The 57671-nt window shown below is 45.1% G+C and carries 56 protein-coding genes, 2 pseudogenes, 3 riboswitches and 1 other annotated feature (2 of these 62 running past the window's edge); of the genes and pseudogenes, 57 read left to right on the plus strand and 1 reads right to left on the minus strand.

Annotation, left to right across the window (positions count from 1 at the left end; all coding sequences use genetic code 11):
• The 50 genes and pseudogenes from ACZ42W_RS05325 to ACZ42W_RS05570 all read left to right on the plus strand — a co-directional run.
• Window positions 1-297, plus strand: partial view of a glycoside hydrolase family 2 protein gene (locus tag ACZ42W_RS05325; protein WP_464168966.1) — the 3' portion only. 1839 nt of this gene lie to the left of the window's left edge; the window shows 297 of its 2136 coding nt (coding positions 1840-2136); its start codon lies off the left edge, out of view; the stop codon is at window positions 295-297.
• Window positions 298-394: 97 nt separating this feature from the next.
• The gene (locus tag ACZ42W_RS05330) at window positions 395-1489 is read left to right on the plus strand and encodes a methionine synthase (protein ID WP_464168967.1); all 1095 of its coding nucleotides are present in this window, start codon (window positions 395-397) and stop codon (window positions 1487-1489) included.
• A gap of 96 nt (window positions 1490-1585) precedes the next feature.
• On the plus strand, window positions 1586-1783 hold the full coding sequence (locus tag ACZ42W_RS05335) for a DUF1858 domain-containing protein (protein ID WP_464168969.1): 198 nt from the start codon (window positions 1586-1588) through the stop codon (window positions 1781-1783).
• A 156-nt stretch (window positions 1784-1939) separates the two neighbouring features.
• Window positions 1940-3325 carry a dihydrolipoyl dehydrogenase gene (gene lpdA / locus ACZ42W_RS05340; protein ID WP_464168971.1) on the plus strand — a complete coding sequence of 462 codons (1386 nt, stop codon included), beginning with the start codon at window positions 1940-1942 and terminating at the stop codon, window positions 3323-3325.
• 221 nt (window positions 3326-3546) lie between these two features.
• Window positions 3547-4920: an NCS2 family permease gene (locus ACZ42W_RS05345; protein WP_464168972.1), complete on the plus strand. Its 1374-nt coding sequence runs from the start codon at window positions 3547-3549 to the stop codon at window positions 4918-4920.
• A gap of 16 nt (window positions 4921-4936) precedes the next feature.
• A riboswitch (purine riboswitch) is annotated at window positions 4937-5038 on the plus strand.
• A gap of 280 nt (window positions 5039-5318) precedes the next feature.
• Entirely contained in the window at window positions 5319-5750 is a 432-nt protein-coding gene (gene mraZ / locus ACZ42W_RS05350; protein WP_464168974.1) for a division/cell wall cluster transcriptional repressor MraZ, read from the plus strand.
• 17 nt (window positions 5751-5767) lie between these two features.
• Window positions 5768-6700 carry a 16S rRNA (cytosine(1402)-N(4))-methyltransferase RsmH gene (gene rsmH, locus ACZ42W_RS05355; protein ID WP_464168976.1) on the plus strand — a complete coding sequence of 311 codons (933 nt, stop codon included), beginning with the start codon at window positions 5768-5770 and terminating at the stop codon, window positions 6698-6700.
• 30 nt (window positions 6701-6730) lie between these two features.
• Window positions 6731-7210, plus strand: a complete 480-nt coding sequence (locus ACZ42W_RS05360) for a septum formation initiator (protein WP_464168978.1) — start codon at window positions 6731-6733, stop codon at window positions 7208-7210.
• A 51-nt stretch (window positions 7211-7261) separates the two neighbouring features.
• A complete protein-coding gene (locus tag ACZ42W_RS05365) occupies window positions 7262-9307 on the plus strand; it encodes a penicillin-binding transpeptidase domain-containing protein (RefSeq protein WP_464168980.1) in 2046 nt (681 codons plus the stop codon).
• 200 nt (window positions 9308-9507) lie between these two features.
• A pseudogene (locus ACZ42W_RS05370) lies at window positions 9508-10994 on the plus strand (UDP-N-acetylmuramoyl-L-alanyl-D-glutamate--2,6-diaminopimelate ligase).
• Entirely contained in the window at window positions 10984-12414 is a 1431-nt protein-coding gene (locus tag ACZ42W_RS05375) for a UDP-N-acetylmuramoyl-tripeptide--D-alanyl-D-alanine ligase (protein ID WP_464168982.1), read from the plus strand. The pseudogene ACZ42W_RS05370 and the gene ACZ42W_RS05375 overlap by 11 nt, the downstream one beginning before the upstream one ends.
• 22 nt (window positions 12415-12436) lie before the next feature.
• A complete protein-coding gene (mraY, locus tag ACZ42W_RS05380) occupies window positions 12437-13444 on the plus strand; it encodes a phospho-N-acetylmuramoyl-pentapeptide-transferase (protein WP_464168984.1) in 1008 nt (335 codons plus the stop codon).
• A 160-nt stretch (window positions 13445-13604) separates the two neighbouring features.
• Window positions 13605-14975, plus strand: coding sequence for a UDP-N-acetylmuramoyl-L-alanine--D-glutamate ligase (gene murD, locus ACZ42W_RS05385; protein ID WP_464168986.1), 1371 nt, complete (start codon window positions 13605-13607; stop codon window positions 14973-14975).
• Window positions 14976-14990: 15 nt separating this feature from the next.
• Window positions 14991-16085 carry a stage V sporulation protein E gene (gene spoVE, locus ACZ42W_RS05390; RefSeq protein WP_464168988.1) on the plus strand — a complete coding sequence of 365 codons (1095 nt, stop codon included), beginning with the start codon at window positions 14991-14993 and terminating at the stop codon, window positions 16083-16085.
• 612 nt (window positions 16086-16697) lie between these two features.
• A complete protein-coding gene (gene murG / locus ACZ42W_RS05395) occupies window positions 16698-17807 on the plus strand; it encodes an undecaprenyldiphospho-muramoylpentapeptide beta-N-acetylglucosaminyltransferase (RefSeq protein ID WP_464170869.1) in 1110 nt (369 codons plus the stop codon).
• A 76-nt stretch (window positions 17808-17883) separates the two neighbouring features.
• Window positions 17884-18750, plus strand: coding sequence for a hypothetical protein (locus tag ACZ42W_RS05400; protein ID WP_464168990.1), 867 nt, complete (start codon window positions 17884-17886; stop codon window positions 18748-18750).
• Window positions 18665-19546: a UDP-N-acetylmuramate dehydrogenase gene (gene murB / locus ACZ42W_RS05405; protein WP_464168991.1), complete on the plus strand. Its 882-nt coding sequence runs from the start codon at window positions 18665-18667 to the stop codon at window positions 19544-19546. The genes ACZ42W_RS05400 and murB overlap by 86 nt, the downstream gene beginning before the upstream one ends.
• Before the next feature lie 17 nt (window positions 19547-19563).
• Window positions 19564-20823 (plus strand): UDP-N-acetylglucosamine 1-carboxyvinyltransferase, encoded by a 1260-nt coding sequence (gene murA, locus ACZ42W_RS05410; RefSeq protein WP_464168993.1) that lies wholly within the window; start codon window positions 19564-19566, stop codon window positions 20821-20823.
• A gap of 100 nt (window positions 20824-20923) precedes the next feature.
• Complete coding sequence (locus tag ACZ42W_RS05415; protein WP_464168995.1) at window positions 20924-21649, plus strand: cell division protein FtsQ/DivIB; 726 nt, start codon at window positions 20924-20926, stop codon at window positions 21647-21649.
• A gap of 19 nt (window positions 21650-21668) precedes the next feature.
• Window positions 21669-21998 carry a small basic family protein gene (locus ACZ42W_RS05420; RefSeq protein ID WP_464168997.1) on the plus strand — a complete coding sequence of 110 codons (330 nt, stop codon included), beginning with the start codon at window positions 21669-21671 and terminating at the stop codon, window positions 21996-21998.
• A gap of 237 nt (window positions 21999-22235) precedes the next feature.
• Window positions 22236-23297: a cell division protein FtsZ gene (ftsZ, locus tag ACZ42W_RS05425; protein ID WP_464168999.1), complete on the plus strand. Its 1062-nt coding sequence runs from the start codon at window positions 22236-22238 to the stop codon at window positions 23295-23297.
• 213 nt (window positions 23298-23510) lie between these two features.
• On the plus strand, window positions 23511-24419 hold the full coding sequence (locus ACZ42W_RS05430; RefSeq protein WP_464169001.1) for a sigma-E processing peptidase SpoIIGA: 909 nt from the start codon (window positions 23511-23513) through the stop codon (window positions 24417-24419).
• Window positions 24416-25144, plus strand: coding sequence for an RNA polymerase sporulation sigma factor SigE (sigE, locus tag ACZ42W_RS05435; protein ID WP_464169003.1), 729 nt, complete (start codon window positions 24416-24418; stop codon window positions 25142-25144). Before ACZ42W_RS05430 ends, sigE begins: the two co-directional genes overlap by 4 nt.
• A gap of 58 nt (window positions 25145-25202) precedes the next feature.
• On the plus strand, window positions 25203-25976 hold the full coding sequence (gene sigG, locus ACZ42W_RS05440; protein WP_464169005.1) for an RNA polymerase sporulation sigma factor SigG: 774 nt from the start codon (window positions 25203-25205) through the stop codon (window positions 25974-25976).
• Between the two features lie 166 nt (window positions 25977-26142).
• Entirely contained in the window at window positions 26143-26415 is a 273-nt protein-coding gene (locus ACZ42W_RS05445; protein WP_464169007.1) for a YlmC/YmxH family sporulation protein, read from the plus strand.
• A gap of 224 nt (window positions 26416-26639) precedes the next feature.
• Window positions 26640-27458 (plus strand): peptidoglycan editing factor PgeF, encoded by an 819-nt coding sequence (gene pgeF, locus ACZ42W_RS05450; RefSeq protein ID WP_464169009.1) that lies wholly within the window; start codon window positions 26640-26642, stop codon window positions 27456-27458.
• A gap of 2 nt (window positions 27459-27460) precedes the next feature.
• Window positions 27461-28144, plus strand: coding sequence for a response regulator (locus ACZ42W_RS05455; protein ID WP_464169010.1), 684 nt, complete (start codon window positions 27461-27463; stop codon window positions 28142-28144).
• Between the two features lie 4 nt (window positions 28145-28148).
• Window positions 28149-29540, plus strand: coding sequence for a two-component system histidine kinase PnpS (gene pnpS, locus ACZ42W_RS05460; RefSeq protein WP_464169012.1), 1392 nt, complete (start codon window positions 28149-28151; stop codon window positions 29538-29540).
• Window positions 29521-30459: a biotin/lipoyl attachment domain-containing protein gene (locus tag ACZ42W_RS05465; RefSeq protein WP_464169014.1), complete on the plus strand. Its 939-nt coding sequence runs from the start codon at window positions 29521-29523 to the stop codon at window positions 30457-30459. Before pnpS ends, ACZ42W_RS05465 begins: the two co-directional genes overlap by 20 nt.
• An 87-nt stretch (window positions 30460-30546) precedes the next feature.
• The gene (locus tag ACZ42W_RS05470; RefSeq protein WP_464169016.1) at window positions 30547-31230 is read left to right on the plus strand and encodes a YggS family pyridoxal phosphate-dependent enzyme; all 684 of its coding nucleotides are present in this window, start codon (window positions 30547-30549) and stop codon (window positions 31228-31230) included.
• Window positions 31231-31268: 38 nt separating this feature from the next.
• Window positions 31269-31718 carry a cell division protein SepF gene (locus ACZ42W_RS05475; protein WP_464169017.1) on the plus strand — a complete coding sequence of 150 codons (450 nt, stop codon included), beginning with the start codon at window positions 31269-31271 and terminating at the stop codon, window positions 31716-31718.
• Between the two features lie 51 nt (window positions 31719-31769).
• On the plus strand, window positions 31770-32006 hold the full coding sequence (locus ACZ42W_RS05480; protein WP_464170870.1) for a YggT family protein: 237 nt from the start codon (window positions 31770-31772) through the stop codon (window positions 32004-32006).
• Between the two features lie 21 nt (window positions 32007-32027).
• Window positions 32028-32825 (plus strand): YlmH family RNA-binding protein, encoded by a 798-nt coding sequence (locus ACZ42W_RS05485; protein WP_464169019.1) that lies wholly within the window; start codon window positions 32028-32030, stop codon window positions 32823-32825.
• 14 nt (window positions 32826-32839) lie between these two features.
• Complete coding sequence (locus ACZ42W_RS05490; protein ID WP_464169021.1) at window positions 32840-33298, plus strand: DivIVA domain-containing protein; 459 nt, start codon at window positions 32840-32842, stop codon at window positions 33296-33298.
• 71 nt (window positions 33299-33369) lie between these two features.
• A complete protein-coding gene (locus ACZ42W_RS05495; RefSeq protein WP_464169022.1) occupies window positions 33370-33837 on the plus strand; it encodes a hypothetical protein in 468 nt (155 codons plus the stop codon).
• Window positions 33838-33929: 92 nt separating this feature from the next.
• Window positions 33930-34140 (plus strand) — a binding site (T-box leader).
• A gap of 76 nt (window positions 34141-34216) precedes the next feature.
• On the plus strand, window positions 34217-36991 hold the full coding sequence (ileS, locus tag ACZ42W_RS05500; RefSeq protein WP_464169024.1) for an isoleucine--tRNA ligase: 2775 nt from the start codon (window positions 34217-34219) through the stop codon (window positions 36989-36991).
• A 162-nt stretch (window positions 36992-37153) separates the two neighbouring features.
• Window positions 37154-37495: pseudogene (locus tag ACZ42W_RS05505) on the plus strand (sugar diacid recognition domain-containing protein); the annotation flags it as partial.
• A gap of 87 nt (window positions 37496-37582) precedes the next feature.
• Window positions 37583-38008: a methyl-accepting chemotaxis protein gene (locus ACZ42W_RS05510; RefSeq protein ID WP_464170871.1), complete on the plus strand. Its 426-nt coding sequence runs from the start codon at window positions 37583-37585 to the stop codon at window positions 38006-38008.
• Window positions 38009-38139: 131 nt separating this feature from the next.
• A riboswitch (glycine riboswitch) is annotated at window positions 38140-38248 on the plus strand.
• A gap of 2 nt (window positions 38249-38250) precedes the next feature.
• Window positions 38251-38325: riboswitch (glycine riboswitch) on the plus strand.
• A 97-nt stretch (window positions 38326-38422) separates the two neighbouring features.
• On the plus strand, window positions 38423-39523 hold the full coding sequence (gene gcvT / locus ACZ42W_RS05515; RefSeq protein ID WP_464169026.1) for a glycine cleavage system aminomethyltransferase GcvT: 1101 nt from the start codon (window positions 38423-38425) through the stop codon (window positions 39521-39523).
• 324 nt (window positions 39524-39847) lie between these two features.
• Entirely contained in the window at window positions 39848-40234 is a 387-nt protein-coding gene (gene gcvH / locus ACZ42W_RS05520) for a glycine cleavage system protein GcvH (RefSeq protein WP_464169027.1), read from the plus strand.
• Window position 40235: 1 nt separating this feature from the next.
• Entirely contained in the window at window positions 40236-41576 is a 1341-nt protein-coding gene (gcvPA, locus tag ACZ42W_RS05525) for an aminomethyl-transferring glycine dehydrogenase subunit GcvPA (RefSeq protein ID WP_464169029.1), read from the plus strand.
• Entirely contained in the window at window positions 41573-43036 is a 1464-nt protein-coding gene (gene gcvPB, locus ACZ42W_RS05530) for an aminomethyl-transferring glycine dehydrogenase subunit GcvPB (RefSeq protein ID WP_464169031.1), read from the plus strand. The genes gcvPA and gcvPB overlap by 4 nt, the downstream gene beginning before the upstream one ends.
• Before the next feature lie 268 nt (window positions 43037-43304).
• Complete coding sequence (gene pduL, locus ACZ42W_RS05535; protein WP_464169032.1) at window positions 43305-43883, plus strand: phosphate propanoyltransferase; 579 nt, start codon at window positions 43305-43307, stop codon at window positions 43881-43883.
• A 205-nt stretch (window positions 43884-44088) separates the two neighbouring features.
• Window positions 44089-45057: a DMT family transporter gene (locus ACZ42W_RS05540; RefSeq protein ID WP_464169033.1), complete on the plus strand. Its 969-nt coding sequence runs from the start codon at window positions 44089-44091 to the stop codon at window positions 45055-45057.
• Between the two features lie 241 nt (window positions 45058-45298).
• Entirely contained in the window at window positions 45299-46543 is a 1245-nt protein-coding gene (locus ACZ42W_RS05545) for a BaiN/RdsA family NAD(P)/FAD-dependent oxidoreductase (RefSeq protein ID WP_464169034.1), read from the plus strand.
• A 29-nt stretch (window positions 46544-46572) separates the two neighbouring features.
• Window positions 46573-47223, plus strand: coding sequence for a hypothetical protein (locus tag ACZ42W_RS05550; RefSeq protein ID WP_464169035.1), 651 nt, complete (start codon window positions 46573-46575; stop codon window positions 47221-47223).
• A 15-nt stretch (window positions 47224-47238) separates the two neighbouring features.
• Complete coding sequence (locus ACZ42W_RS05555) at window positions 47239-48555, plus strand: DUF2157 domain-containing protein (RefSeq protein ID WP_464169036.1); 1317 nt, start codon at window positions 47239-47241, stop codon at window positions 48553-48555.
• Window positions 48552-49118 carry a GDYXXLXY domain-containing protein gene (locus ACZ42W_RS05560; protein WP_464169037.1) on the plus strand — a complete coding sequence of 189 codons (567 nt, stop codon included), beginning with the start codon at window positions 48552-48554 and terminating at the stop codon, window positions 49116-49118. The genes ACZ42W_RS05555 and ACZ42W_RS05560 overlap by 4 nt, the downstream gene beginning before the upstream one ends.
• Before the next feature lie 217 nt (window positions 49119-49335).
• Complete coding sequence (locus ACZ42W_RS05565) at window positions 49336-50262, plus strand: 1,4-dihydroxy-2-naphthoate polyprenyltransferase (RefSeq protein WP_464169038.1); 927 nt, start codon at window positions 49336-49338, stop codon at window positions 50260-50262.
• A 90-nt stretch (window positions 50263-50352) separates the two neighbouring features.
• Complete coding sequence (locus ACZ42W_RS05570) at window positions 50353-51258, plus strand: ketopantoate reductase family protein (RefSeq protein ID WP_464169039.1); 906 nt, start codon at window positions 50353-50355, stop codon at window positions 51256-51258.
• Between the two features lie 144 nt (window positions 51259-51402).
• Here ACZ42W_RS05570 and ACZ42W_RS05575 read toward each other — a convergent pair whose 3' ends face one another.
• A complete protein-coding gene (locus ACZ42W_RS05575; protein WP_464169041.1) occupies window positions 51403-51687 on the minus strand; it encodes a CGCGG family putative rSAM-modified RiPP protein in 285 nt (94 codons plus the stop codon).
• Between the two features lie 284 nt (window positions 51688-51971).
• On the opposite strand from ACZ42W_RS05575, the gene ACZ42W_RS05580 reads away from it, so the two are divergent.
• From ACZ42W_RS05580 to ACZ42W_RS05610, 7 genes are all read left to right on the plus strand, one after another.
• Window positions 51972-52916, plus strand: coding sequence for a pentapeptide repeat-containing protein (locus ACZ42W_RS05580; RefSeq protein ID WP_464169043.1), 945 nt, complete (start codon window positions 51972-51974; stop codon window positions 52914-52916).
• Window positions 52916-53416, plus strand: coding sequence for an N-acetyltransferase family protein (locus ACZ42W_RS05585; RefSeq protein WP_464170872.1), 501 nt, complete (start codon window positions 52916-52918; stop codon window positions 53414-53416). The genes ACZ42W_RS05580 and ACZ42W_RS05585 overlap by 1 nt, the downstream gene beginning before the upstream one ends.
• A 115-nt stretch (window positions 53417-53531) precedes the next feature.
• Complete coding sequence (locus ACZ42W_RS05590) at window positions 53532-53750, plus strand: hypothetical protein (RefSeq protein ID WP_464169045.1); 219 nt, start codon at window positions 53532-53534, stop codon at window positions 53748-53750.
• Window positions 53751-54148: 398 nt separating this feature from the next.
• Complete coding sequence (locus ACZ42W_RS05595) at window positions 54149-55306, plus strand: aldo/keto reductase (RefSeq protein ID WP_464169047.1); 1158 nt, start codon at window positions 54149-54151, stop codon at window positions 55304-55306.
• Between the two features lie 304 nt (window positions 55307-55610).
• On the plus strand, window positions 55611-56777 hold the full coding sequence (locus ACZ42W_RS05600) for an iron-containing alcohol dehydrogenase (protein ID WP_464169048.1): 1167 nt from the start codon (window positions 55611-55613) through the stop codon (window positions 56775-56777).
• A gap of 228 nt (window positions 56778-57005) precedes the next feature.
• Window positions 57006-57392, plus strand: coding sequence for a MerR family transcriptional regulator (locus tag ACZ42W_RS05605; protein ID WP_464169049.1), 387 nt, complete (start codon window positions 57006-57008; stop codon window positions 57390-57392).
• A gap of 28 nt (window positions 57393-57420) precedes the next feature.
• Window positions 57421-57671, plus strand: partial view of an aldo/keto reductase gene (locus ACZ42W_RS05610; protein ID WP_464170873.1) — the 5' end (the start) only. The gene runs 856 nt beyond the window's last position; the window shows 251 of its 1107 coding nt (coding positions 1-251); it begins with the start codon at window positions 57421-57423; its stop codon lies off the right edge, out of view.

The following is a 57671-nucleotide window of genomic DNA, read 5'->3' on the forward strand; positions in this document are numbered from 1 at the left end:
ACGATGGGACTTGCTCTTTGGCTCGAGCGAAGATACCTATGGAACTGGATTGTTGCCCTTTTATGGGCACTTCTGCCCTGGGGAATCCCGCACTATATTCCAATCTTGGTCTATATTGGCCTGAGTCTTCTTTTTCTTCCCCTTAAAATCAGAGACGTACGTCGTGTTGGAGGACGGTATTCCAGCTTCTTTCTTGTTCCAGGATTTGTCCTCGCCACGGTTTGTATGATGAGTTTATTTCGGTGGGAGGATGGCCTCTATCTTTGGCGATTGATTCAAGCCTTCTATGCGGGATAACGGAGGAGAGTGCACAATCATACAGTTGCAGGGGTGTAAAAGGTGTTCATGTGGAATCCATAAGGATTCATAAGAATCCATTCAAAGGAGTAACAGAATGTTAAATAGTCATAGAATGGATGCCCATCCAGAGTCCTGGAAACCCAATTTTCTCGCGACGGGTGTAGGCAGCCTCCCTTATCAAGATGTCGAGACAGCCTTAAGGAAAGTATGGACTGCTTTGCCTCAGGCACCTCATTGGCCACAACTTCCTCAACTCGGATCGGAGAGCTCCTTTGTCGGGCAATATTTACGGGGGCTTGTCGAGACGGGTGTGCTTGAGGGATTTGAAAAACCTCGCTTCCAAGTGGAAGCTTTAGATTGGGTTGAGCGGATGACACGTTTTTATGAAGTTTATCTTCAGGCAGAAGCAGGTGATGAAGCTGCCCTAGAGCGATTTGGCTTTACACAAGCCGGGGGTACAGGTTTTGATGGATTCTGTGAGGATCTTCGTCAGAAGGGGACACGTGAGGCCCTTTTGCTTAAAGGACAATTGAGTGGCCCGCTGACTCTGGGTATGCAAATAACGGATAGTCATCGTCGCGCCTGTTATTATGATGAACTTCAAAGGGAAATGCTGGTCAAAACGTTAGGAATGCATGCTCGCTGGCAGACTAGGCGTCTGACCCAGTTTGGTCTCCCCGTCTTAATGTCCATTGATGACCCGGGACTCTATGGTTATGGAACATCGACTCATCTTACCTTGGATCGGAAGACCTTAATCTCTGACATGAATGAAATAGCAGAGGGTATCCTCGAAGAAGGTGGGATTCCAGGGGTACATGTCTGTGCGGGGACGGATTGGACTCTTATCTTCGATTCCAAGGTACAGATTGTAAACTTTGATGCTTATGAGTATATGACGAGTATGACTGTACTAGCTGAGCCACTTCAAGAGTTTTTACAAAGGGGCGGAATCCTCTCTTGGGGAATTGTACCGACTTCGCCGAAAGCTTGGGGTGAATCGGTTAAAAGTTTAAGAAATCGTTTAGAGGTGAACCTTAGCGAGCTTGTCAAGCGAGGGGTCGACGAAAATAGATTGCGCTCGCAGAGTCTTTTGACTCCAAGCTGCGGAACAGGAACCCTAGAAATTCCCCTTTCGGAAAGAATTTATGAGCTCCTACAGGAACTTGCCTATCAAATGGCACATTAGAAAATGAGGTTGCTGTTTGTCCTAAATTGGTATATAATAAATCCGAGTAATTTACTGAGGATTATAAAGCTGAGGAATTTTAAGGGGGTAATTCATATGATTACAAAAGAAATGACAGTGGGCCAAGTTTTGCGTTCCTATCCACAAACGGTTCAAACTTTTCTTGAGTTGGGAATGCACTGTTTAGGTTGCCCATCTTCCACGATGGAGAGTATTGAAGGGGCAGCTCTTACTCATGGGAAAAAACCTGATGAGCTTGTAGAGCAACTTAATAAAGTGCTCCAAGAAGCTTAATTCTTCGCTTTTGCATACTTAAAACGTTTGAGAGCCTACTCTGCACGAAAGTTCAGGGTAGGCTCTCAAATTAATCCCTACTGAAGGGAATTAATAAGGACATGTGGAAATAATAAGTCAAGAACGAGAAGCTCATAAGCACTGGAGGAATTTGAAGTGGAGCGTTTTAAAGTCGGAATTCTAGGTGGAGGACCAGGAGGATATGTGTGTGCCTTGCGCGCAGCACAACTTGGTTTATCTGTTGTTTTGGTTGAAGGGGAGCGTCTCGGTGGAACGTGTTTAAACCGAGGATGTATCCCTACGAAGGCCTTGGTTAAAAGTGCAGAAGTGTGGCGGGAATTAAAACATACGGAGGAATTTGGCATAAGTCTCGGTGATAAGAGTTTTGACTTTGAAAAAATTATGAGCCGCAAGGATCGGGTGGTCAATACTTTGGTCGGCGGGATCGAACAGCTTGTGAAAGCGGGCAAGATTCAAGTGATCAAGGGCTGGGGTGAAGTTAAAGAACCCGGTAAGATTGAGGTAGAGACAGAGTCAGGAAGAGTGAGTGTCGAGGTAGATGAGCTTGTTCTCGCTACAGGTTCAGTTCCTGCCCGACTACCCATCCCAGGTAGCGATTTCCCTGGAGTCGTGACAAGTGATGAAATACTGGAGATGAAGACGCTCCCTGAACGTTTAGTCATTATCGGGGGTGGTGTCATTGGTTTAGAATTTGCATCGATCTATCAAGAGTTTGGGGTCAAGGTCACGGTGGTAGAGATGCTACCCGCACTTCTGGCAAATATCGATGAAGAAATTCCGAAACGGTTAACTCCTCTCCTCAAAAGATCGGGGATGGAAATCATGACGAAGACCATGGTCAAGGAAATCAAGCAAGTGGAGGGTGGACTTCTCGTCGTGGTTGAAGATATGAAGGGGATAAAAGAAATTCCAGCGGATCTGGTTCTCCTTTCTACGGGTCGGAAACCTTATCTACGGGGAGTAGATGTAGAAGCCATGGACCTTAAGACAGAGCGAGGTGCTGTCCTCGTGAATCCTCAGATGCAAACCTCTGCACCCAATGTCTATGCGATTGGAGATGTCACGGGTGGAATGATGCTTGCCCATGTTGCGTCCATGCAAGGAATGGTCGCAGCAGAACATATCGCAGGACACCCAGTAGAGATGCGCTATCGTGCGATTCCAAGCGCCATTTTCACCTATCCAGAAATTGCGACCGTAGGGGAGACGGAACAAGCCATAAAAAACTCCGGAAGGAGTTATAAAGTCAGTAAATTCCCCTTCAGTGCCAATGGCAAAGCGTTAGCCCTTGGGGAAACCATTGGCCTGGTGAAAATTTTAGCTGATGAACAGGGGACTGTGTTGGGTGCCAGTATTATGGGGCCTCAAGCCAGTAGTCTGATCCAAGAATTAGTTCTTGCTGTTGAGAAAGGGTTGAAGGGAGATGAGCTCGCTAGAACGATTCATGCTCATCCGACCCTGCCGGAAGCAGTGATGGAAGCTGCACATGGAATCCTTGAAAAACCTTTACATCTAGCATAGTTGAGCATGTTTTAGCCCTTCCTGGTTACACTAGGAAGGGCTATTATTATTTCGACTAAGAGCGCTAGGGGGTTCTGTATATAAAGATAAATTCGAGAAAATAGAACGCGAACATTCGAAAAAAATACTAGTCAAATATTCGGACTTAGTGTACAATATCAACATGAATCCGAGAATATAAACAAAAGTTGGGTTCGAAAAAACACAAGGGGGAAAACAAGGTGTTAGAAAGGTTGTTTCATCTTTCTGAACGTCGCACGAATGTCCGTACGGAAATTATGGCAGGACTCACGACGTTCATGACCATGGCCTATATTCTGGCTGTGAATCCAAGTATTTTATCACAAACGGGGATGGATCCTAACGCTGTATTTTTCGCAACAGCGGTTTCCGCAGGACTTGTAACGATTGCAATGGGGTTGTTCGTAAACTTTCCTATCGCACTTGCACCAGGTATGGGACTCAACGCTTATTTCGCTGTAGTGGCTTCTGCTAATGGTGGTCAATTCTCCTGGCAAGTCGCTTTAGCCGCAGTATTCTTCTCTGGTATTATTTTTGTTATTTTAACCGTTACCAAAGTTCGTCAAATGCTTGTTGAAGCTGTACCCCAGGGGATTAAATCAGGTATTACCGTGGGTATCGGCTTATTTATTACGATTATTGGTTTAAAACTCTCGCATATTCTCGTAGCTGAAGTACACACAAGTCCCGATGTTGTCAAAACCTTAGGCGCTCAGGGTGGATTTATTTCTCACCTTAACTTCTGGGATTGGGATCTGAAATTTGGTGTTATTACGGCTCCAGATACTTTAACAGCGATAATTGGTTTAGCATTAATCGGTTTTCTTATGGCAAAACGTGTCAAGGGAGCACTGCTGTGGGGAATCATTATTACAACTCTCATTGGGATCCCACTGGGAGCGACAAATCTAGCAAACTTCCATTGGGCGCTTCCGAATTTTAGCAACTTAGCTGTCGGGGCGTTAGATATTAAAGGGGCTCTCGCCTCTGGAATTGGTACACTTGTTTTAACCTTTACCTTTGTCGAATTGTTTGATACTTTTGGAACCTTAGTGGGTACCGGTCAAAAAGCAGGACTTATCGATAAAAGTGGAAAATCTCCTGCGATTGGTAAAGCGATGTTGGTCGATGCCTTCGGAGTTAGTTTTGGTGCTTTAATGGGAACCTCGACCATGACTGCCTTCGTTGAAAGTGCAGCAGGAGTTGGAGAAGGCGGACGGACGGGTTTGACCTCCGTTACCACAGGGGGACTCTTCTTACTTGCATTAGTACTCGCACCCATCTTTATCATCATTCCAGATGCTGCAACTGCTCCAGCATTGATTATTGTTGGCCTCCTGATGATGAGTGGAATTAAGGATGTCGACTTTGATGACTTCACAGAAGCACTTCCTGCCTTCTTAACGATTATCATGATGCCGTTCACTTATAGTATTGCAAACGGCGTTTCCGCAGGTATTGTGTTCTATACCTTCTTAAAATTAGCTACAGGTAAATTCAAGGAAGTTCACTGGATGATGTGGGTCCTTACTGCACTGGTCATTTATCGTTATATAGCTCTGGCTGGAGCATAAGTTACTCAAGCTTTGAGCTACTAATGAATATTTCACTCATATATATCTGAAAGCAGGTTCAGATGTCTCTACCAGGCCACCAAGTCTTGGCTTGACTATGGGTGTGAAGAGGATTCAATGTCCCTCTTCCCCCTGGGCCATTGGTCCATTCTTATACATTTTAGTATCAATGCCGTTTCCGAGTTTTCTCGGGAGCGGTTTTTTTTGCTGCGCGAAAAGCTACTGACCACAGCATCGCGACATCCATCCGAGGCAAAAGAATAGGACCTTCTTCCTATTCTTTTAACTTTTATTGAAAAAAGTTACTTGACAAGCAGGAAATGACTTGTAAATGGAGAATAAGTGGGATAAAGTGGGGTAAAGTGGGGCAAAGGGAAGCCACTGTGGGGTGAAAGCTAATGTTCATGGGGGAATACCTCCATACGATCGATGGTAAAGGTCGGCTGATTGTGCCGGCAAAATTCCGAGAGGCCTTAGGGGAGACATTTATCGCCACTAAAGGCTTAGATCACTGTTTGTTCGTTTACCCTACAGACGAGTGGAAAATCCTTGAGGAAAAATTGCGTGCCTTACCTTTCACCCAACCAGATGCCCGAGCTTTCGTCCGTTTCTTTTTTTCCGGGGCAACGGAGTGTGAACTGGATAAGCAGGGGAGAATTCTCTTGCCAGCTAACTTGCGGGAATATGCACAGCTTGATAAAGATGTCGTTTTGGTCGGGGTCTCGTCGAGAGTCGAGATTTGGAGTCAAACACTTTGGACAGACTATTCTCGTCAGGCTGAAGATGCATATGCCAGTGCGGCAGAGTCTTTGGTGAACCTGGGAATTTAAAGAAGGGGTCGAAGGCCTTGGAATTTCATCATGTTACCGTTTTGTTAAATGAGACAGTAGATGGGGTATTTACTGACCCATCTGGGACTTATGTTGATTGCACTTTAGGGGGAGCAGGTCATAGTGGTTTGCTTCTGTCTAAGCTGACATCTGCAGGAAGACTCGTTGGTTTTGATCAAGACCCCAAAGCGATAGAAAATGCACGACAGAAATTTGGAGGGGATTCTCGAGTCTTGCTGGTCAACAAAAATTTTGAGCATTTAGAAGCAGCTTTGGAATCACTTAATCTACTTCCCGTTCAAGGAATCCTTTTTGACCTTGGGGTATCTTCACCTCAATTAGATGAAGCAGAACGCGGGTTTAGCTATATGCAGGATGCAGAACTCGATATGCGTATGAATCCGCAGAATCCACAAACAGCTAAAACCCTTGTCAATGAGTGGAGTGCTGAACAGCTCGCCGAAGTTATCTGGAAATATGGGGAAGAGAAGTGGTCCAAGAGAATTGCAGAATTTATCGTCAAAGCACGTGAGGAACGTCCACTTGAAACTACGGGTGATCTCGTAGATGTCATCAAGCGAGCCATTCCGGCGGCAGCCCGCAGGGAAGGGCCTCATCCCGCTAAACGGACATTTCAGGCTTTGAGAATTGCAGTAAATGATGAACTTGGAGTTTTAGAACGAGGATTGGACCAAGTGATTCGCTGCCTAGCTCCAGGTGGACGAGTGGCCGTAATCACATTTCATTCGCTAGAAGATAGAATCATCAAGGAGAAGATGCAGTCCTGGCTCGGGCGTTGTACCTGCCCTCCGGTGTTTCCGATCTGTCGATGTGGGGCAAAGCCCCAAGCTAAATTGATTGTGCGTAAACCAATTTTACCTAGTGAGAAGGAAATCGAGGAAAACCCTCGTTCACGAAGTGCGAAGCTTAGGGTAGCAGAAAAACTTTAACGGTCTAAAGAGGAAGGAGGAGGAATACCTTTGGTAGTAGCGCAGGAGAAAGTTGAATGGCAACAGCCCTTAGAAAGATCACCCCGGAAAAATAGGAAACCTGTCCAACGCAAAAAGCTACGTTCTCACTGGAAAAGTGTTCTGATTTTAGGATTAACGGTTACGATTGCCGCGGCTATGGCTACGGAAACCATTAATTTAACCGTTGTCAAAGGAGCACAGGTTCGGGCGATGCAGAAGGATATCACAGCACTAAAAGCGAATAATAATCTGCTTCAGGTGCAAGTGGATAAATTGCGTTCCGTGAGTCGAATTGAGAATGCGGCGATTGCTATGGGAATGGAAAAACCTGCGGGGACAGTATATGTGGCTGGAACGTTACCTGTCGCCAAGAACCAAATGGGTGCCGAGCCGACTCAAGCCGCATCGCAGCAAGTAGCGGAAGAGCCTTCTGCTTTAGAGCAAATCTCGCAAATGTTTACAAGCTTTTTTGCATCCACACAACGATAAAGAAAAGGCGGTTGAGTTACGGTGACGCCCTGTTAGAAGGGGTGGGGACAAGTGAGTCCTTATGTGGTCATGCGTAAACGAATCGCCTTTCTTTTTTTATGTGTAAGTGCCTTTTTAGTCGTATTGGTAGTCCGCTTGGGATTTGTACAACTCGCTCAAGGAGCTATTCTCAGTGATAAAGCGGATGAAAGTCATTTTCGGGGTGTACCAGTGGCTCCGAAACGGGGAAATATCGAAGATCGGAATGGTGAAGTCCTCGCTATGAGTGTGAGTACGGAAACGGTTTATGCGATTCCTGCTCAAGTTCGGGCCTCCGGGAGGACTCCAGAAATTACTCAGACACTATCCGGACTTCTGGGAATGACCCCCAGCGAAGTGGATGGTAAAATTACCAAGCGATCTGCGCTGGAGTATGTGAAGAAGCGGGTAACGCCAGAGGTCGCAGCGCAGATACGGGCCTTAGAGCTTCCGGGGATTGGAATAACGGAGGATAGTGTGCGTTATTACCCGAATGGCATACTAGCTTCGCATATTATTGGTTTTGCAGGGATTGACAACCAAGGTCTTGAAGGAATAGAGTTGACAAGGGATTCTCAGATGAAGGGTGTATCTGGAGCGGTTCTAACCGAATTCGCGGCAAATGGAATTCCACTTCCGTTTGCTGATCAGATGTATGTTTCCCCGAAAAATGGGAATACCGTGCGTTTGACCATTGATAAGAATATCCAGGCCTTTGCCGAACGTGAACTCCAGAAATTAATGTCCGGACAGGGCACGAATATGAACGGTCAAGCCCCTAAAAGTGCCTCTATTTTGGTGATGGATCCTAATACGGGGGAAATGTTAGCGTTAGCTACTGCTCCGACCTTTGATCCGAATCAATATCAGAACTTTGACCAGAGCGCACGACGAAATATTGCCATCCAAAACGGCTATGAGCCAGGGTCGACTTTTAAAATCATTACCCTTGCAGCTGCCCTCGAAGAGAAAAAAATTAGTCCAACCGGGGGTTTCTTTGATCCAGGCTTTGCTACGGTGTTAGGGAAGAATGTCCGCTGTTGGAAGGCGGGGGGGCATGGGAGTCAGACATTTATTCAAGTTGCAGAAAATTCCTGTAATCCGGGATTTATTGAGATGGGTCAACGTCTAGGAATGGATAAATTCTATAAGTATCTTCATGACTTCGGATTTGGTCAGAAAACGGGGATAGAAATGTCTGGGGAAGCTGTAGGAATCTTAGCCAACAAAAAAAGAGCCACAGCCTTAGACCTTGCGACGATGTCCATTGGGCAGACGAATAATGTCACGGCCATTCAACTCATAACTGCAGTTTCTGCTGTGGCTAATGGCGGAACGTTGATGAAACCACAACTCGTTAGGGAAATCGTCGGACCAACGGGGAAAGTCGTAGACCCCTTCGAGAAAGAGGAAGTTCGGCGCGTCATCAGTGAGAGCACCTCAAAACTTGAACGGGAAATTTTAGAAGCTGTCGTCACGAATGGTACCGGCCGCAGGGCCTTCTTACCTGGCTACCGAGTAGCCGGAAAAACGGGAACGGCACAAAAGGTAGCAAATGGGGCCTACATTCAAGGTGAATACATTGCATCTTTTGCAGCGTTTGCCCCTGCTGACAACCCTAAATTAGCGATTCTTTCCGTAATTGATGGTGTACCGTTCTATGGGGGTGCTGTTGCAGCTCCACCTGTACAGGCGGTAATGCTAGATTCTCTAAAGTACTTAGGAGTTAAACAGGATCTCAATGCTCCTCTTACCCCGAGTAAACCCATGCCAGGTTTGGAATTCGCACCCGTGAAAAAAGCGGCGACAGTTCCGTCGGTACTAGGACTTCCTTTAGCAGAAGCAGAGAAGGTTCTCAAACAAGCAGGCTTTAACGTTCTCACGGAAGGAAGCGGAGGAAGTATCCTCGATCAGATTCCCCATGCCGATGTTCAGGTGGAAGCGGGTTCTGGTGTCCTTCTCTATTTGGGAGCAGAGGCCGGAGCGCCGACTATGGGGCAATGGTGGGAGGACGTAGATGAAGATGTAGAGGCCTTTGAGCAGATGCCCTGGAGACAACCGCTAACTCAGTCAGAATAAGATACGATTGATTTAGAGAGCTTCATACTTGCTCAAGTGCACACTTCGAGGTAAAATGCTGTGGGTATATTGATGCTCGCCTGAAAGTAGTAGGGTTCAGCACGCTTTGCAAGGAATCACGTGCGAGAGCTGAGAAATTGTCGTTACCCCTAGGTCTGCATGGATTTCGAACTGTCTATACTAGTAGTTGAAAGGTAGTGATGAGGGTGAAACCAATCCAGAAAAAACTATCGGAAATTTTAGAAGGAATAGAACTTATGTCCTCATCAGGAGATAAAGAAACCATAATCCAAGGAATCACAATGGATTCTCGCCAGGTTCAACCGGGGGATCTCTATGCGTGTGTTCCCGGATTAAATGTTGATGGGCATGATTTTGCAGCACAAGCGATGGAAAAAGGGGCCACTGCAATTCTAGTCGAGAGGATCCTACCTCTAGAGGTTCCGCAGCTCCAGGTGAAGAATGTGCGTGAAATCTTAGGTGAGATTGCGGCCAATATCTATGACCACCCCGCTAACCATTTGGAAGTGATTGGGGTGACAGGGACCAATGGGAAGACGACAATTACCCATTTGATCGAGCGCATCGCGATGGAAAATGGAAAAAAGGTGGGCCTGATTGGTACACTAGGCGCGCGAATTGCTGGGCGTGAGATTCCTGGAAGTCGCACCACTCCTGAGTCAATTGATCTTCAGAAACTCCTCGCAGAGATGGAGGCTGAAGGTGTAGAGTTGGCTGTGATGGAAGTATCTTCCCATGCGTTGGTTTTGGGACGGGTTACAGGATGCGAGTTTGATGCAGGAATTTTTACGAATTTGACACAAGATCATCTCGATTATCATAAGACAATGGAGGAGTATCTCCAGGCCAAGGCACGGCTTTTTAGTGGGTTAACTGGCTCGAAACAGCCGAAGATTGGGGTGGTGAACGGGGATGACCCTGCTTCAGTGACGTTAAGTCAGCTCTCCGCCGCACCGGTTGTGACTTATGGGGTGAAGGCGGAGAAGCTGGATTACCGAGCAGCAGAAATTGAGCTGAAAGCGGAGGGGATCCGGTTTATAGTGCATTTCAAAGGAAAAGCTCAGGAAGTTAAGTATTCTACCCCAGGTATGTTTAGCGTCTATAATGCCCTGGCAGCCTTCGCTTGGGGAGTTGAAAGCGGACGAGATCCCGAACAAGTCGCAAGAGCTCTTGCTGAGGTTGAAGGGGTTTCTGGTCGCTTTGAAAGTGTTCGGATGGGGCAACCGTTTCCAGTGATTGTGGATTATGCTCATACACCGGATGGCCTAGAAAATGTCCTCCGTACTGCTCGCGAATTCACGCGGGGACGTCTGATTACAGTCTTTGGCTGTGGGGGAGATCGGGATAAAGGAAAACGTCCGAAGATGGGAGCGATATCGGCCGATTTAAGCGATTTTGTGATTGTAACCTCGGATAATCCTCGAACGGAAGAGCCTCATCAGATTATTAAGGATGTTCTAGCAGGAGTAGTGGGTGTAGAACACACAACGATTGAGAACGTCGAGAGGCAATCGAAAGCGCCTGCCGTATGGCAAAGCAAGGAGATACAATTCTTATCGCAGGAAAAGGACATGAAGATTATCAGATTATCGGAAAAGAAGTCTTTCCCTTTGATGATCGGGAAGTTGCTCGAGATGCCTTAAGGGGGCTAGGCTATGTGGAATAGCAGGCAGGTCGCCAATTTTATTAATGGAGAATTGATAGGAAATTCCGAAGTTCAGACCTTCGGTTGTATCATTGATAGTCGGCAAGCGCAAGGAGGGGAAATCTTCTTTGCCCTTTCAGGTGAGAATGTCGATGGTCATAACTTTATCGAGGCCGCTTGGGACAAGGGTGCGGCCGTGGTTATCGCAGAACAAGAAAGTCTCAGAAGACGCAAGGCGGTTCAAGTTCCAGAAGGGAAAGCCCTTATTCAAGTTGAATCTGGGCTTATGGCTATGCGGCTACTCGCCAAAGCATGGCGTTGTGAGCTGGGGGCCAAGGTTATTGGAATCACGGGTAGTAACGGAAAAACCACGACTAAGGATATGATCGCTGCAGTCCTCGCCCAAAAGCATCAGGTGCATAAAAATAAGGAAAACCATAACAATGAACTGGGACTACCGATGACAATTCTCAATGCTCCTTTAGGTACGGAAATCCTCATTTTAGAGATGGGTATGCGAGGATTAGGACAAATCACGGCCCTTTGTGAGATCGCGAAGCCTGATGTCGGTGTGATTACGAATATAGGCACAACCCACATGGAACTTCTGGGTTCCGAGGAGAATATCGCACGGGCAAAATGGGAATTGATTGAGGCCCTACCTGTAGAGGGGATTGCGGTCATCAATGCGGAGGACCATTGGAGTGTTAAACAGGCCGCAAAGGATGCTCATTCCCAACGTTTTTATGGATTGCAAGGCACCTACCATGAGCCGGATCTGCGTGGAGTGAAGCTAACACCTGTAGGCACATTAGGAACGCAATTTGACGTTGACGCGCTAGATATAAAATCGGAAGTTAACGAAAAAACACACGCCACTATAGACTTACCACTTCCAGGCGAGCATAATGTTCTCGATGCCTTAGCAGCGCTTAGCGTAGGACTTCTCTTTGGAGTTTCTCTAAGCGAGGGCTGTAAGGGCTTAGCCGAAATGGAATTATCCCGAATGCGACTCGAACTTCACCCAGGAATTTATGGCAGCACCTTAATCAGTGATGTTTATAACGCAAATCCTACATCCATGAAAGCTTCACTGAAAGTCTTGCGTGAACGGAGTGGAGTCTCCACGCTGGCGATTCTTGGTGAGATGTATGAATTGGGCGAAGCCAGTGAAAGTGGTCATTATGAGGTGGGGCAAACTGTGTCAGAACTCGGGATAACTGAGCTAATAGCTGTAGGGGAACTCGCTGAGGAAATCGCTCGGGGGGCGAGGGAAAAGGGAATGCCGACTTCGGTTATTTATTCCTGTAAAAATCGCGAGGAGGCCATTGGGAAGGCTCGAGAGGTGCTCTCGCACTTGGACTGGGGTACCTGGGTACTCATTAAGGCATCACGCGGAATGAGAATGGAAGAAGTGACGAAGGCACTTCGCGAAGGATAGGAGAAAAGGAAGGAATCAATCCATGTCAGAACGTTTACTAATGGCCGGGGGCTTAGCACTCCTAATAACGTTAATTCTAGGGCCGTTTATGATCCCTATTTTACGAGTGTTAAAATTTGGACAAAATATCCGTGAGGATGGACCCCAACGCCACCTAGCTAAAGCAGGTACCCCGACCATGGGTGGAATTATCTTTTTGGTGGGGATTGTGGCGAGCTCACTCCTCACAGCAGAACAACCGACGTCTTTGGAGATGGTTATGCTTGTCGGGACGATGCTAGGCTATGGACTTATTGGTTTTATTGACGACTTTATCAAGGTTGTTATGCATCGCTCGCTGGGCCTGAGAGCGTATCAGAAGCTCATTGGGCAATTTGCCTTGGCTTTTCTTCTAACTTGGGCAGCCGTGCGTTTCTTAGGACGAGGTACTGATCTCGTTATACCCTTTACTGCTTATCATTTGGATTTAGGACTATTCTATTACCCCTTTGTTGCTTTTATCATTGTGGGAATTGCAAATGCAGTGAACCTAACGGATGGCTTAGATGGACTAGCAGCGGGAACGACATGTTTTAGTGCACTGAGTTATATGTTGATTGCCTTGCTAGGTGCAGCCCAAGGTGGTGGTGTCGCGATTCTAGCATATGAATCCGATCTTGCAGTCTTTGCAGCCGCACTAGCGGGTGGATGCCTTGGATTTTTACGATTCAATAAATATCCCGCCCGGGTCTTCATGGGAGACACCGGGTCTTTGGCGTTGGGTGGTGCGTTAGTTGGACTAGCGGTGCTTACCAAGACAGAGCTAATTCTTATTTTGTTGGGTGGAGTGTATGTTGTTGAGGCCTTATCCGTTATTATTCAAGTCATCTCCTTCCAGACGACCGGGAAACGAGTCTTTCTGATGAGTCCTGTGCACCATCATTTTGAACTATTGGGTTGGAAAGAATGGAAAGTTGTCATCACCTTCTGGAGTGCGGCCATTTTATGCGGTATTTTAGGAATTCTGGCGTATGTAGCAGGGCTAAGCTAATAAATTGCTGGGGAACTGAAACAGGGGGGCAGCTTCGTTGTTTCGGGTTTAATCATAAGATATTCTTGGTGCTAGCGAAGATCAAGCAGGGGCGCTAGGGACTGTGAAAGTCTAGAAGTAGAATTTATTCGGGTTTTAATCTATCAAGAAGGTGAAGACGATGGAATTGAAAGATAAAAAAGTATTAGTCGTTGGCGCAGGACGAAGTGGATTAGCTGCGGTTAAAAAGTTAAAGAATCTTGGAGCTCAGGTGCTCCTTACAGATCGGCAGGATCCCGAAAAACTAAGTGAAATTACAGAATTAGGCTTAAGTGAAGGACAACTTATCTTAGGGAGAGTCCCTGAGTGGAATGAAGTGGAAGCGGACCTTATCGTTCTTTCTCCAGGGGTTCCTCCTCAGCTTCCATTTATCCAAGATGGCCTTTTTAAAGGAGCTCGAATCTGGAGTGAAGTGGAGCTTGCTTTACGGGATAATTCGGCGAAAAAGGTTGGGGTTACCGGAACGAATGGAAAGACGACGACGACCACGCTCATCGGAGAATTAGCGAAGCGTACGGGACGCACAACCCTGGTCGCTGGGAATATTGGGGTGGCTTTAAGTAGTCAGGTCGATGAGCTGGGTCAAGATGGAATTGTGGTAGCCGAGCTATCAAGCTTCCAACTGGAATGGATTGATAGCTTAAGAATGGATATCGGGATTCTTCTGAACGTGACTCCAGATCATCTGGATCGACATGGAACCGTTGAAAATTATCTGGCAGCGAAGGCGCGAATTTTTGAAAATCAAACAGCTAAAGATCTTGCTATCTTAAACTGGGATGATCAGGCGGTACGTGCCCTAGGCCCGAGCCTTAAAGCTCGAGTAATCTATATTAGCCCTACTACGTTTTTAAACGATGGGTTCTGTATGCAAGGTGACGAAATCGTTTTCGCCGAGAAAGGATCGATAACCCCGATTCTAGATCGCAAGGAGCTTAAGCTTCGTGGCAATCATAACCTGGAGAATGTCATGGCTTCTATCGCAGCAGCTAAGGAGCTCGGACTATCGTGGGAGGAAATTGCAGAAGGGCTTCGTCAGTTTAACGGGGTCGAACATCGCCAAGAAATTGTGGGAACTTTTGACGGGATTCTCTTTATTAATGACTCTAAGGGTACAAACCCAGATGCAGCGGAGAAGGCTTTATATGCCTTTCAGGAACCGATTGTTCTGATTGCTGGCGGTAAAAATAAAGGACTGGATTTTCATGAGTTCATGAAAATTGTTAAAGAGCAGGTAAAAAGCCTTGTTCTTGTTGGAATGGCGGCCGATGAAATGGAGCAAGCGGCCCGCGATGTAGGAGTAGAACGATTTGTCCGTGCCAAGACTTTCGAAGAGGCGGTTGAGCTTTCAATCGCAGAAGCGGTCGCTGGAGATGTTGTCCTCCTATCACCTGCTTGTACAAGTTGGGATATGTTTAAGAGTTATGAAGAAAGAGGGGAATTCTTTAAGGAGTTAGTGCGTAGGCATTATAGGGAACCCATTTCTAAATAAAGGGGGAACTTAACAATGCCGAGACGCCGCCGTCCTGATTTGGTCTTACTGGGAGTAATCCTCGCGCTCCTCGCAATAGGAATGGTAATGGTGTATAGTTCCAGTGCGGTAAAAGGATATGTACAGTATGACGATCCCTATCACTTCTTAAAGATGGAGGTGATATGGGTTACATTGGGCTTAGCGGCGATGATACTAGCCATGCGTTTGGATCTCGGCTTTTTACGCCAATGGGCAAAACCAGCTCTTATCATGGCCATTGTCTTGCTCATTATGGTTAAGATTCCCGGAATCGGCCGAAGGGTCAATGGGGCAGACCGCTGGATTGGATTAGGTCCCTTGTCGATTCAACCCTCGGAAGTGATCAAACTTACCATGGTTTTAGTTATGGCACATACTTTATCGATTGATCCTCACAAAATAAAATATTTCCGTAAAGGCTTATTACCCGTTCTTGGACTATTAGGGTTAATCGCTGGACTCATCATGCTTCAACCCGATTTGGGAACAACTCTGGTGGTGGCCGGAACGACCTTTTTTATGCTCATAGCCGCAGGTGCAAGAGTCAGTCACATTATGGCCTTAGGAAGTGCAGGAATAGTCTTAGTCGTCGCAGCAATTGCCGCTGCACCCTACCGAATGAATCGTATTCTCGCGTTTCTCGATCCCTGGGCTGATCCCTCGGGTAAGGGATACCAAACGATTCAGGCCCTTTTAGCCTTAGGACCAGGCGGGTTATTCGGCTTAGGGCTCGGGCAGAGTAAACAAAAATTTCTCTATCTCCCTGAGAATCATACCGATTTTATCTTCGCCATGATTGGGGAGGAGCTCGGTTTTGTCGGTGCGACTCTCGTGATTATGCTCTTCTTCCTCTTCGCTTGGAGGGGATTTAGGGTCGCAATGGGTGCGCCAGACGCCTTCACAGGCTTTCTAGCCGTGGGCCTCACTGCGATGGTGTCGATCCAAGCAATGATCAACATGGGGGTCGTAAGCGGTGTCTTACCGGTCACAGGGATCACCCTTCCCTTCCTGAGTTATGGGGGGACGTCGCTCGTGTTTACCTTGATAGGGGTCGGGGTGCTCTTGAATATTTCGAGGGAATCGCGATGAGAGCTTGCAAGAGGTTATTACTCAGTAATGCTTGGTGGGTTTGTGCAAGTCGAGTTACGTTACAGACACTCGGAAAATACGCTCGCAAAGCAAACTAAGGGCTAAACTGCTTCTTGCATGCTGCGGGGTACCCGCCTAAATCGCTCCTGCTCAATAGGCGGCGAGCCACATCCTTGTGGTCGCCCCGCTATATGGGGAGCAGTTTAGCCCAAGTTTGCTTGTTGCTCGCGAAGAAACCTCGCGCTCTGTAATCGTAACTCACTTTGCAGAATAGCTTCAGCAATCCTTTACAGAATGACCTGAACAATAATCCTAAGAAATTACCCAAGGATTTTGCTTTGCATAAGGGAACGCCTTCTAAGCGAGCGGCTAACCAATCTTCGCGAAAAGGTCGCAGCGGAGACGGGTTGGAAACACGACGTTTCCAACCGGCCACGAGGCATGGACGCCGATTTGGCCGGGAACCCGACGGAGCGGAGAACTTGAGCGATTAGATTGGTCCGCGCAGCTTACGGAGTGACCGTTGCAAAGCAAAATCCTGGAGATAATACTTCAGAGAAGAGCCTCAAAACGACTGCTAAAAATCTCAACCATCGAAAGGAGCAGAATTCCATGCGAGTGATTGTAACAGGTGGCGGAACGGGCGGCCACATCTATCCTGCCTTAGCGATCGCCAAGGGGATTCTCGCCCGTGAACCCGAGAGTCAAATCCTCTATGTCGGAACCCAGGAAGGAATGGAAGCCCGACTCGTTCCAGAAGCTGGAATCGACTTTCAAGGAGTATCTGGACAAGGACTCCCTCGAAAGCTTAGCGTAGATACAGTGAAAGTCGGAGCCAAAAGCTTTAAAGCACTCTGGGAAACCAAACAAATCCTCAAAGAGTTCAAACCCGATCTCGTCGTCGGGACCGGGGGATATGTCTCTGGGCCGGTTGTTTTGACAGCGGCCTTATTTGGAATTCCCACCTTACTTCATGAGCAAAACGCCCTTCCGGGGATTACGAATAAAATTCTAGCCCGATTTGTTCGAAAGGTCATGGTAACGTTTCCAGAGAGTATTGCGCACTTCGGAGTACGCAAGAAATTGGTCTTAACGGGTTTGCCTGTGCGTCCAGAGATTGGAGAAGTTTCTCGTACCGAGGGCGCCTTGCGTTTGGGACTGCATCCTGAACGACTGACCTTGCTTATCACAGGAGGAAGTCGTGGGGCTCGCAGCATCAACCAGGCCATGCCGACTGTACTTAAAAGTTTACTCGCTCGACCAGACATCCAGGTCATATGGGCCACTGGAAAAGCGACGTATAAAGAGACACAGAAAGCCTTAAAGGACGCTGGGATTGATGGGGTACAAGAAAACTGGAAGGTGCTTGAGTACCTCAAAGATATGCCAGAGGCGCTCGCGTGTACCGATTTATTCATAGGACGGGCTGGGGCTACGACGTTAGCAGAACTGATGGTCGCTGGAAAACCTGGGATTCTTATCCCTTATCCTTTTGCAGCAGAGAATCACCAAGAGTATAATGCTCGAGCCCTAGAAAAGGATGGGGCTGCACGGGTTATTCTTGATTTGGTGCTAACCGGTGAGAAGCTTTCGGAGATTATCCAAGAACTTCTCGCAAAACCCCAGGACTTAAGGAGCATGGCCGATGCAGCTAAGGGATTGGGGCAGCCGAAGGCTCTTCAAAAAATTGTCGATGTCTGTATGGAGACCGCCTGGAAATAATTCTACTTCCTTTTTCACACCTTCTGACACGATTGCATAACATATGACAGTCAGAAGGAAGGGAGTGGATTTGTCAATGTGGCCGAAGCGGAAGATTTTATTCGTCATTCCGCGCGGGATTGAAGGATGGCAAGGGATTCTTTCCTTGTTGGAAGCCCTACATAGAGATGTTATAGTAAGGGAAACATCTGAAGAGATTCCGGCGGACTTAACTGGGCTGACATGTCCTGGATGGGATGAGGAATTAGTGGACTTATCGGATGTTGGGCCGACAGATATTCTCTATTGGCCTGGAATTCCTATGGAAGATGCCTATCGGAAGTGGGGATTATCCCGGGGGCTTTCGCAAACCGAACTCCCTGAATTTCTACATAAATATTGGGAAGAGGAGATTATTCTTCCTGTAACTCAATCTGCCACAGCCGATGAAGAGCCTCTGCTGTGGAGACTGTTAGACGCTGCAGAATTTGAGCCTTCCTTGCTTTGGAAGAAACCAGAGGGTCAATGGGAAGTCCGAATCGGGCAAGGGCTCCACTGGGTTATCCCTGAGGCATGGTATAACGAATGTTGTGGGTTAGAGACTTTCGGACGTCAACCCAAACGGATTCTGTCCGAGAGCTATTGGCTCCTCCAAGAGAATCGGGTAGAGTTTTATTCGGATCGTGAAAGCTTCGCTTTTCTGGGCTTCTTAGAACCGTTTGGAAATAAAGAGCAGGAGCAGGGGATCTATACAACCGTTCTGCAGGCGCTTCAACTCGGCGTACCCTGGAGAAATATTAAAAGCTTTTATAATACAGCTCTCAACACTTCTAAAGATGACTTTGTAAAAAGGGAAAACAGTTTAAGGTGGTATGCGGATGATTTTGCACGGAGTACGTGGCCGAGTGGAACAGAATTACCCACTGAAGGCGCTGAACACTTGGAAAGTCGGGGGATCAGCTGAAACCGTTTTTTGGCCTGAAAGTGAAGACGAATTGCGTAGGATAGGGCTTCAAGCTCAAAAAGAAAGGATCCCCCTCCGTTTATTTGGGCGGGGATCAAATATTCTTTTCCCGGATGAAGGTCTATCTGGAATCACGCTGATTAGTACCTCCTTAGATAAAGTGGCTTGGGATGAAGAACGCGTTAGTGTCGGGGCAGGATACTCTTTGGCACGCCTTGCCCAGGAAGCAGGAAATAGGGGATTAACAGGGTTAGAATTCGCCCGGGGGATACCCGGAACGGTCGGTGGAGCGATCGTCATGAATGCGGGGGCTCACGGAGGAGAGATTCAAGCTATCCTCGAGCAGGCTAAGATCTTAACAACCGATGGAGAGCTTCAGAGCTTAGGCAGAGATGAAATTCAATTCGGATATAGAGAATGCTCCCTTCGGGGAAAGGCTTGGGTTTTGGAAGGTACGTTCCGCTTGAAGCATGGAGATCCAGAAAGTATTCAAGGCGCCATGCGTGAGAATCTGGCAAAGAGAAAAATGGCCCAGCCTTTAGAGTTTCCAAACGCAGGGAGTGTCTTTCGGAATCCTCCTGGGGATTCTGCAGGAAGGCTTATCGAGCAAGCGGGATGGAAGGGTAAAGCGATTGGTGGGGCTCAAGTGTCACCAAAGCATGCCAATTTTATCGTTAATACCGGTAACGCGACTGCTCACGATGTCTTATCCCTAATTCAAGAGATTCAGAAGGATGTTCATCAAAAGTTCGGGGTGGAATTGAAGACAGAGGTTCAATATATAGCACCGAACTAAGAGGGGAGGAATGTTTCATGGCGATGGATCGCTATGTAATCACCGGAAAACAGAGGCTGGAAGGCAGAGTGCGCACCAGTGGTGCAAAGAACTCCTCGTTACCCTTATTAGCCGCGTCCTTGCTCGCTTCAGGAAAGTCTACCTTGATTGATATCCCCCAGCTAGCGGATATTGATAATATGATTGAGGTGCTCGAGTACCTCGGTGCGGGTGTGAAACGGCAAAATGAAGCCTTAATTGTGGATGCTTCTGATCTCTGTCGGTGGGAAGTGGAAGAAGGCTTGATGCGCCAGATGAGAGCCTCTAATCTGATCTTAGGACCAGTACTCGCGCGTAATGGTCGAGTGTGTATATCGAGACCGGGTGGCTGTGCGATTGGATCCCGCCCCATGGATCAACATATCAAAGGACTCCAGGAACTCGGAGTCAAAGTGAAAGAGAAACATGGGTATATTGAAGCGTGGGCGGATCATCTTGTCGGTGCAAATGTTTATCTGGATGTTCCGAGTGTTGGAGCTACAGAAAATATTATGATGGCTGCGGTTTTAGCAAAGGGGACGACAACCCTTCATAATGCAGCTCGGGAACCGGAAATTGTCGATCTCCAGAATTTCTTAAACAAGATGGGGGCCAAAATACGCGGTGCGGGAATGGATGTTCTTCGAATCGAAGGAGTCTCTCAGCTTTATCCTGTGGAACATACTGTTATTCCTGACCGAATAGAAGCAGGAACTCATATGGTTGCCGCGGTGATGACTCAGGGGGACATCGAGATTGATAATGTAATTCCAGAACACTTAGAGCCCGTTATAGCAAAGCTTACCCAAGCCGGGGCTGAAATCTCTATCGGGGATGATTCTGTTCGGGTAAGGGGAAAAGGGAAAATCAAGGGTGTTGACTGTAAGACAATGCCCTATCCGGGTTTCCCTACTGATATGCAACCGCAGTTTATGGCGCTCTTAGCTATGGGAGAGGGAACAAGTATTATCACAGAAACCATTTTCGAAAACCGTTTCCAACATGTCGATGAACTTCGGCGGATGGGAGCTCAGATTACCATTGAAGGCCGTACAGCAATTATTCGCGGAGTTAAAAGCCTGGAAGGTGCCTTTGTCGAGGCGACAGATCTGCGTGCAGGAGCAGCCCTCTTCTTAGCGGCCCTTTCTGCAGAGGAAGCTACTGTTCTCGAGAAGGTAGGGCATATCGATCGTGGCTACGAAAACCTTGGGGAGAAATATCGTTCCTTGGGTGCAAAGCTCAGCCGTGTAAAATCTTAATTCAGATGGAGTATTATTCTAGGCGGACGATGTGGTGTCGAAAAGAAAGACATGACAGAGAGGGTTGTATTCGTTATACTTGGGACGAGGGGGAACGTGCATGAAGCCCAAGAAAACGACTACATCCTTTCTCTATATTTCTATTTTGATGATTATACTCGCTGTGGGTATTGCTTCATTTCTTCGATCAAGTTATTTTTCAGTTGAAAAGATTATCATCGAAGGGTTGCAGCAGATTCCAGAGAATGAGATTGAACGCTTAACAACGGAGGCTGTCGGGCAAAATCTGTTCTTACTAGAACAAGATCGACTGAAGCAGAACGTTTTACTTCACCCTTTAGTGGAGAGTATAGAGATAAAGAGAAAATTACCGAAGACTTTGGTTCTTCACATCAAGGAACGGACCCCGATTGCCCTCGTTGTGGTTTCACGGGGTGTCGTCGAAGTTGATGGAAAAGGAATGTTCTTGCGTCGCAGGGAGGGATGGCCTGATAAAAGCTATCCCATGATTAACGGGATAAGTATCCCGGATACAGCTGGGCCAGGACAGGAGCTAAAGCTCCCAGGGCTTCAGGCAGCGCTACTTTTGTTGGGACAAGCTCCCCCAGAGCTTACACCTTTGATTGGGGAAATTTTTGTGAATCCCATCCAGCAGATGACCTTGTTTTTGAACAATGGAGTGGAAGTACGCTTAGGGAAAACCAATGACTGGACAGTCAAACTTAAGGCTTTATATGATTTACTGAATGATTCAGGGTATAAGTCTTTTCAAAATGGGGTAAGGTATATTGATTTCACAGCGGCTAAGCCTGTAATTGGCCGTTGATGAGGGGGAGCAACAAACAATGTGGTTACCGATTCTTGGGTTGATTCTTGGGTTAGCGATCGGCTGGTTTAGTCCGTTTTCTGTACCCGTTGAATATGCAAAGTATTTATCCATAGGAATCCTTGCTGCCTTGGACTCAGTGCTCGGGGGAATCCGAGCTGCTCAAGAGGAGCATTTTGATTCCACGGTATTTTTAACGGGATTCTTTACAAATATCTTACTTGCTGGATTATTAGCGTATGTGGGAGATCGGATCGGGGTCGATCTCTATCTTGCAGCGGTGGTAGCCTTCGGGGTGCGCTTATTTAACAACTTGGCGATTATTCGTAGACATCTTTTGAAAAAATAATTTCGAGGACTAACCTCCTTCTTTCGCTTTTGCTTGAGGAGATTTGAGCTTTAATAGCAGGAAACTTAAATATTGGATAGTATTTCCAATAAAAAAGTTTTAAGTGAAAAGAAGGATAATATGCTTGTCCATAGAATTTATTGGACAAGTGTGTAAATCTGAGTTTTAACCCTTTTGGAAGAAGTTTTCTGAGGGGATGAAAAGGTGTAAATACTTGCGAGGGGGTCATAAGCAAAAATGCTTGAATTTGATATGGACTTTAATCAGTTTGCCCAGATTAAGGTAATTGGAGTCGGTGGTGGCGGAAATAATGCCGTAAACCGTATGATTACAGCGGGTTTAAAAGGTGTAGACTTTATTGCGATTAATACAGATGCCCAGGCTATTAACCTCTCGCGTGCTGGACAGAAGGTTCAGATCGGTCTTAAATTGACTAAGGGGCTTGGTGCTGGTGCTAACCCTGAGGTTGGATCGAAGGCTGCTGAAGAAAGCCGTGAAGAGTTAATTAATGCCCTTAAGGGTGCCGATATGGTCTTTGTTACTGCAGGAATGGGTGGTGGTACGGGAACGGGTGCTGCTCCTATCGTGGCAGAGATTGCCAAAGAGTTAGGCGCCTTGACTGTAGGGGTTGTTACCCGGCCCTTTTCTTTTGAGGGTAGGAAACGGGCGATGCAGGCAGAAAAGGGAATTGCAGAGCTTAAAAGTAAAGTTGATACCTTGATTACAATTCCTAATGATCGCTTGCTTCAAGTCGTGGACAAGCATACAACGATTCACGAAGCGTTTAGGATTGCGGATGATGTTCTACGTCAAGGGGTTCAAGGCATTTCAGACCTTATCGCTGTTCCGGGACTTATCAACCTTGACTTTGCAGATGTCAAGACGATTATGCGTAATACTGGTTCTGCTTTAATGGGAATTGGCCAAGCGACAGGGGAGAATCGGGCGGCTGATGCGGCTCGGAAAGCGATTTCTAGTCCTCTTCTCGAGACCTCGATCGAAGGGGCTCAGGGCGTACTTTTGAATATTACGGGTGGACAAAACTTAACCTTGTTCGAAGTGAATGAAGCCTCTGAGATTATCGCCGAAGCGGCAGATCCGGAAGCAAATATCATCTTTGGAGCAGTGATTGATGAAAGCATGAAGGAAGAAGTACGGGTTACTGTCATTGCGACAGGATTTGACCAGCAAAAGGCTTCTTTTGGCAAGGCCGGAGCTTCAAACGAACAGATTATACGCCCGGTGGCAGCAGCTGCTGAGGACTTAGATATTCCTGAGTTCCTACGTCGCCGTCGCTAAGTAAAGCTCTAAGTAAATACAGATCTTTCAATTGACAAGCTAGTGCACTATGCCTAGCTTGTTTTTATTTTTTCCTCTTTCCTTTCTCTTGACGCGATAATACGTCACGAGTCGCAATAGTTTTCCTAAATATTCCCTCGTATTGCGACAGGTTTTATCCTCGCGTTTCGGTATAATTTGGTAGAGAAGTGTTGAAAGGGCAGTAGTGAAGTCATGGAGAGGTATTTGGATCTCGACCTTTTAGTGAATGGAAGTATGGATGCCTTGTTGTTGATCCTTACGGCCCGACTGTTAAACGTTCCTCTCCGTTCAAAGCGTATTCTGGGAGGAGTTTTGGCGGGAGAAATTTCTGTAATTCTTTCTGCCTTTTACCCCGTTTCCTTGCTCTTTGAGTTAAGTAAGTTCTTCATTCCGTGGATTATGGTCTGGCTTGCTTACCCTATTCGGGGGATTAGACCCTATCTGAAAGCCTTGCTGCTTTTCTGGATTCTTTCCGCAGGCTTAGGGGGACTCGTCTACGCCTTATGGGGTTGGGTAAGCTTTGATGGCTTAGTCGGAAACTCCTTACGTATAGGATTAAGAAATCTTTGGATTTTACCGTTAGTTGCTGCCCTGTGGTGGTTAGGTCAGAAGGCTTGGCATCGAGTTCTTGCTTCAGCCGCCCAGTTGAAGCCCTCTCTTTACGATCTCAGGATCGACTTTGGAGCAGCAACAGGACCCATTCCAATTAAGGCCTTGTTGGACACAGGGAATCAGCTGAGAGATCCCTTGACGGGTACTCCAGTCATTTTAGTCGAAGAAGAAGTTGCAGCAGCTGGGATTCCAGCGGAGCTACTCCCGGCCTTGAAGGCTCCTTGGCGAGAACTTGAGGATCCGTGGCCCTGGCTTTGGCAGGCTGACCCAGCTTGGATAAGATATTTTGTCTTTATCCCTTATCAAGGAGTTGGTCACAAGAGCTGGCTTCTTGGAATTCGCCCGCAACAGGTTATTTGTACTTCTTCGCCGGAACCGAGAGAGATTAAGGCGACTTTAGCCTTAGTGCAGCAAGTTTTAAGCACGGATGGGGCGTATCAGGCCTTGTTACATCCGGAACACGTTCGAGGAGCGGAGGATGGTTTATGAGACGGATAATTGTGTATTTTAAACTGCTAAGGCTAAAAATAAAGCTGTATATCCAGCAAAAACTGAATGGGTGGCGCGAAATCTACTACGTGGGTAGCAGTGAGGCTTTGCCCCCTCCATTGAGCTCAGACGAAGAAGGACTTCTCTTGGAGCGTTTGGAAATGGGGGATCCCACAGTCCGAGATATCCTGATTGAGAGGAATTTGCGGCTAGTCGTCTATATTGCCCGAAAATTTGAGAACACGGGAGTCGGAATTGAAGATCTGGTTTCGATTGGTACGATTGGTTTGATCAAAGCGGTGAACACCTTTGATCCCCAGAAGAAGATCAAATTAGCCACCTATGCATCTCGTTGCATAGAAAATGAAATACTTATGTATTTGCGTAGAAATAATAAGACACGAACTGAGGTATCCTTTGATGAACCGCTAAATATTGATTGGGATGGAAATGAACTGTTACTCTCAGACGTGTTAGGAACAGAAAATGATATTATTTCTCGCCCACTTGAAGAACAAGTTGATCGTCAACTTTTGCATCTTGCCATGGGGCGTCTTTCTGATCGAGAAAAACTTATCATGGAACTACGCTTTGGTCTTGACAATGGTGAGGAGAAGACTCAAAAAGAAGTAGCAGATCGTTTGGGAATTTCCCAATCCTATATTTCACGGCTGGAAAAGAGAATTATTAGGAGATTGAAGAAAGAATTCATCCGTTTGGAATAACTTTCAAAATGTTCGGGCATACTCTTCCAAGAGAAAATTGGCTTGGAGGGTGCTCAGAATGGCTTTAAACAAAGTAGAAATCTGTGGAGTGAACACCTCAAAATTGCCTGTTCTTAGTAGCGCAAAGATGAAGGAGTTATTTGTAGCTTACCAAAGTGGAGAAAAAGAAGCACGGGAGAAACTCATCTATGGCAACTTAAGGCTCGTCCTGAGTGTCATACAGCGGTTTACAAATCGTGGAGAATATGTGGATGATCTCTTCCAGGTCGGGTGCATCGGGTTAATGAAGGCAATCGATAATTTTGACCTCGGGCAAAACGTTAAATTCTCGACATACGCTGTGCCGATGATCATCGGGGAAATCCGACGATACTTAAGAGATAACAACCCCATTCGAGTCAGTCGATCTCTTCGTGATATAGCGTATAAAGCTTTACAAGTTCGAGATCAACTCGTCAGTGAATGTGCTCGTGAACCAACCGTATCCGAGATAGCTGCTAAGCTGACCCTACCTAGGGAAGAAGTTATCTTCGCATTGGATGCAATTCAAGAGCCGATTTCCCTCTTCGAACCCATCTATCATGATGGTGGAGATCCTATATTCGTCATGGATCAGATCGGAGATGATAAGCACTCCGATAACAGCTGGCTCGAAGGAATCGCCGTGCGTGAGGCCCTACGCCGCCTTAGCGAGCGAGAAAAACTTATCCTCAACCTCAGATTCTTCCATGGAAAAACTCAGATGGAAGTTGCCGACGAAATCGGAATCTCACAGGCTCAAGTATCTCGCCTGGAGAAGGCGGCACTAGGTCATATGAAAAAGTACGTCTAAATTTAGGCTGGGCATTTTGCCCAGCCTTTTCGTCGGGAGCACGGGGCTCGTCACTGTCCCTGTTCCTGCCTCCATCCCTAAGTTTCACTTTCCTTTGTATTACGTCGTAGTCGGGAATGAATAGCTTTCCCCTTGCATATAAATGTCGAGAGGGGAGGTATGGCGGATGCGGATCTCTGAGTTACGATTGTTAGATATCGTGAATATCAAAGATGGCCGGAGGTTAGGGCCGATTAAGGACTTGGATCTTGATCTCGAACGGGGAGTGGTGAAAGGGATCGTTGTACCTGGTGCCTCCCGAAGCTGGGGATTTTTTGGTGGGGGTCGGACCGAAGACATCATGGTGCCATGGGATCGAGTAAAGAAAATCGGAGTGGATGTAATCCTAGTGGATGCTCAAGATATACCTGAGTTTAATAACAATCCGGACGACCGGTAAACAAAGTAAGCCTCCTGGAGTGCGTAAGCTACAGGAGGCTTTCATATATATCTTTCACAGCAGAGGATTGAAAGAGATGGGGGCGTGGTGCTTTTTCCGGTATCTTTAACATTTCTTTCGATTTTCAGGGATAATTCCACGAAAGATAGGACTTTTGGGGAGTTTGTCCACTGGAAAATTTATGGTATAGTTAGAACTAAGGATTTAAGGGGGAGGGAGTTCGTATGTCTTGGGTTTGGCGACAAGGAAAACAGTTGACCTATCTTACAATTCCCGAGTGGGAAGCAGAAGGGATCCAGTTAGGATTTTCTACGCGCTGGGGTGGAGTCAGTAAACCGCCTTATTCCTCCTTGAATCTGGGGCTTCATGTTGGAGACACCCCGGAGGCTGTCCGGGTTAATCGAGAGATTTGGTTCAAAGAATGGGATGCAAGTGGGTCTGAGGTGGCGATTGGGGAGCAAGTGCATGGGACTCAAATCTATAGGGTGAACGAGTGTGATGCAGGAAGAGGGAGTCAAAGCCTTGACTCTGTAATCCCAGGTGTAGATGCACTTGTCACCAAGAATGCGCTAGGTTTGATGGCATTTTTCGCTGATTGCGTTCCCGTATTTTTTTATCATCCTAGAATACGAACCATAGGAATAGCCCATGCCGGATGGAAGGGAACTGCTGGAAGAATTGTTTTCAAAACTCTAGAGCAATTTCGTAAGATGGGTGGAGAACCGGAAGACTGTTGGGTGGCGTTAGGACCGAGCATAGGCCCCTGCTGTTATGAGGTGGATGATCGAGTTATCAAGGGCTTTGAGGAGGGATATTCCAATACTTCGTTTCTTAAGCCGGGAAAGCCTGGACATGCTATGCTGGATTTGTGGGAAGCGAATCAGGTTGTCCTTCGTGAAGCAGGAGTTCCTCAAGAAAAGATTTGGGTTGCGGGAGTCTGCACCGCATGCCATACCGATTCCTTTTTTTCACACCGTATAGAGGGTCCAAAGACAGGGCGCATGGCTGGCTGGATTCGCCGGACCCCAAAGAGGGAGGTTTAACCATGGCGGTCATTCTCGTAGTTGATGATGAAGAACCGATTCAGGAACTGCTAAAGTTTAATCTAGAAAAAGAGGGCTATGAGGTTATCACGGCAGATGATGGTCCTGAGGCCTTGAAAACAATAGAGGAAAAGCATCCCGATCTTGTCGTATTAGATATCATGCTTCCCGGAATGAACGGGTTAGAAGTATGCACCCAGCTTCGCATGAATCCGAGGTTCAGTGACTTGCCAGTGATAATGCTTACAGCAAAAGGGGAAGAAATCGATAAAGTTCTAGGTCTTGAAATTGGAGCAGATGACTATATCACGAAGCCCTTTAGTCCACGCGAACTCCTAGCCCGAATTCGTGCCAGACTCAGGCGGCTGAAGCCTGCTGAAGGGGGAAATGAGCTCCTCCGTGGGGATTTGCGTATTGATCTTGAACGGTTTAGTGTTTCTATTCGGGGAGAGTATGTTGAGCTCACTCCAAAGGAATTTGAACTTTTGCGTGTCCTAGCGGCTCACCCAGGCAAGGTATACTCCCGCGATGAACTTCTCGAACGCGTATGGGGCTATGAGTATGCAGGAGATACTCGGACTGTAGATGTTCATGTTCGACATCTTAGACAAAAAGTTGAGAAGGATCCCTCGAATCCTGAGTATATCGAAACACTCCGTGGTATCGGGTATCGCTTGAAAGGATAGGGATATGAACATTAAGTGGCGAATTACGGGAATTTATCTTTTGGTCAATTCACTTTCCCTTCTGCTCTTCTGGCTAGGTACTCAGGCCCTTACAGGTTTATCCTTACACGTGGATTTAGGAACTGTTATCTTGGCGATTGTTTTACCCGGAGGAATTACCTACTATTTTGCTTCACGCTTCGGGGAAAGAATAAACAAGCTGTATGCTACGGCGAGAGGAATCTCTCAAGGACAGTTTCAGACCCCCTTTATTCCAGAGTCTTCCGATGAACTAGGGAAACTTTCAAGTGAGATGATCAACCTTGCTCAACATGTCAAAGGGAGCATCTTGAGGAATCAACAAGAAGCACAAAAAATTCAAGCGATCCTTACAGGAATGCAGGAGGGTGTCATTTCACTGGATCAAGTAGGGCGGATTGTCCTCATTAATCGTGCCGCTGAAAAGATATTCGGCAGGACCCAAGATGAAGTCGAAAACCAATATCTCAATGTGCTATGTGAGTATGAGGAACTTCAGCAGCTCGTTGCAAAGGCGCTGGAGGAAGGTCAACATGGGAGTTCCGAAATTGTTGTCAATCAGAAAATGATTGTCAGAGCTCAAGTAAGTCCGATACTCGGGGAGAAGAGTCGATCGCGTGGGGCAGTCATTGTCTGTTATGACACTACAGAGCTTCGTCGCTTAGAACAAATAAGGACAGAATTTGTGGGAAATGTATCCCATGAACTCCGAACCCCGCTAACTTCCATCAAAGGGTTTGTTGAAACTTTGTTGGATGGAGCAGCAGAAGAGCCAACTCTAAGAGAAAGATTTCTAAAGATTATCCAAACGGAAACCTTGCGTTTACAACGTCTCGTGGATGAACTATTGACCCTTTCTCGTATTGAAAACCCTCGGATAGACAAGGCTGGGGCTCATAGTAAAGTTCAGGAGGCCTATGAGAAAATAAGACCTGTGATTGAACCTTATGCTGAAGCAAAGGAAATCTCAGTGGAGGTTGCACTCGCACCTGATTTACCTGCGGTAGCCATGGGAATAGATTTATTAAGTCAAGTACTTCTCAACATGATGGAAAATGCTGTAAAATATACAGGAGAGGGTAAGATTTGGCTTCATGGATATCAATTTGGAAATTATATCCATTTGGAGTTTGGAGACACGGGTAGTGGAATCCCGGAAGCGGATCTACCCCGCATATTTGAACGGTTCTACCGAGTGGATAAGGCACGTTCCCGTGATCAGGGGGGGACCGGGTTAGGGCTGAGTATCGTTAAGCATATTGTAGAAGGGGCCAAGGGGAAAATTAGTGTTTCTTCACAGCTTGGTTCTGGTACCGTATTCTTATGTGAATTACCCATTGTGAACGGAGAGGAAAAGAATGACGAGAAAAACAGCTAAGGGAATTAGGGTGGCCAAAAAACTACTCGGAATAGGAGTTCTCGTTCTCCTGCTACTAAGTTCCTTAGGGTGGGTTTATCGTTCTAGTTTTTTAACAGGATCACTTGAAGTTGAATTGGCAAAGCAGGGGGGCATCGAGCATAACCAGACCATTTCTGCCGTATTTGCCAATGAGGAAGTGCCTATTAAGGCTCCGACAGCTGGAAAGCCCGAATTTCTAGGAAAAGAAGGCCAGCGTTTTCGAAGAGGAGACCAGGTCGCGGTGATGAAGCCAGAAGGGGTAGCTTTAGGCCAGACGGGGGCAAAGGTAGGAGCCCCAGTGGTTGCACCGGATGGCGGAATTCTCTCCTACGGGACAGATGGTTTAGAGTCGATTCTGACCCCAGATAATCTCCTGTCCATGGATTTGAGTAAAGTGCTTGAACAAAGTAGTCCCTCCAAAGAGGGGGAAGGACCAGTTCAAAATGGCGGGGTTATCGGGAAGATCACTAATAATCTTCGACCGACTGTGGCAGTGATAAAAATCGCTCCAACTGAAGAATATAAGCTAGGGAAGACGCTCAAGTTTACGATCAATGGTTTGGGATATAGTGCTAAAGTAGTTCGACTCCTCGATAACCCCCAAGGGATGGTCGTTCAATTTAATCAATATGTTGAAGGAACAGCCAAGCAACGGATCCAAGAGATTTCCTGGACTTCGAGGCCAACGGTAGACGGAGTCATCTTACCCAAGAGCTCCCTGTGGAATAAAGGAGAAGAACGGGGAGTGTATGTCGTGCAGGGTGGGGTCATCCAGTTTCGCAAGATTAAGGTATTGGATGAGAATGAACAAGAAGTATGTATTGAGGGTCTGCCCTATGGAATACCGGTGATCATCAACCCTCGTTCTGGATTAGATGGGTTAACCATGAATGTGTAGAAATGCCTTCTTCAACATAAACCTGAGCTTACATGCAGGAAACAGGCTTTTAATGTAGAATCATTCAGCATGGACGGTGTGAAAAAAGTGGAGATATATGAAAATCTATCCAAGGTGCATCAAAGAATCTATGAAGCGTCCCTGTCAGTGGGGCGCAACCCGTCTGAAATTAGGTTGTTGGCTGTAAGTAAAACGAAGAGCGCTGAAGTAGTCCACCTTGCCTATGATGCAGGGCAAAGAGAATTTGCAGAGAATCGTGTGCAGGAATGGCAAGAGAAGGTTTCCGAACTGCCCCAGGATTGTAAATGGCATCTTATTGGGCAGTTGCAGAGCAACAAAGTTAAATACTTAGATTCACGGGTTTCTCTCATTCATTCCTTGGACAGGCTAAGTCTACTTGAAGAGCTAGAGCACCAAGGAACGCGCCAAGGGATCATCTGGCCAACCTTAGTTCAGATCAATATCGCCCGGGACCCTAATAAAGCGGGGCTGCTCGATAATGAGGCGGAAGACTTTCTAGAAGTTGTTGCGAAATGTGAGCATGTCCGGGTACACGGTCTTATGACGATTGGTGCCTTAAAGGCAACACCAGAGGAAACTCGCGGTTTCTTCCACCAGTTACGGATACTTAAGGAGCGTCTACAGGAAAAGAAGATTCCCCATGTGGAACTAAAAGAGTTGTCGATGGGAATGAGTCAGGATTTTGAAGTTGCAATTCAAGAAGGCGCTACGATCATCCGGGTTGGAAGACAGATTTTTGGGGAACGATAATAATTTACATAAAGAATTTTATAAGGAGGCATTATTAGATGGCTAAGTTGTTTGATAAAGTGATTGGGATTATGGGTTTTTCAGATGAGGAATTAGAGGACGATTACCTCGAGGAGGAAGAGAAAGAAGAGACTACCCGAGAAGAAACACGTGCAACGAGTAACCGTAAAGGGGCTCAGGTTGTGAGTATTCACACTCAGAAGCAGATTAAAGTTGTCGTGATGGAACCCGCTACGTTTGAGGAGTCCCAAAATATTGCAGATCAGTTAAAAAGCCGTCGCCCTGTGATTGTCAACTTAGAGAACACAGAGCGTAATCTAGCAAAACGGATCGTCGATTTTGTGAGTGGTGCTACCTATGCTTTAGGTGGCAATATGCAAAAAGTAGGAAATGGAATTTTCTTATTCGTTCCAAACAATGTTGATATTTCTGGAGAAGCAAAAGATGACCTTAAAGACAAGGGTTTCTTCTGGTCTCTCTCTAAGTAAGGAGTGATTGCTATACTATCATTTATCTATCAAGTCGCAGATGCGGTTCTTATGATCTTGGGTTATGCCATTATTATTCGAGCCTTGCTTTCTTGGTTTCCGAATTTACCCTATAATTCCTTTTTCAAAATTCTCTATGAGGTTACCGATCCTTTGTTAAAACCCTTTCAGCGGTTTCAGTTTGGTGGGGGTGGCTTCTCCATAGACATTTCCCCGATTCTTGCTTACTTTGCCATAATGATCTTACGGAGTGCGGTCTTGCCGACGATCTTTAGGCTCTTTTTCTGATTTGAAAAGTAGGATGAGTATATGAAACACAGAATAGATCGCAGTGCCTTAAATTTTTGGTCAGATAAAGAGATGAAGATTGAAGCTGCCCATTTACTGGATTTATGTGAAACGGCTTTGAACGCTTCAGTTGCAGTATGGACGCCTTTTTTGAGTCAAGCTTTAGCGAATTGGCTTGAGGGAATTATACGACGGGAAAATCTCGTATATCGAAGTGAAGGTGGATTTCCTGAACCTGAGAGGGTACGCTTTTTGATCAGCTCAGAAGAGCGAGATATTGAAAAGGCGCGATCTGAAGTGGTTGTTTTGTCAGCTCAGGCCATTGATCCCCACGGAGTACTAGAGCACCGACAAATCTTAGGTTCTTTGATGGGCCTTGGACTTAAACGGGACTTGATAGGGGATATACGACCGGTGCAACAGGGACTTTGTGTAGCAGTTTCTGAAGAAATCGCTAACTATCTTGCTCGAGAATGGAACAAAGCTGGCCGTGAGAAAATCCGCGCTCAGCGTGTTGAAGGGGAACTTGGGCTTCTTCCGGATACGGGTGAGGAACGTCGGATTACAGTCGCCTCTTCTCGCTTAGATGCCGTGGCTTCAAGTAGCTTTAATATGTCACGTACGGTGGTACAGGAACTCATATCTCAGGGGAAAGTAAAGCGTAATGATTTAGTCGTTATAAAAGCAGATGCAGAAGTGAAACCAGGGGATATCATCTCGTGTCGGGGATATGGACGAATCCGTCTTCTGGATTCTAGTGAGACCCGTAAAGGGAGAATAGCCTGGAATACTGTGCTTTATAAGCCACAAAGACACTAGAAGGAGGGGATATTATGCCATTGACTCCCATTGACATTGAGAATAAAGAGTTCCGTAAAGGGGTTCGGGGCTATAACACAGATGAGGTTGACAAGTTCCTTCAAAATGTCAGTAAGGAATTTGAAGTGGTTTTTTCTGAGAACTTCGAGCTTCGAGAGAAATTACAGCGTGCTGAGGCTGAGTTAAAGCATTATAAGCAACTCGAGTCCACCTTACAACAAACAATGGTGTTTGCCCAGCAAACAGCGGAGGATGTCAAACAGGCCGCACGCCACGAGGCGGACCTCCTTCTTAAAGATGCAGAACAAGAAAAAGTAAAGCGTTTGGGTGAAGCTCAAAAGAAATGGGAACATGTAAACGAAGAAATTGAAGAACTTCAAAAACGTCGGGAATTGATTCGAACTCAACTGAAGTCTTTTTTAAGGGCACAATTGGACTTGGCAGACGCTTTCGAACAGGACCGTGTTTCTTGAGCGCTTGCGGATTGGGTTAGAATCATGGTAATATAAAGGTCAGACGATTTTGAAGGGGAAGATTATTACAGATGAAAAGCATTTTGTTCTCGGAACTGGCCTCCGATTTCCTAGTGCAAGGGTTAGGATTACATACTGAGGAACGCCCCCATTTCACTGGGAAGCTGGGACGTCACGAAGTGGAACTTCTCTCCTCGACAAATTCCCTTAAGGATTTGGAAGGAGAAACGCAAGTCCTATGCATTGGGAAAGCACAAGCTGGCCCTTACCGTGCAGGTGATGTTCTTATGGCTGGGAGTGACGATTTGCTCGATCGGGCGTTTCGCGCGCTCGATGAAATGGAGCAGCGTGGAGTTGTGGTTGCCCTGTCTGCTGAAGCTGATTCTCATCAAGTGAGCCTGAACATAGATTGGCTTGATGAGTTGGTACAAGAATGGAAGGAAAAGAAAATTCCTTACCTGTGCTTATTTATGGCTGAACCCTTCGAGTCTGAAGGGCAAGCTAAGTTGGTTACCCTTACTCGGAAAGTTTTAAGCTAGTTAGATTGAGTTCTAGGTTTTGAGTAACATATCGCAAAAAAGAATGAACATGGGGTGAGGTTCTCATAGAATATAGGGAATACAATCCTCAGAATAAAGCGTTGACAAGGACAGTCCTTAGTGTATCCTCTTAAGCGAGCGGGGAGTGGTGAAAGCCCGCGAGGTAAGTTAAGGTGTATCCCCTTGGAGCGAGGTGCTGAAGATTCGAGTAAGCTCTCCGGCTAGCCCCCGTTAAACGGCTTCCGAGTGGCCAGTTATTAATGGCAACAAGGGTGGCACCGCGAGTAATATCCCGTCCCTTTATTTGGGTCAGGGATTTTTATATTATATACCATTCTTTGGTTAAACTAGAATCAATACCTTTAGGAGGAAATTAAGTATGGATTACCGGAATACTCTTAATCTGCCTGAAACTGAGTTTCCAATGCGCGGGAATCTACCTCAGCGCGAACCGGATATTCTGAAGCAATGGGAAGAAAATCACCTCTACGAAGAGGTTCAAAAAGCACGGGCTGGGCGGCCAAAGTTTGTCTTGCATGATGGTCCTCCCTATGCCAATGGCGATATCCATCTTGGACATGCCTTGAACAAAGTGCTCAAAGACATTATCGTGAAGTATAAAACGATGGCAGGTTATGATGCCCCTTATGTTCCTGGGTGGGATACCCATGGATTACCGATTGAACAACAGGTAATTAAGAAACTTGGAGTTAACCGTCATGCGGTCTCTCCCGTAGAATTTCGAACCATGTGTAAAGAGTACGCGGAAAAGTACGTCGGGATCCAGCGGGAACAATTCAAACGACTCGGAGTCCGTGGGGATTGGGATCATCCTTATTTGACGCTAAAAAAGGAGTATGAGGCGGCTCAAATCGGAGTCTTCGGGGAAATGGCTAAAAAGGACTATATCTATAAAGGATTAAAGCCTGTCTATTGGTGCCCTTCCTGTGAGACTGCTCTTGCTGAAGCGGAGATTGAATATGCGGAGAAGACCTCCGATGCAATCTATGTCAAGTTCCCAGTGAAAGATGGAAAGGGAGTCCTTACGGAGAAGAATACCTATGTCGTGATTTGGACGACAACTCCCTGGACCCTGCCTGCAAACTTAGCGATTACCCTTCGTTCTGAATTCGAATATGTCCAGGTTCAAGTCGGGGAGGAGCATTGGGTCGTAGCGGAAGGACTTCTGAATAATTTGCGTTCGATCTGGAGTTTGGAACTTCCCGTTGAGAAGCAATTCTCTGGAAAAGACCTCGAAGGTGTGCGCTGTCAGCATCCTTTCATAGAACGAGAATCCGTACTTATTCTTGGAGAGCATGTCACTCTTGAGCAAGGTACGGGCTGTGTCCATACCGCTCCTGGTCACGGAGAAGACGACTTCAATGTTGGAAAAGAATACGGACTCCCTGTCCTTTGTCCGGTGGATCACCAAGGAAAATTCACAGCAGAAGCTGGAGTGTATGCAGGGCTTAAGGTGGATAAAGCTAATCCACTCATTATCGAGGATTTGAAGAAAATTAACGCCCTTGTTCATTCAGAGAAGATCAAGCATAGCTATGCTCACTGCTGGCGTTGTAAGAATCCGATTATTTATCGAGCCACTGAACAATGGTTCGCTTCAATCGATGGCTTCCGCAAAGAGGCACTTTCTGAGATTGAAAAGGTCGAATGGATTCCTGCCTGGGGAAAAGACCGGATTCATAACATGATTGCTGATCGGGGAGACTGGTGTATCTCGCGGCAACGGACCTGGGGTGTTCCGATTCCAATTTTTTACTGTGAGGATTGCGGAAAAGAGATTATCACTGATGAGACGATTACCAAAGTACAGGAAATCTTCCGTAAAGAGGGTTCCGATGCTTGGTTCGCTCATCCAGCGGAAGAACTCGTGCCAGAAGGGTTGACGTGTGCCTGTGGTGGGAAGAAATTCCGTAAAGAATCGGATATCATGGATGTATGGTTCGATTCCGGAACGAGCCACACGGGTGTTTTAAAGGAACGCCCTGAGCTAACCTGGCCTGCAGATCTTTATCTTGAAGGATCAGATCAACACAGGGGATGGTTTAACTCCTCCCTCTCTACCTCTGTTGCTGCTTATGGAAAAGCACCCTATCGTGTTGTGCTTACGCATGGCTTCCTCGTTGATGAGCAAGGTAGAAAGCAGTCTAAGTCCTTAGGGAATGGTGTAGATCCCTTACAGGTTATCAAGGAAATGGGTGCTGATATCTTAAGGCTTTGGGTTTGCTCGGCAGACTATAAAAATGACGTGGCCGCTTCCCCTCGAATCATGAAGCAGATGTCTGAAGCCTATCGGAAAATCCGCAATACCCTACGGTTCCTTCTCAGTAACTTGAATGATTTTGATCCGGAAAAGGATCGAGTCGCCTATCAAGAACTACCGGAAATCGATCGCTGGGCCCTTCTCCAGCTGAATAAAGTGATTGACCGTGTTCTTCAAGGGTATGATAAGTATGAATTCCACTGGGTTTACCATACCGTTCATAATTTCTGTGCGGTAGAACTCAGTGCTATCTATCTCGATATCGTCAAAGATCGACTTTATGTCGAAGGGAAGAATTCCACGCTCCGCCGTGCCTCTCAGACCGTGCTTTATGAGCTTCTTAATGCTGTAGTACGTCTAGTGGCACCGGTCTTGACCTTTACAGCGGATGAAATTTGGCCTTATATTCCTGGTGTAAAGGAAGGATCCAATATCCAAATCGAGGAGATGCCAAAAGTTAATCCTGAATGGATGGATGAAGCACTCGCTGAGAAATGGAATACCCTTCTTGCTGTAAGGTCAGAAGTAACAAAAGCACTGGAAAAAGCGCGCCAAGACAAGCTCATTAATCATCCCCTGACGGCTCAAGTTGATCTCTACCCCACTGCTGAGCTGAGTGACTTCCTGAAAGGGATTCCTAATTTGGCGGAAATCTTCATTGTCTCTGCAGTTCAATTGCACGAGGCAAGTGAAGAAAAGCCAGAAGGAGCAACACTTGCTGAGACACTTGAAGGACTAAGTATCACTGTAAACTCGGCAGCTGGAGAGAAATGTGAACGCTGCTGGATGTATCATACCGAAGTAGGGAATAATTCGGAGCATCCAAGCTTATGTCCACGTTGTGCCTCTGTTGTAGGCTCTATTGCAGAATAAACTAAAGGACTTGGGAGAATTTCTCTTCCAAGTCCTTTAGTGCAAAAAAATATAGACAAGGGTGTAAGAAATGAGTACTATAAAAATAGTATGTTAATTTAGAATAGTGTGATACAGAGTGCGACCCTAAAAAAGAGTTGCTGAGGTAGGAGATGAAGGTGCATGAAGCTCACGGAAAATCTTGCTCATCGTATTGTGGATTTAATTTATTCGGAAAGCGGCTTTCACGGCATTGTTTGTGATCCCAGTGGGAAGATCATTGCGGATTCAGCAAAAAAACGGATAGGAATGGTTCATAATGGGGCACTTCGCATCATGACGACTCCGATCCACGAAATCGCAGTGACCAAAGAGGATGAGGAAAATTCTCAAGGGCAGCGTGAAGGGTTTAACATTGCTATTCGACTGGAGGGACAGAAGGTAGGCACCTTTGGAATTGCAGGGCCCTTGAAGATTGTCACACCTGTCGCCAAGGTAGCTGCGGGAATGATCGCTTCCACGATGCGTGACGAAGAATTGAAAGGAACGCTTAGGGAGCAGGTTGAACGTTTAGGACAAGCACTAGAACAGGCCGCCGGTGCCATTCAAGAAATGGCAGCCTCCTCAGAGGAGGTTGCAAGCGTCAGCCAAACCGTAGCCTCTGTGGCACAGGACGCTCAACAACAAGTAAAAGCCACAGGGAATGCCTTAGAATTTATTCGACGCGTTTCCAAACAAACCAATCTCTTGGGATTGAATGCGGCGATTGAGGCAGCCCGAGCTGGAGAGCAAGGAAAAGGATTCTCTGTTGTGGCGGGAGAGGTTCGAAAACTTGCTGACGAGAGTAATCGTTCGGCTAATGAGATTAATGAATTGCTTATACAGTTTCAAGGAACGATGGAGCAGATTACTGAAGGAGTATTTCAGAATAATATCATTACACAGGAACAAGCCCGGGCTACACAGGAGATTACCCGAATGGTCGAAGAGGTTCAACAGGTTGGAAATGAACTGAATGCCCTTGCTCAAAAGCTTTAGCTCGTAGGATGCAGGAGTCTTAGTGGCAGTTAGTCTCGAAAAGAAACTGAAAAATCTTTTTTTACCTAGTAGACGAATAAGCCCCTTGGCGACTATAATAGAGTGGCAAAGGAAAAGTGAATATGTTCCGGATGATTTCAGTAGGAGAGACTCGGCAAAGCCGGGCGCCGTAGGAGAAACTTCCTGATGATCGCTCATTCAGGAGGGGAAGCTCTCAGGCAAAAGTACTGCTGGAAGACGGGACTCTGGAGAGTTTCTCGTAAGGAGAACACCAAAGGGGAGCCGAAAGGCGAATCTCTCAGGTTAAAGGACAGAGTTGCGCGATGCGCGATTTTCTGTCTTTTTTTATTTAACAATTCTTATCATGATTTTCTAAATTTCGTGCATACTCAAACTTTAAGGAGGTGTCTGAAAGTGACAGAACTCAAAAGAACCCCCCTTTATGAAGAACATCAAAAAGCAGGAGCCAAACTTATTGATTTCGGGGGCTGGGAAATGCCGGTCCAATACGCAGGTGTCATCGAAGAACATAATACAGTAAGGACCAAAGCTGGACTTTTCGATGTATCCCACATGGGAGAGGTGGACGTCAAAGGAAAGGACGCCCTTGCATTTGTTCAGTACATAATCACAAATGACGTAACGCGTATCCAGGATGGCCAAATTCTCTATTCTCCGATGTGTTATTCCAATGGGGGAATCGTTGATGACCTACTAGTTTATCGTTATGATGGGGAACATTTTTACATCGTAGTTAATGCCTCCAATGCCGATAAGGACTTCGCTTGGATGCAGGAGAAGGCAGAGGGATTTAATATTCAATTGGAAAACCGTTCAAATCAAGTTGCCCAATTGGCTTTGCAGGGACCCCTCGCAGAGAAAATTCTCCAAAGACTCACTTCTGTAAATTTGGCAGAAATCAAATATTACTGGTTTAAACACGGTGTAGTGGATGGAATCTCTTGTCTTATTTCTCGGACCGGTTATACCGGAGAGGACGGGTTTGAGGTTTATCTTGCTCCCGAAAAAGCGTCCCAGCTCTGGAGAAAAATTCTTGAAGAAGGTTCAGCCGAAGGAATACAGCCGATTGGACTTGGTGCACGGGATACCCTTCGTTTCGAAGCTCGGTTACCCCTTTACGGCAACGAACTTGGCCCAGATATTTCTCCTTTGGAAGCAGGGCTTGGTTTTTTTGTAAAGCTTGAGAAAGAAAGCTTTGTCGGGAAAGACGCGCTACTTGAACAAAAGGAAAAAGGGGTTCCCCGTAAACTTGTCGGGCTGGAAATGATTGAGCGCGGGATTGCTCGTTCCCATTATCCGCTTCAAAAAGCTGGAGAAGAGGTAGGCTTTGTAACCTCAGGTTCCTTCTCCCCAACCTTGGATAAAAATATTGCGCTTGGACTCATTCGTGCAGACTTAGCGCAGCAGGGAGAAACTTTGGAGGTTATCATTCGGGGTAAGGCGGTCAAGGCACAGATAATTCCGTCGTTGTTCTATAAGAGACAGAAAGCGTGATTCTCCAGGATTTCGTTTTCCACCGTTCGCTCCGTAAGCTACGCGGAGCAAACTAATCGCTCAAGTTCTCCGCTCCGACGGGTTCCCGGCCAAATCGGCGTCCATGCCTCGTGGCCGGTTGGAAACGTCGTGTTTCCAACCCGTCTCCGCTGCATACTTTTCGCGAAGTTTGCTTTCCTGCTCGCTTAGAAGCCGCTCTCTTTTGTAAAACGAAATCCTTGGGTATTATTTTAAGGATTTAGGCTTTTATAGACTAAGTTTTTAACGAGAATCAAAATTAAGCTAAGTATCAAGTATCAATAATAAGTTTAGGAGGATGAATTTATGAATCCAGTAGAATTAAAGTACAGCAAATCCCACGAGTGGGCGAAAGTTGAAGGGAATATCGTAACTCTCGGAATCACAGAGCATGCTCAAGAAAGTCTAGGGGATGTTGTTTTCGTAGAACTGCCAGAAAACGGAACGACTGTAGTCGCAGGAAGATCCTATGGGACTGTAGAGTCTGTCAAAGCAGTTTCTGATATTATTTCTGCGGTCAGTGGAAAAGTAGTTGAATATAATCAAGATGCTCTGGATGCGCCGGATCTCTTGAATAGCGCCCCTTATAGTGATGGATGGTTGATTAAGGTAGAAGCCGATGATCTTAAAGACTTAGATGAGTTGCTGACAGCCGCTGAATATGAGGCGTTTCTAGCGGAGGAGGGCCATTAAGATGAATTATGTGCCGAACACGGCGAACCAGCAGGAAAAAATCCTTGCCCGGATCGGAGTAAAATCGATGGAAGAGCTTTTTGCGGATATCCCGGAAAGCGTTCGGCGCCAGGCTCAGTTAAGCATCCGAGGTGGAATGTCTGAATTTGAACTCGTGAAGCATGTAAAAGGGCTTGCCAGTAAAAATACAACGATCGATGACTATGCTTCCTATCTCGGAGCAGGTGCTTATGAACATTATATTCCAAGCTTTGTCGATCAACTTTTGCTTCGTTCCGAATTTTATACAGCCTATACACCCTATCAACCCGAGATTAGCCAGGGAACACTTCAGGCGATCTATGAGTATCAAACTCTCGTCTGTGAATTAACCGGAATGGACGCAGGGAATGCCTCGATGTATGATGGAGCTTCCGCTTTAGCTGAGGCTGCCTTGATGAGTTGCGACGCGACTCGTCGGAGTAAAGTCCTAGTTCCCCAGACGATTCATCCAGAGTATCGGGAGGTTCTAAGAACCTATCTACCGCCGCGCGGAGTGGAGATTGTCGAGATTCCTTTCGAGAACGGTGTTGTCGATCTTGAAGCTCTCGAAAAGGTCCTGACAGAGGAGGTTGCAGGAGTTCTAATCCAAAGCCCGAACTTCTTCGGCTCAGTCGAGAAGGCAGAGAGCATTGGACAGCTCGCTCATGGCAAAGGGGCTCTTCTCGTGATGTCCGTGAACCCCGTTTCCCTTGGACTTCTTAAGTCTCCTGGAGAGTTAGGTGCGGATATCGTCGTGGGCGAGGGGCAACCCTTCGGAAACCCGCTTAACTACGGAGGAGCCTATCTTGGATTTTTAGCCTGCCGTGATAAATACGTTCGTCGCATGCCTGGACGTATCGTGGGTGCCACCAAAGACAAGAACGGGAAAAAGGGTTATGTCTTAACCCTCCAAGCTCGAGAACAGCATATCCGTCGTGAGAAAGCGACCTCAAATATCTGCTCTAATGAAGCGTTATGTGCGTTAGCTTTTACCATCCATTTGGCTGGGTTAGGGAAGAAAGGCTTGAAGGAAATGGCGAATCTTAATCTCCAGAAGGCACACTATGCAGCTCAAGAGATTGCAAAACTCCCAGGGATGAGCGTCGCCTTTTCCTCTCCATACTTCCATGAGTTTGTTATAGAGACAGAGGTTAGCCCTTCTAAAATCAATGAAGAACTCCTTAAACATAAGATTATTGGTGGTCTCGATTTATCCCGTTTCTACCCTGAACTTGACCATCATCTCCTATTCTGTGTAACAGAGACAAAGAGCAAGGAAGAGATTGATAGGCTCGTGGCCAGAATGGGGGAAGTAAAATGAAAGCTTTAGAACCACTTATTTTCGATCAAAGTGGGGAGGGTAGAACAGGGGTAAGTCTTCCGAAATGTGATGTCCCGGAAATCCCACTCGATAGCTTACTTCCCTCTGAAGTTCTGAGGGAAAAAGCACCCGATTTACCTGAGGTCGCTGAGGGGGATGTCGTTCGCCACTTTACCCGACTTTCAACCTTCAACCATGGAGTAGATACCGGCTTTTACCCGCTTGGTTCCTGTACGATGAAGTACAATCCGAAGGTTAACGAAATGCTTTGCCGTCTTCCTGGGTTTACCCAGCTTCACCCTTATCAGCCGGAAGAGTTAACCCAAGGGTCACTTCAACTGATGTTCGAACTTCAGGAGGATTTGGGAGAAATTACCGGGATGGATGCGTTCACGATGCAGCCTGCAGCAGGTGCCCATGGTGAAATGACGGGGATTCTCATCATCAAGGCGTATCATGAACATCGCCAAGATAGCAAACGGACTAAGGTTATTGTTCCGGATTCTGCTCATGGAACGAATCCAGCGACTGCAGCAATGGCGGGCTTCGAGATTGTGCAAGTCCCTTCGAATGAACGGGGTGGGGTGGATTTAGAGGCTTTACGGCAAGTAGCAAATGAAGAAGTCGCAGCCTTAATGCTTACCAATCCGAATACCCTCGGTTTGTTTGATGAGAATATCCTCGAGATTGCTAAGATTATTCATGATGTCGGAGGACTGCTCTATTATGATGGAGCGAATGCGAATGCCATCATGGGAATTGCTCGTCCAGGAGACATGGGCTTTGATGTCGTGCATATAAACCTTCATAAGACGTTCTCCACTCCACATGGTGGGGGAGGTCCGGGTGCAGGACCTGTCGGGGTCAAGGAATTCCTTGCGCCATATTTACCTAAACCTGTAGTCATTCGTACTCCAGAGGAGAAATATTACTTGGATTATGACCGTCCACTTTCCATTGGCCGTGTACGTGCTTTCTATGCTAATTTCTCCGTGCTTGTCAGAGCGTATGCTTATATTCGGGCCTTAGGCGGGGAAGGGCTCACGAATGCTTCAAAAAATGCCGTACTCAATGCTAACTTCCTTATGAGTATCTTGAAAGAACATTATCACCTGCCCCTAGATCGGGTTTGCATGCATGAATTTATCATCACTCCGAAGAACTTGAAATCTTATGGCGTGCATACCTTGGATATTGCAAAAAGGCTCTTAGATTACGGATATCATCCTCCGACGATTTACTTCCCGCTCATCGTAGAGGAAGCGATGATGATCGAACCCACTGAGACTGAGAGCATGGAAACTCTAGAAGAGTTTGCTAACGTATTAATTCGGATTGCCGATGAAGTGAAGAACGATGCAGAACTCGTTAAAAATGCTCCTTACAATACTTTGGTCACCCGCTTGGATGAGACAGGAGCTGCCCGGAAGCCAGATCTTCGCTGGCGAAAAAGTAATTAGTTTATTTTTATTATGGCATAATGCCACTTAAATTCCTTTATATTCCCTTTCCGCTTCGTGCGGGGAGGGATTTTCTTTAAGAAATAATGGCGGCCTAAAAATTGAGAAATAGTGAAAAGTAATTCTGTTCATAGGTCATGTGTTATTATATTTTGGGGAATCTTAAAGTTAAAAGTTTTTAGAAAAATGGATTTTGGCGAAAATAGGAGTATAATGTATTAGTAACATTTACCGAGTCAGAAAAATACTAAACCAGGAGGTTATTATAGTGGAAGCATTTAAAGTACCTGTCGGAATATCCAATCGTCATCTTCATCTATCCCAAGAACATATCGAAATCTTATTTGGTGCAGGTCATCAACTCACTCGTACAAAAGATTTAAGTCAACCAGGACAATTTGCTACTGAGGAGACTGTAACCATAGTCGGTCCAAAGGGATCAATGCCTAACGTTCGGGTACTTGGCCCAGCCCGCAAAGCGACTCAAATCGAGCTCGCAGCCACTGATACCTTTAAGTTAGGGGTAAAGCCGCCTGTACATGATTCTGGAGACCTTGATGGAACACCTGGCGTAGAAATCGTAGGTCCAGCAGGTAAAGTCCAACTTGGACAGGGAGTAATCATTGCTGCTCGCCATATTCATATGACTCCAGAAGATGCACAAAAGCATAACCTTAAAGATGGAGATCATGTTAAAGTTTCAGTTCCAGGACCTCGTGCGGGGATCTTTGAACGTGTCTTGATTCGTGTCAGTCCGAACTATGCTTTGGACATGCATGTAGATACCGATGAAGGAAATGCTTTTGGACTGAAAAACGGGGATCAAGTAGACGTTATTCTCGACTAAAAGAAAATTCCTTGTAGCATTAGAAAGCCACGAAGTACAGATCAACGTACTTCGTGGCTTTTGATGTTTATCTTTTGAAGAACATGACACAGGTAAAAATGCTCTGGAGGATGGAGCACAGTTTCTGAACCTATTGCTCAAAGCTTCAAATTGGACTACCATTGGTATAAGCGATTTTTAAAACATCGAATAAGGAGAGAGAGCAGTGAGTGGAAAATTCAAACTCGTAACGGCTATGCTTACCTTTGGCAGCATCGGGGTTTTTGTGAAGGAAATTAATCTCTCTTCGAGCGAAATTGCGTTTCTAAGAGGAGTCATCGGCAGCTTATTCTTATTTTGTGCTAGTTTCTTCGTCCGACAGAAGCCATCCCTTCAATCCATCAAAGAGAATGGCCTACTTCTCGGTTTCTCAGGCGCAGCGATTGGCCTGAATTGGATATTTTTGTTCGAGTCATATAAATTCACGACGATTTCAAATGCAACCTTAAGTTATTATTTTGCTCCAATATTCGTAATGATCTTAGCCCCTTTTGTCCTTAAGGAAAAACTTACCCGTCTCAAGGTAGGATCTATCATTACTGCTATGATCGGACTATTTCTAATCGTGAATATTGGGGATAATACTGCGGCGGGTTCCTATAATCACCCGGTCGGTATACTCTTTGGCCTTTCAGCGGCGGCTCTCTATGCCAGCGTCATTTTAATGAATAAATTTATTAAGAATCTGTCCGGTTATGAGACGACCTTAGTTCAATTAATAGTCGCAGCTTTGGTCCTCTTACCCTATATTTTAACGAAAAAGCATATGAGCTTTTCCGACCTGAATTCAAGCTCCATCCTTTTAATCCTTATTCTCGGTATAGTCCATACTGGAATTGCTTACTTCTTATATTTTACAGCGGTCAAGGAACTTAAGGGACAGACAATCGCTGTCTTAAGCTACATCGACCCGATTTCGGCAGTGATCATCGCTGCGATATCCTTAGGAGAGAGCATGAGTTTTATTCAGATGATCGGAGGAGTTTTGATACTTAGTTCGACCTTTTTGAGTGAAAGACTTGAGTCGAGACATATTAAGGAACCCATCGCCTGGGGAGGCCCAATCGTTATGAATACCAAGCAAGAGCTGGATCGAGCTTTTAAGGATCTCGAAGAAGATACATTCGTCAAATAAAAAGGGTGAATTGGATCAGACTGCTGACACAGTGCTTTTGTCAGCAGTCTTTCTATACTTCGGGTACAGTTAACAGAAGTAAGGGCTGGTAGTATAATGGGAATATAATCGATCGGATGAGCAAAATAGAAGTAAGCGTGAAGAAAGTCGTAGTGTGTGACGACGGACGCTGCATAATCGGGTACAATATATTATGTCTAGAGAAAGTTATGAAAGTGGCTTTGTCATAAGGGGGATTACGATGTCCAGAGGAGAACAAATTAAGATTATTGTGGTGGGAGGAGGGGCAGCGGGTTTATTTGCTGCTGTGATTGCCGGTCGCCAAGGGGCTCAGGTCACCATTTTAGAGAGAAACCAGCGTGTGGGTAAGAAGATCTTAGCCACGGGTAATGGTCGCTGCAATTTAACCAATACGGATATGCATATCTCCCATTTTCATGGTGTGAATCCTAAGTTTGCATATAGTGCCCTTAATGCTTTTGATAATTTCCAGGCCATTGAGTATTTTGAACAATTGGGTATTACCCACAAGGTTGAGGAGGAAGGAAAGGTCTTTCCCTTCTCTAATCAGGCTTCAAGTGTCTTAGATGTGCTACGCTATGAATTGGAGCGGCTAGGAATAGAGACTATCATTGAGGCAGAAGTGAAGGAGATTCGAAAACTCGCCAAGGGTTTTGAGGTTTTTACGAAGGATGGTGCCAAATACTTTGCGCATCGTGTGATTCTCGCCACGGGAGGAAAGGCAGCCCCTAACTTAGGGTCAAATGGCAGTGGCTATGCCTTAGCCGAACAACTTGGCCATCATCTCATTGAGCCCTTTCCCTCTCTCGTACAGCTTAAGCTCGCCGAGCCTTTTCTTAAGCAGATCAAAGGGATCAAATTTGAGGGGGATGCGGAGATCATAGTTAAAGGCAAAACCCTGGCTAAGGCTCAAGGGGAATTATTATTTACTGAGTATGGCATATCTGGCCCGCCTATTTTCCAATTAAGTCGGACGGCTGCTGAAAGACTAAAGATGAACCAGGAAGTTTGGGTTAAGGTCGTGCTTATCAATCATATGCCAAAGGATAAACTCATTAACTATGTGATGAAACGCTGGCAGTGTAATCCTGAAAAGAACGTCTCCTTTAGCTTTGTCGGTTTTATTAATAAACAACTCGTGCCGGTATTGCTGAAACAGGCTGGAATTGAAGATGTTAACAAGCCTGTAGCACTTTTAACGACTCGTGAGAAGGAAAATATCATAAATATCTTGCAGGATTGGCGCTTCAAGGTTACTGGTACCAACACTTGGACTGCGGCTCAAGTAACTGCAGGTGGAATTGATGTAAGAGATATCAATCAGAACACCATGGAATCTAAGCTAGTACCTGGTCTTTTCTTCGCCGGGGAAATCATGGACATTGACGGAGACTGCGGAGGCTATAACTTGCAGTGGGCTTGGTCCTCAGGATATTTGGCGGGGAAAAGTGCTGAAGAATTCTAGATCTAATGACTATAACTGAGGTGTGGCATATGTCCATAGAATCCATAGCTAATCTGGCTGTGTTCAAGGTAATCGATGAAAGTAAGCATAAGACCTATTATGGCTGTAACCAAGCATGGTATCCGACAACGTGGCAACGCCTTTCAGGATGCGGTCCTTCTGCAGCTTCAAATATTTTCTTTTATCTTACGCATAGTGAATCTAACCTCGAATCAGAGGAGTGTTCCCATAGCAAAGAAAATTGGGTGTCCCTCATGAAGGAGATGTGGAAGTATGTTACCCCCTCTATAAGAGGGGTCAATACTCTGAAGATGTTATATGAGCCCATGCTGGCTTTCACGAAATCGAAGGGGGTAGATCTAGAACACCGCATTTGTGAAGTGCCAAAAGATAAGTATCGGCGCCCTAAGTTGAAAGAAATAATTAGCTTTTTAGAAGGGGCATTAAAAAATGATTCTCCGATAGCCTTCCTCAATTTATGTAATGGTGAGGAAAAAAATCTGGATCGCTGGCATTGGGTGACGATTATTTTACTAGAATATACTGAGGATGGAAGTAGTGCCTTTGTAAATATTCTCGATGAAGGACGTATAAAGAGAATTGACCTTGCGTTATGGTTCAATACAACGACGCTTGGCGGTGGATTTGTATATTTTTCAAAGTGCCAATCTGAAGATTAGACGAGGGGGGCTTCTATGAAAGAACGGAATATCCAATGGCTTCGTGAAGAACTACCAAAGTGGATCGCCAATGACGTGGTTGATGAAGACACCGCAGCGAGAATCCAGTCCTATTACGGCGAGGCTGAGAAGACCAACGGGTTGAAGCTTGCACTCGCAATTTTTGGAACCTTGGGGGCAGTATTGATCGGGAGCGGAATTATCCTTGTGTTTGCTAAGAACTGGGATAGTTTCTCGATTGCCGTCAGAACGGTTCTGTCACTGCTTCCCTTGATCCTCGCGCAGGTGCTTGCAGGATGGGTGGTTTTCAAGGGGAAGGATTCTCTTGCCTGGAGAGAGGGGGCTGCCGCCTTTCTCTTTTTAGCAATAGGTGCCTCTATTTCCTTGATCGGTCAGACTTACCACATTCCGAGCGATACGCCTCAGTTTGTTTTGGCTTGGCTGCTGCTATCCCTACCCGGCATCTATCTTTTGGATGCGACAGTACCTGCGATTCTTTATATTTTTGGTATTGTCGCTTGGGCCGGATTTACTCGTGGAGCAGGGGGTTATACTTTCTTCTATTGGTTACTCCTAGCTTTAATCAGTGGTTTTCTCTATAGAAGATTCAAGAACAATAAGGTTTCAAATTCCTCGGTATTCTTAGTGTGGTCGCTTGCCTTGAGTTTGTGCATCTCTTTGGGAATTGTCCTTGAACATCAATTTCCCGGATTATGGATGATTGTTTATGGTGGCTATTTTACTATACTCTTCTTGTTAGGCCGACTTTTTTCTGACCCCGCTGAATTTGGATGGCAGAATCCGCTTCTCATTATTGGCTTAGTGGGGTCTCTGATTCTATCCATCATCCTCTCCTATAAAGGAGTGTGGGAGGGGATAGGTTGGAAATATTATGGACAAGATTTTTATCACAATGCCGCAAATGCAATTCAGGATTATATTTTAGTGGCTTTGATGGTGGTAAGTGCAGGTTATCTCTTCTCTAAACTCTTTAAACGGCGAGATAGGCTAAGTCTTATTTTCTCCGTGTTGCCAGCACTCACCATCGTGGGATTTTTAATTTCATCCTTCAGGGGAATTGGAGTAGCAGACCTGATTTTTAATGCCTATCTGCTTATCCTAGGGATATTCATTGTCCTGCGTGGTTTGAAAGGTCATAGTCTGGGACTTACGAACGGCGGGATGCTTATCCTTGCAGTTCTTATTGTGTTGCGTTTCTTCGACAGTGGCCTGGGTTTCCTCGAAAAGGGAATCGCTTTTATCCTCGTAGGTTTAGGCTTTTTGCTGGTCAATAACATGCTGGTTCGACGGCAGAAAGAGGGAGTACGATGAAGAAAAAGATGAAAATTGTGCTCTTCATAGGCATGGTGATTCTGCAATTGGCTGTGCCGGTATCGATGATCCAGGATCACCAGACAACCCTGAAAGAGGGTCAGCCCTTTAAGTTTAAGGCGGCACCCGTCGATCCGTATGATCCGTTTATAGGACGCTATCTCAGTATCAACATCGAAGAACGCCAAGTGCAGGTCGAAGATACAAGCAAGTACCAGGCGGGAAGAAGCGTCTATGTGACACTAGAAAATGATGCTCAAGGGTATGCGAAAATTTCGGGATTAAGCTTCGATCGGCCTACAAATCCCTCTTATTTTAAGACGAAGATTGCCTATACTGAGGATCCGAGCGTAAGGTCAGGGAAAGTTTATCTGCAAATCCCTTTCGACCGATATTATATGCCAGAGGCTCAGGCTTTAGTGGCCGAGAAGGAACTCAATACTCTTTTTCGAGGGAATACCAATGACGTTTACGTAACAGTCAGAATTAGCAAAGGGAATGCTGTCATGGAAAAGGTATATATCTCAGGACGCTCTATTGAGGATTATCTGAAGGAGAAGTAGACCTAAATCGATTATTCTTATGACAAGAAGCTGCACCTGTTTTGGAAGGCTTCTTGTCTTTGCTTTCTCATATTATCCCTTTTTTTAATTTTGCACTTAATAGCTACTGTAAAAGTTCCTAATGTTAGATCAAGTATGATAAGTTAGTTCTTTTTATGATAAAATATAATGGTTAAAAATTGCGCATGATGTAGTAAGCTGTAAAAGGAGAAGAAGCATGAGCCTACAATACAATTATAAACCACTCCCGAGTCAACATTCTTGGAAAGTTTGGTGGGAATTAATTCGGCCACATACCTTGACAGCTGCATTTGTCCCCGTTCTTCTTGGATCGGTATTAGCCCTATTAGAGGGAAAGATGAATTTTTTACTTTTTGCTGCCATGATGGTGGCCAGCATTCTCATCCAAGCCGCTACGAACCTTTTCAACGAATACTATGATTATAAACGTGGGCTGGATACAGAAAAATCAGTGGGTATTGGTGGTGGAATTGTTCGTCATGGCATGACACCCCAATTAATTATGACACTCGCTCTGAGTATGTATGGAATTTCCCTCTTATTAGGGATCTATATCTGCGCTGCTTCGTCCTGGTGGCTTGCTGCAGTGGGTTCACTTTGTATGCTAATGGGCTACCTCTATACAGGGGGCCCATTCCCGATTTCCTATACTCCACTCGGAGAACTGTTCTCAGGCTTATTCATGGGTTTTTTGATTATTTTGATTGCCTTCTTTATTCAGACGGGCTATGTATCGAGTTTAGCCATTTTCGTTGCGATACCCAGTGGTATCTTAGTTGGCTTAATCAATCTAGGTAACAATCTCCGTGATCACGATGGAGATAAGGCAAATGGACGTAAGACCATTCCAGTCGTGCTCGGACCCAAAAACGCAGTGAAATTCCTTGGAATCATGTTTGCTTTCTCCTATCTATGGTTGGTTGGACTTGCCGTTTCAGGAATCGTAACTCCTTGGATCCTCTTAGCCTTCCTCAGCATACCGAAAGCGATTCAAGCGACCAAAGGCTTTGTTGGTAAAACGGAACCGATTACCATGATGCCCGCGATGAAAGCAACATCACAAACGAATACCTTCTTTGGTTTACTTATGGCCGTAGGATTATTGATTAGCTACCTACTATGAAAATCGAACGATTGAACTCGATAAAGTATCAAAAATCATGGAAAAGTCACAACTAGTTTCGAGGTAAAGAGAAGAAAGAAGGTTATTTTAATGAATGTCGTCGTCATCGGGGCAGGAGCTGTAGGTGGATACTTTGGGGGGAAAATGGTAAGCGCAGGAATTCCTGTGACTTTTATAGTCCGTGAGCAGAGATATCAGCAGCTCAAGGAACGTGGACTTCACATCGAAAGTGTTCACGGAGATTTCACATTCCAACCTCAGTGTGTTCTATCGGCAGAAGAGGTAGAGAATCCCGATTTAGTGATACTGGCTGTGAAGAATTACCAGCTTGAAGGGACCCTTTCCGATCTTGCAATCCTAGTCGAGCGTGGTGCGAAAATCTTACCCCTTATGAATGGCGTTGAGCATATTGATCGGTTAGTTTCTATCTTCGGGCGTGAGCAGATTATTGGGGGTCTTTGCTATATCGAATCGACCCTGAATGAGTATGGCGATATTCTCCAAAAGAGTTCAATGCATGATATCGTTTTTGGCCCTTTAACGGATATGGATTCCACCTTTCTCAAAGATCTTGAAGCGCTACTTCTAAAGAGTGGGGTAAATGTAAAATTGAGTCGGGAGATCCTTTCTGAAATGTGGGCGAAATTTGCGTTTCTGGTTACATTAAGCGGAGTAACTACTGCAACCCGAAACCCAATTGGGATGTCACAGAAGGATTCAGTCATGATGGCTTTCATCAAAGACATCGTCGAAGAACTCACAAATCTAGCCAGAGCGCTCAAAATCAGTCTTCCTGAAAACTTTTTAGAGCAAATTATCGTTCGAATCAATAACACTCCTCCACAAATGACCTCCTCGATGCATCGCGACCTTGAAAAAGGACTCCCCCTTGAATTAGATAGCCTCCAAGGAACAGTTCTTGATATGGCCAAGCAACATAATATCGCGACTCCCTGTACCCGCGCGATATATGCCTTACTTCACCCATTTAAATAAATTTTAATAAAATTTAAATAAACATGTCATGTGAATAAATGCAACGAAACCCGCTTAAGGCGGGTTTAGCTGTGCAGTTACAGAAGTACTATTGCGACCCAATTCGACTGTGATTATCGCAACTATTACTCTTTAGATTTTACGTCAAACTGTCGGATCACTTTTACTGGTATCAAGCCTCCAAACACGAAGCACATATCCACCGCAGCCACATTGATCTACATACTGATATTTAATTCCTTTTCCGAATTGGCTTTCTAAAACATCTGTTAAGTAATCAATAGGATTACCAAAAGAATCAGGAGTTACGATATTCACGTAATATCCTATCTCGGTATCTGATACAGCCTCAATTGCATCTTTGATGACAAGTTCAATATTATTTTGATAATCCCCATGCTCCAAACCAACAGATCGATCTTTTTTCATATCTTTACCCCATCTCTACAAGCGATTTGTGCTTTCCCTTTTGTTAGCTCCTATAGGAAATGGTATCATTAGATATACTATTAAACTGTGTTTCTAATCATACTTCACCTGTATTTTAAAATTTTTTAAAGAATGGCCATTACAATAATTTCTTTTTTACCCGATTACTTAATGTATTACATTATTATTAGTTAACACCTGAAAGGAAATAGAAATAATTGATCGAATTATGAGAGATACCAACTTCCTATTCATTAAGTCTTGCAAAAATGAGGTGGATAGAAATGAAATATCCATATAATAAAGGAAATATGATATTGCCCGAGAATCACGAACTTTTAGTATTTTTACCTGATAACGGTTTTCGCAATCTCCGAGCTGACTGTGAAAACTGTTTCGGTTTGTGCTGTGTCGCATTATACTTTTCAGCTTCAGAAGGCTTCCCAATCGACAAAGATGCAGGTCAGCCTTGCATTAACCTGCAACCAGACTTTCGTTGTTGTGTTCACGAAAGCCTCGCGAAACGAGGCCTAAAAGGGTGTATTGCTTTTGACTGCTTTGGTGCTGGGCAAAAGGTTGCCCAAGTCAGCTTTGGTGGACACGACTGGCGGGAAGTTCCTGAATCCACAAAGCAAATGTTCAAGGTGTTCCTAATGATGCGGCAACTCCATGAGCTACTCTGGTATCTGACAGAAGCACTGACACTACAACCAGCTCATCCTATCCATGACGCGCTCAGATTCAAGCTCGGCGAGACGGAGCGCCTCACTCGTCTCAGCCCCGGCTCACTCCTGGAACTGGACGTGGCAGTGACCCGAGCTGATGTTAACACTCTACTTCTGAAGACCAGTGAACTTATACGAGCCGAAGCTCGTCACGGAAAGAAGACTCCTTCAAGGCATCAAAAGACTCTAGGCCGAGGATTAAACCTTATTGGCGCAGACCTCAGAAGAACCGATATGAGAGGAGAAAATTTGAGAGGAGCCTACCTTATTGCGGCTGATCTCAGAGGAGCCGATTTAAGTAGTGTTGATTTCATCGGGGCTGATTTGCGAGATGCTGATCTCAGAGGAGCAGATCTAACAGATAGTATCTTTCTCACCCAAGCCCAAATTAACACTGCGAAGGGTGATTGTAATACAAAGTTACCCTTGCAACTCTTTCGTCCAACACATTGGGGGACTATAAATAATAAATTGGGGAAACCCTTGAATAAGGAGAGAAGATGATGGACTATCTAATTGAAGAGATGACATTCTCGGATTGGGAACAGGTAGCTAATATTTATTTGGAAGGTATTAAAACAGGCAAGGCAACATTTCAGACAGAAGTACCTACTTGGGAATACTGGAACAATAATCATATTAGTTCATGCAGATTAGTGGCACGTTCGGCCAAAGATGTATTGGGTTGGTGTGCTTTAAGCCCAACCTCAAGTAGAAGTGTCTATAAAGGTGTGTTAGAGGTTAGTCTATACATTGGTGAAAAATATAAAGGGCAAGGAATAGGAACAACGCTTCTTCAAAATTTAGTAAAACTATCCGAAGAAAATGGATTTTGGACGTTGTACTCTGCAATTATAAAAGAAAACCTTGCAAGCATATCGTTGCATAAGAAGTGTGGATTTCGAGAAATTGGTATCAGAGAAAAGATAGCTAAAATGAATAATGAAAGATGGCACGATGTAGTTTTATTGGAACGAAGAAGTAAGATAGTTGGAGTAAACTGATTTTGGTATTACTAGAAGATGAGAGCGTGCCAATCACGCCCTTGAAGTTTCTTAGTTTATTGGGGCATTCAGTAAAGAAAAGGTCATAACTCTTAAAAAAAATTATTCGGAAAGGGTGAGCAGTTTGTCAAAGCTATACGCAGTCTATACAATGGCAGAAACTGATGAGAGATTTTTGGGTCAAGCATATTTAACCGAAAAGGACATACAGGCCATTGAACAAAGTTTTGCGGGTCAGCTTCAATCGGAATATTTTATTACGCTTACGGACGGAGACGTTGTTAATATCAATATTATTGATTCAATCGAAGAGATTGAATCGGGCGAGGACTAAACAGAAAAAAATTCGAATTTGTTAAATATTCTAACTTCCAGTTATCCATAATAATATAGATAAATGGCCTTCCTCGTGAGTTTCATGCGGAGGGCCATTTATCTATATGCGAACTTGGACGATAGGGTATCAGCTTGACTGAGCCCCTTTTTTAATAGGAATAATTTAACTGATACACCAGCAAATAATCTTGTAAAAGGGGTTTCGTATGATTTATCAATCAGTTGAAATTAAACTATTGACTTTGAGTTTACTCCAAGTGATAAAGTTAAATAAGCGGGAAGAAAGAATTTAGGAGCATTGTCCAAAGCATATTAAGATTGCAAAATGTTTTATGGATATTGCTGATACGTTTGAAGCAGAACTTCCTTTACTCAGATAGTTAGGGGGCGGTTGAATTGGAATATCGAATTTTGGGAAGAACAGGAATTAAAGTAAGTGCCATTGGTATTGGCGGTGAAGGATTTGAAAATAAAAGTTATGAAGACTGTGAAGCAATTATTGATTGTGCAATCAGAGAAGGTATTAACTTTTTTGATATATATAATTCAAATCCGGAAGCTAGAAGTAATGTTGGCAAAGCATTAAGTAAATATCCACGAAGCAGCTTTGTTATCGAAGGACATCTATGTACTACTTGGGACAGAGGACAATATCGACGGACCAGGGATTTTAATGAAGTTGTTCATGCCTATGAAGACTTTTTAACGAGAATGCAGTTAGACTATGTGGATATAGGGATGATTCATTATGTTGATGTTCAAGAAGATTTTGACAACATCTTTAATGGAGAAATAATTGAATATGCAAAAGAATTAAAAGAAAAAGGAGTTATAAAGTCTTTAGGAATATCAACACATAATACAGATATTGCTTTTAGAGCAGTAGAAGCAGGAATAATTGATGTCATTTTATTTAGTATCAATGCTGCTTATGATATGTTACCAGCCATTGAGGACGTAGACCTACTATTTGAAGATAGTACTTTTAAAAATAGGACTTATGGAGGGATTGATCCAAAACGTGATAAGCTATACCGAACGTGTCAAAATGCGGGTGTTGCATTAACTGTTATGAAAGGATATGCTGCTGGAGTGTTACTAAGGGATAAAGAATCGCCCTTTGAGAAAGCACTGACCCCAGTGCAATGTTTACATTACTGTTTAACCAGACCGGCAGTTGCTTCAGTAATGGTTGGAGTATCTAATACGGATCAAATACTTGCTGCAACCGCCTATGTCACTGCAAGTAATAAAGAAAAAGATTACAGTAAAGTTCTTGCAAATGCTCCAAGAAGTTCATTTAGCGGACATTGTATGTATTGTGGACATTGCGCCCCATGTTCGAAAGAGATAGATATTGCATCAGTAAATAGATATTTAGATTTAGCATTAATTCAAGAAGATGTTCCTGAAACATTAAAGAATCATTATGGCTTATTAGAACATCAAGCAAGTGAGTGCATAGAATGTGGGTTATGTATAAAAAACTGTCCATTTGGTGTGGATATTATTGATAAAATGAAACAAGCAGTTAAACTTTTTGGCTCGAAGTAGCAGTGTGATTTACGCTAGCTCTCGTTGTCGTTGTTATGCTGATTGCTCGGCCTCGAAAGACCGGTGTAGTAAATAGTAAATAAGTAGATTAGGGTGTAACCAAGTTAACAGAGTTTTGAGCATTCATGAAGGAAGCGGGTTAGGCCACAGTGAAAAAGATGTTACGAATTGGTTGGATAAAATTAGGATAGCTTCATAAACTGTTCAAGTAATTTTTATTAAGTATTTGCTTGAATCTACTTGACTTGGAGTTCACTCCAAGATCTATACTGAAAATGCAAAAATATTATAGGGAGGTTCTATTATGTTTAACTTTGATTTTTATAACCCAACACGTATTTTATTTGGTAAGGACAGACTTGAGAGCATAGATCAGTATGTTCCAGCCGATGCCACCGTCTTAATAACCTATGGGGGTGGAAGTGCTAAAAAAAGTGGTCTTATCGACAAGGTTAAAACTGTACTTGGGAACAGGCAAGTTTATGAATTCGGCGGTATAGAGCCAAATCCTCGCTACGAAACTTTGGTAAAAGCTGCAGAAATTGTACGCAGTGAGAATATTAATTTTTTGCTTGCTGTTGGCGGAGGGTCTGTTATCGACGGAACTAAATTCATAACACTTGCTTCTTCTTACAAAGGAGATTCGCGTGATTTGTTGAAGTACGGCTTTACGCCTATTACTTCTGAGGTAGTAGGTAAAGTAGTTCCAATTGGTACGGTGCTTACTTTGCCAGCAACTGGGTCTGAAGCGAATAGCGGAGCTGTGATAAGTTACGAGCACGGGAAATATGCAGTTATGAGTCCGTTAACTTTTCCTAAATTTTCAATATTAGATCCGACCCTTACTTTTACGCTTCCCAAGACTCAGGTTGCCAATGGAGTGATTGACGCATTTGTGCATACTACTGAGCAATATCTCACATTTCCTGTGGATGGTAAGTTGCAGGATCGAATAGCTGAGGGTATTTTAGAAACATTGATTGAAATAGGTGAAACCACAGTAGCTGAACCCGAAAATTATGATGCACGTGCTAATCATGTTTGGAGTGCTACCCTTGCATTGAATGGGATAGTCGGTGCAGGGGTTCCACAGGATTGGTCGACTCATATGATCGGACATGAAATCACCGCATTATTAGGCATTGATCATGGACAGACTTTAGCGATTGTATTGCCATCATTACTCGAGGTAAGACGCGAACAAAAACGCGCTAAACTTTTACAATATGCAGAACGAGTATGGCATATAGAGAGTGGCAGCGAAGAGGAAAAGGTAGACTTGGCCATTCAGAAAACCAGAGAATTCTTTGAAAGCCTTGGTGTTAAAACTCGTCTGTCTCAATATGGCGTTGGAGCTGATAAAATACCAGTTATTGTTGAACAGCTGAAGGCTCATGGGATGACTGCACTCTCAGAAACTCAGGATCTTACATTGGATATTAGCCAAAAGATTCTTGAAGGATCACTGTAATTTTCTTCCGAACCCCATACCCTATCTCACAGTAAGGTTTCTTCAGGCTATAAGATAGTTTTGCGAACGTTATGCTGACTAAACAGCTTGCCGTCGAGCTCTTGAAAAACGGACTCAAATGACACTGTCATTTTAAATAGTAGCATGGATACGTGCTACTATTTAAAAACTCTTGACTTAGAGTTAACTCCAAGTGTTATGGTATCAAATATGAGGAGGTAAAATCGTATGACGATTGCAGAAGTGAGTAAAAAATTTGATCTTTCGCAGGATACACTCCGCTATTATGAACGCATCGGACTGATTCCGAATGTGAACCGCAATAAAAGCGGAATCAGGGATTATACGGAAGAAGACTGCAGGTGGGTCGAATTTATCAAATGTATGAGAAATGCAGGTCTTCCGATTGAAGTATTAATTGAGTATGTTGGGCTGTTTCAACAGGGTGATGCGACGATTGGAGCCAGAAAAGTACTTTTGACCGAGCAGCGTAAGCAGTTAATAGCAAAAATGGAAGATATGAAGAAAACGCTAGAACGCCTGAATTATAAAATCGAAAGTTACGAACAGTCGGTGCTTGAAAAAGAAAAAGACCTAAACAGGTCGGAGGATTAGTTTTATGGAAAAAAATGAAGCAGTTTTAATGAAAAAATTAGGATTCGGTATGATGCGTCTACCATTATCGGAACAAGGGAATCCACAAAGTATTAATCAGGAACTTGTGAACAAAATGGTCGATTATTATTTGGAAAAAGGATTTACCTATTTTGATACGGCATATCGATACCATCAAGGAATGAGTGAGGTTGCAGCGAAAAGGGCGCTTGTGGAAAGACATCCAAGGGAATCCTTTACAATCACAGATAAGATGCCATCCTTTCTGGTGACTAAAAA

The sequence above is a fragment of the Desulfitobacterium elongatum genome (genome assembly GCF_055378975.1).

What these genes read in the sequence shown, in the direction of transcription:
- ACZ42W_RS05510 (WP_464170871.1), top strand. Translation starts at nt 37,583, where the DNA reads ATGGCAGCCTCCTCAGAGGAGGTTGCAAGCGTCAGCCAAACCGTAGCC.
- sigE (WP_464169003.1), top strand. Translation starts at nt 24,416, where the DNA reads ATGAGACGGATAATTGTGTATTTTAAACTGCTAAGGCTAAAAATAAAG.
- ACZ42W_RS05490 (WP_464169021.1), top strand. Translation starts at nt 32,840, where the DNA reads ATGCCATTGACTCCCATTGACATTGAGAATAAAGAGTTCCGTAAAGGG.
- mraZ (WP_464168974.1), top strand. Translation starts at nt 5,319, where the DNA reads ATGTTCATGGGGGAATACCTCCATACGATCGATGGTAAAGGTCGGCTG.
- murD (WP_464168986.1), top strand. Translation starts at nt 13,605, where the DNA reads ATGGAATTGAAAGATAAAAAAGTATTAGTCGTTGGCGCAGGACGAAGT.
- ACZ42W_RS05600 (WP_464169048.1), top strand. Translation starts at nt 55,611, where the DNA reads ATGTTTAACTTTGATTTTTATAACCCAACACGTATTTTATTTGGTAAG.
- mraY (WP_464168984.1), top strand. Translation starts at nt 12,437, where the DNA reads ATGTCAGAACGTTTACTAATGGCCGGGGGCTTAGCACTCCTAATAACG.
- pnpS (WP_464169012.1), top strand. Translation starts at nt 28,149, where the DNA reads ATGAACATTAAGTGGCGAATTACGGGAATTTATCTTTTGGTCAATTCA.
- ACZ42W_RS05545 (WP_464169034.1), top strand. Translation starts at nt 45,299, where the DNA reads ATGTCCAGAGGAGAACAAATTAAGATTATTGTGGTGGGAGGAGGGGCA.
- spoVE (WP_464168988.1), top strand. Translation starts at nt 14,991, where the DNA reads ATGCCGAGACGCCGCCGTCCTGATTTGGTCTTACTGGGAGTAATCCTC.
- ACZ42W_RS05330 (WP_464168967.1), top strand. Translation starts at nt 395, where the DNA reads ATGTTAAATAGTCATAGAATGGATGCCCATCCAGAGTCCTGGAAACCC.
- ACZ42W_RS05420 (WP_464168997.1), top strand. Translation starts at nt 21,669, where the DNA reads ATGTGGTTACCGATTCTTGGGTTGATTCTTGGGTTAGCGATCGGCTGG.
- ACZ42W_RS05495 (WP_464169022.1), top strand. Translation starts at nt 33,370, where the DNA reads ATGAAAAGCATTTTGTTCTCGGAACTGGCCTCCGATTTCCTAGTGCAA.
- ACZ42W_RS05475 (WP_464169017.1), top strand. Translation starts at nt 31,269, where the DNA reads ATGGCTAAGTTGTTTGATAAAGTGATTGGGATTATGGGTTTTTCAGAT.
- gcvPA (WP_464169029.1), top strand. Translation starts at nt 40,236, where the DNA reads ATGAATTATGTGCCGAACACGGCGAACCAGCAGGAAAAAATCCTTGCC.
- ACZ42W_RS05375 (WP_464168982.1), top strand. Translation starts at nt 10,984, where the DNA reads ATGTGGAATAGCAGGCAGGTCGCCAATTTTATTAATGGAGAATTGATA.
- ACZ42W_RS05415 (WP_464168995.1), top strand. Translation starts at nt 20,924, where the DNA reads ATGAAGCCCAAGAAAACGACTACATCCTTTCTCTATATTTCTATTTTG.
- pgeF (WP_464169009.1), top strand. Translation starts at nt 26,640, where the DNA reads ATGTCTTGGGTTTGGCGACAAGGAAAACAGTTGACCTATCTTACAATT.
- ftsZ (WP_464168999.1), top strand. Translation starts at nt 22,236, where the DNA reads ATGCTTGAATTTGATATGGACTTTAATCAGTTTGCCCAGATTAAGGTA.
- ACZ42W_RS05430 (WP_464169001.1), top strand. Translation starts at nt 23,511, where the DNA reads ATGGAGAGGTATTTGGATCTCGACCTTTTAGTGAATGGAAGTATGGAT.
- ACZ42W_RS05335 (WP_464168969.1), top strand. Translation starts at nt 1,586, where the DNA reads ATGATTACAAAAGAAATGACAGTGGGCCAAGTTTTGCGTTCCTATCCA.
- ACZ42W_RS05480 (WP_464170870.1), top strand. Translation starts at nt 31,770, where the DNA reads ATGATCTTGGGTTATGCCATTATTATTCGAGCCTTGCTTTCTTGGTTT.
- gcvH (WP_464169027.1), top strand. Translation starts at nt 39,848, where the DNA reads ATGAATCCAGTAGAATTAAAGTACAGCAAATCCCACGAGTGGGCGAAA.
- murA (WP_464168993.1), top strand. Translation starts at nt 19,564, where the DNA reads ATGGCGATGGATCGCTATGTAATCACCGGAAAACAGAGGCTGGAAGGC.
- ACZ42W_RS05560 (WP_464169037.1), top strand. Translation starts at nt 48,552, where the DNA reads ATGAAGAAAAAGATGAAAATTGTGCTCTTCATAGGCATGGTGATTCTG.
- ACZ42W_RS05400 (WP_464168990.1), top strand. Translation starts at nt 17,884, where the DNA reads ATGTGGCCGAAGCGGAAGATTTTATTCGTCATTCCGCGCGGGATTGAA.
- ACZ42W_RS05585 (WP_464170872.1), top strand. Translation starts at nt 52,916, where the DNA reads ATGGACTATCTAATTGAAGAGATGACATTCTCGGATTGGGAACAGGTA.
- gcvPB (WP_464169031.1), top strand. Translation starts at nt 41,573, where the DNA reads ATGAAAGCTTTAGAACCACTTATTTTCGATCAAAGTGGGGAGGGTAGA.
- ACZ42W_RS05575 (WP_464169041.1), bottom strand. Translation starts at nt 51,687, where the DNA reads ATGAAAAAAGATCGATCTGTTGGTTTGGAGCATGGGGATTATCAAAAT.
- murG (WP_464170869.1), top strand. Translation starts at nt 16,698, where the DNA reads ATGCGAGTGATTGTAACAGGTGGCGGAACGGGCGGCCACATCTATCCT.
- ACZ42W_RS05565 (WP_464169038.1), top strand. Translation starts at nt 49,336, where the DNA reads ATGAGCCTACAATACAATTATAAACCACTCCCGAGTCAACATTCTTGG.
- ACZ42W_RS05485 (WP_464169019.1), top strand. Translation starts at nt 32,028, where the DNA reads ATGAAACACAGAATAGATCGCAGTGCCTTAAATTTTTGGTCAGATAAA.
- ACZ42W_RS05550 (WP_464169035.1), top strand. Translation starts at nt 46,573, where the DNA reads ATGTCCATAGAATCCATAGCTAATCTGGCTGTGTTCAAGGTAATCGAT.
- ileS (WP_464169024.1), top strand. Translation starts at nt 34,217, where the DNA reads ATGGATTACCGGAATACTCTTAATCTGCCTGAAACTGAGTTTCCAATG.
- ACZ42W_RS05580 (WP_464169043.1), top strand. Translation starts at nt 51,972, where the DNA reads ATGAAATATCCATATAATAAAGGAAATATGATATTGCCCGAGAATCAC.
- sigG (WP_464169005.1), top strand. Translation starts at nt 25,203, where the DNA reads ATGGCTTTAAACAAAGTAGAAATCTGTGGAGTGAACACCTCAAAATTG.
- ACZ42W_RS05445 (WP_464169007.1), top strand. Translation starts at nt 26,143, where the DNA reads ATGCGGATCTCTGAGTTACGATTGTTAGATATCGTGAATATCAAAGAT.
- ACZ42W_RS05555 (WP_464169036.1), top strand. Translation starts at nt 47,239, where the DNA reads ATGAAAGAACGGAATATCCAATGGCTTCGTGAAGAACTACCAAAGTGG.
- murB (WP_464168991.1), top strand. Translation starts at nt 18,665, where the DNA reads ATGATTTTGCACGGAGTACGTGGCCGAGTGGAACAGAATTACCCACTG.
- ACZ42W_RS05605 (WP_464169049.1), top strand. Translation starts at nt 57,006, where the DNA reads ATGACGATTGCAGAAGTGAGTAAAAAATTTGATCTTTCGCAGGATACA.
- ACZ42W_RS05465 (WP_464169014.1), top strand. Translation starts at nt 29,521, where the DNA reads ATGACGAGAAAAACAGCTAAGGGAATTAGGGTGGCCAAAAAACTACTC.
- ACZ42W_RS05455 (WP_464169010.1), top strand. Translation starts at nt 27,461, where the DNA reads ATGGCGGTCATTCTCGTAGTTGATGATGAAGAACCGATTCAGGAACTG.
- ACZ42W_RS05570 (WP_464169039.1), top strand. Translation starts at nt 50,353, where the DNA reads ATGAATGTCGTCGTCATCGGGGCAGGAGCTGTAGGTGGATACTTTGGG.